This is a genomic window from Enterococcus sp. AZ091 (genome assembly GCF_051714805.1).
Classification (GTDB): Bacteria; Bacillota; Bacilli; order Lactobacillales; family Enterococcaceae; genus Enterococcus_D; species Enterococcus_D gallinarum.
Window position 1 is genome coordinate 807,442 of sequence record NZ_JBIOSO010000001.1, and the last position, 57,671, is coordinate 865,112.

The window sequence follows — 57,671 nt, forward strand, 5'->3', positions numbered from 1 at the left end:
CGGACCATCGGTGCGGTGGAAAAATTAGGTGAAGCCATGGGCATTTCGGCCCCTTATCGCATCGAGGCGTTTGACAACTCTCACATTATGGGAACCGATCCAGTTTCTGCAATGGTCGTCTTTGTGGACGGCAAGCCTTCAAAAGATGATTACCGAAAATACAAAATCAAAACCGCACAAGGCGGTGATGATTATGGTTCTATGCAGGAAGTGATCTACCGGCGCTACTCGCGAGTTTTGAAAGAGAAATTGCCATTTCCTGACTTGATCGTCATCGATGGTGGGAAAGGTCAAGTAGGCGCCGCACAAGATGTCTTGCATAACCAGTTAGGATTAGATATTCCAGTAGCTGGTCTTGTCAAAAACAATAAACATAAAACCAGTGAGTTACTGTTTGGCGATGATCTGCAGCCGATTCAGCTCGAACGAAATTCAGTCGAATTCTTTTTGCTGCAAAGAATCCAAGATGAAGTTCATCGGTTTGCCATTACTTTCCACAGACAATTGCGCAGCAAGAACAGTTTCTCTTCAAGATTGGATGAAATTCCTGGTTTAGGACCAAAACGTAAGCAACAGCTGATGAAAACCTTCAAATCGTTGAAAAACATTCAAGCAGCTTCCGTGGCAGAGATCCAGCAAGCGGGCATTCCGCAAGCCGTTGCCGAAACAATTTTAGAAAAATTATCCGATCAAAAGAAAACCACGTCCTAGAAAGACTCGGACGTGGTTTTTGCTGGAATGAATCATCGAATTGTTTGGAAAGGCCACTAAGACATAAAAGTGCTCTCAAGGGAATAGTGGAATGTTTCGTTCCCTTTCAGGCCTGTCTCTTAGATGGCTCTTTCACAAAATTCGTTACCCAGATATCTAGATATGTTTTCCTAAGCAATCAACAAGTTGACACGCAAGCCATCCAGTTCAGCTTTCTGCTCTTGTGTGATATGAGAATCTGTAATCAAATAATCGCATTCATCTGGGGCAGCAAATTGCTTGAAACTCCGCTGATTGATCTTGCTGGATTCACATAGAACAATTTTGATCCGACTAATATTGATCAAGCTTTTCTTCATTTCAGCCGTTTCATAATTAGGAGTTGAATGCCCATAATTCTTGTCAAAAGAAGTGGTGCCTAGAATCACTTTATCCACGGAAAAACCCGCTAATCCCAAAGCCACAGAACTGCCTGAAACATAGGGATAGCCATTTCGAATGGTACCGCCAATGACTTGCACTTGATAATTGGTTTTCTCACTTATCAATAAGGCAATCTCCAAATCATAGGTCAAAATCGTTAAATGCTTCAGTGGACTGTTGATCAATTTTTCTGCAAACGCGCGGCAAGATGTTCCTGTATCAATCGCCAAAATATCATTTTCTTCGATCAATCGGACCGCACGTTCAGCGATGCGGTACTTTTCATTGGTAAAGGCCCGATTTTTGGGGATCGTCTCAACACTTCGTTGAAATTCACGTTTAATCACGCCACCGTGGGTTCGAGTGACTAACCCCTCATTCTCAAGTTCTCGCAAATCATTGCGGATCGTTGAACCCGTCACATTGAAAAGTTCCGCCAGCTCAGCAACTTGCATCCGATGTTTTTCATTGACTATTTTAACGATTGATTGTTTTCTTTCCTCTGCGTACAATTGATCATCCATCTTCTATCACCTTTTTGTGTTTTGTTTCATTATAAAAGAAACTGAAAATGGAAGCAATCAAACTAAAATGATTCGTCAAAGACAATGACATTTTTCAAACCTACTGCATTGACAGCATTTTCAAGCGCCTGAGGAAACTCATTGATTGTGTAACATTTTGTAATCAATTTTTTCAACGGAATTCTGCCACTAGCAACTAGCTGTGCGGATGTTCGATAGCCTGCCAAGCTGGCACGAGTACAACCAAAAACGCGTAATTGTTTGTAATGAAGAATGTTCGTGTTCAATTTGACTTCCTCTTTCTCCTTTGGCAAGCCGCCAAAGAAGAGACAGCGACCGTTTGTCGCCATATAACTGAAACTTGCTTCTTGTGCCTGTGGTGCCGGCGCGGCAATAATACACAGGTCTACCCCTTGACCATTGGTTTCAGCAAAAACTTTTTCCTGCAATCCGTCAGAGGTCAATGGAACCAAGTCGGGAATTATTTCCTTAGCATCCGCCAAACGAGCTTCTGATAAATCATTCATCATGACTTTACTAGCCCCTCTTGCAAGTGCCAGCATCGCATGCATGATGCCAATCGGTCCCGAACCAATGATCAAAACTGTATCCCCCGGTTTGTTTCCCGCTATTTCTTGACCATTAAACACACAACTAAACGGTTCAATCAAAGCCGCTTCTTCATAAGACAATTCATCCGGTAACAACGTAATATTTCCTTGACGGACAGCTTTTTCTGGAACGACTAAGTATTCTGCAAAACCACCTGGCAGATTGATCCCAAAAGCTTGATAGGTTTCGCATAAATGAGTGTTGCCGCTGATACACTGATCACAGATTCCACAGCCCATGTTTGGCGCGATGGCTACCCGCATTCCTTCCTGATAAAAATCAACGGCAGAGCCAACTTCAGCGATACAGCCAGCGATTTCATGACCTAAAGTCAAAGGTGTTGCCTCGCTTGCGGTTGGATACCCGTTTTTATACATTCGAACATCGGTTCCGCAAATGGACGCGGCTTTCACCTTTATCAACACTTCTTTTTCAGTGATTTCCGGTTTTGTTATATCAGTTAATTGAATCTTTTCTTTGCCCAATAATTGGATTGCTTTCATTTATCTTTCCACCTCAACAATTCTATTTTCCAACAGTGACGTCAACCCCGCGTTAACTAATCGAACGGCCATCAAGCCATCATGTCCCGTGCATTGAGGCGCGGTATCTTTCAGAATGCAATCAACAAACGCTTGATCCTCTGCAATATAAGCTTCTCGAAACAAATACATCCAGCTGTGCATAGTTGGTCGAATCAGTTGCTGATTGCTGGTTGCGACGACAATATTGTGCTTCCCTTGATCCCCCACTAAAATACTCCCTTTGGTTCCCAAAATCTCAGTCCGAGCATCATACCCGTATTGAACATATTGAGCACCATCAATCAAGCCTAGTTTGCCATCTTCAAAACGCAAATTCATGGCGACTGTATCGTAATAATCTGGAAACTCATTTCTTACCTCTGGTGAGCGATAATTCCCACCACTCGCATAGATGCTGATCACCTCGCTGCCTGTCAGCCACCGTAGAGTATCAAAATCGTGACTGTTTACTTCGCCGATTGGTCCATTACTTTTATGAATATCAAACATCCACGGTTTTGGTTCACTCGGACCATGGGTCAGGGATTTCACCATAACCACATCACCAATTACGCCAGAATCGACTACTTTTTTTGCTTCCTGGAAGCTGGCGTCAAAGCGGCGCATAAACCCAACCTGCAATTTCACATGATTTTCTTCGGCTGCTTGGATCATCGCTAAACACTCTGATTCATCCATTGCTAATGGCTTTTCACAAAAAATATGTTTTTTAGCAGCAGCTGCTGCCAACGCAATTTCTTTGTGATAGACCGTCGGAGTGACGATCACCACGGCATCGATCGCAGGATTTCGCAACGCCTCATGATAGTCTTGATACAGGTAAGGACAATCCACTTCCTTTTGTGCGGTCTCCAAACTTTCCTTCGAGGGATCACACAAAGCAATCAATTCTGCATTTTTAATACGGCCAGCGAAATTTCTTCCATGAATCATGCCTGCTCTGCCTGTTCCTATTAAACAAATCCTAATTCGTTCTGTCATGTCATCCTTACTCCTTTGCTGCTTGTTTCTTTTGAGAGAATACTTTTACGGCGGTTACCAAAAAGCCGCTGATGATGGTCCCGATTGCTAATGCTAAGATATATAACAGAACATTTTCTACTGCTCCCGGAATCAGGAACACAAAGAATCCGCCATGAGGCACTGCGATGCCACATTGGAAGATCATGGACAACGCACCGGTAATCGCTGAACCAACCGTCACTGATGCCAACACCCGCAGTGGATCGGCAGCCGCGAAAGGAATCGCTCCTTCAGAGATAAAAGATAAGCCTAAGACCCAGGCGGATTTACCTGCCTCACGTTCTTCTTTACTATATAAATTTTTCCCTAAAATCGTTGATGATAGTGCCATTGCTAGTGGCGGTACCATTCCTGAAATCATGACCGCCGCCATGACTGTACTGGTTTCGCCAACTCCTAGATTGGTTAACGAAGCGACGCCGAAGAAGTAAGCGGCTTTCCCAATCGGACCTGCCAGATCGATCGCCATCATCCCGCCTAAAAGCAGACCAAGTAAAACAGAATTTATTCCTGACAAGCTATTAAGCCAGTTTGTGATTCCTTCATTTAGTGCTGTAATCGGAATACCGACAATAAATTTCATGATTAGACCAACGAATAAGATTGAGACCACTGGAAGGATCAAAACAGGTAGTAAACCAGAGAATGCAGCTGGCAGCTTCAGCACTTTTTTCAGCCAATAAACAGTGTAACCAGCTAAAAAGCCCCCCAATAGTGCGCCTAAGAATCCGGCATTCATCGATGAGGCAATCATTCCTGCAGCCATTCCGGGAACAAGACCTGGACGATCCGCAATGGAGAAGGCCACATATCCACCCAAGATTGGCCACATCAATCCCATCGCAATTCCGCCCAACTCATTGATCGCTGAAGCGAGTTCTCCTTCCGCGTTGATTCCCCCGAATGCAAAAGCTAATGCAATACAAATTCCACCAGCGACAACAAATGGAATCATATACGAGACCCCTGTCATCAAGTGACTATAGATACCGCTTTTTGCCACTTTGGCTTCCGATTTATCCTCTGTTACCGTCGAGTAAACAGGGGCATTTGCTCCGCGATCCAACAAATCATCCGGATGATCAATCGCTTCTGTAACGTCTACTTCCAACAAGCGTTTGCCATTGAAGCGCTCCTTATTGACTGAGGTGCTGGCAGCAATGATAACCATATCTGCAGCGGCGATTTCTTGCTCTGTTAAAACGTTCTCTGCCCCAATCGAACCTTGTGTTTCAACTTTGATCTCTATATTACGTTTCTTGGCCGCAATGGCTAGACTCTCTGCTGCCATATACGTGTGTGCAATTCCAGTTGAGCACGAAGTAATTCCCACAACTTTCATTTTTTTTAGCCTCCCTTATTCAAACATCTGATAAATCTCTTCGACAGTTGTGACGGTCATTAACTTTTGGCGGACATCCTCATGCATGAGCTTTCGAGACAGCTGACTAAGAATTCTCAGGTGTTCATCATTTGACGTTTCCGGTACAGCAATCAAAAATATGAGATGAACTGGTTTATTGTCCATGGAGTCGTATTCAATACCTATCTGGCTTCGACCAAACCCCAACGCAGGCTTCGTCACTGCGGCACTTTTTCCGTGGGGGATCGCTACGCCAAAACCGATCCCTGTCGTACTTTCTTCCTCTCGTTTCATGACCGCCGCTAAGTAAACGCTATCATTTTCGACCACACCTTTCGTTACAAAGGCGCTCGTAAGTTCACGAATTGCAGCATTTTTCGTGGTCGCTTGCAAATCAAAATGAATAAATTCTGGTTTCAATAGATCACGCATTTTTGTCATTTCTCTACCCCTCTCGCTGATATTCCTCGATAATTTTGATACCTGAACTAGTTCCTAAACGTTCCGCTCCTGCTTCAATCATTTTTAATGCAGTGTTCAAATCGCGAATACCTCCAGCAGCTTTCACTTTTACATCGTTGCCGACCACTTTTTTCATTAATTGAACATCTGCAATCGTTGCGCCTCCTGTACCAAATCCGGTTGACGTTTTAACAAAATCAGGTTTGACTTCCTTTGCTATCTGGCAAACCGCCATTTTTTCATCATCTGTCAAATAACAATTTTCTAAAATAACTTTGCTGATAATTCCGCCTTCACGAGATGCATTTACGATTGCTTTCATTTCTTCACGAATATATGCCAAATTGCCATCTTTCAATTGACCAATATTAATGACATAGTCGATTTCATCGGCCCCGTTTTTGATGGCGTCTTCTACTTCAAATACTTTTGTTTCAATGGTCGTTTGTCCTAATGGAAAACCGATAGCCGCTCCCACATGAACCTTACTGTTTTTCAAAAACTCCCGACAGATTGCTACTGGATAAGAATTGATTGCTACCATCTTAAAACCATAATCATCTGCTTCTTGGCAAAGTCTTTGAAACTCTTCTTTGGTAGCATCCGCTCTCAATAACGTATGATCTACCATATTGGCTAATTCTTTTAATTCAATCATTTACTTGCTCCTTTGCATTTTTATTTGCACTCTTATATTATCATTTACTTTCGTTTTGTCAATATATAAAAATAAAAACAAATGAACGACGACAGCTAACCCTTCTTCACCACCAAGTGATATTTCCCACATAAGTGCATCTTTCTCATTTTCTTGGCGCTCTTTTTGAGGAAATTTCCCTTTAAAAATGGCGATTCATCTTGTGTTAGATCCTCCTTTGAACGAGATGCGGCTGGTTATTTTTTCTTAAATCAGATCTATGGGTTGACAAACGTTCGGTACCGAACTATAATAAATCCGAAATAAAGTTAGGTACCGAACTTTATAAAAAAGAAATGAGGAATGCGTTATGAGTCACTTAACAGATCAGCTGATGAAGCAATTACGATTCATCAGTGAGGCAGGAAATGCTTTTTTAAGCCAACGGAAACAACGTCTTTCCGGTCAACAACGGGTGTTGGCGATCTTAAAGCTAGAAGATGGATTAGTGCAAAACTATTTGGCAGAAGTACTTGATTTAAGACCTAGTTCGTTAGCAGAATTATTGAAGAAGATGGAAAATTCAGGTGATATTGAAAGAAAAGAAGACGAAGCAGACAAACGGATCAAACGGATTTATTTAACTGACACCGGACGCAGCAAAGCTGAAAAGCTAAGTACCAATAAAGAAGAAGCGAGCAGTGAAATCTTTTTTGCTGGTTTAACAGAAGAAGAGCAACAAGTCTTCAGCGACTATTTGCAAAAAATCGCTGCCGGTTGGGAAGCTGATTTCCAGCAACAAGCCGAGCGCTTCGTTGACCCAATGGATCGCTTGCAAGCCATGCAACATCTCCGGGAAAGCATGATGGATCACTGGGGTGGGGATTGGCAATCCATGAGCAATGATGAACGTCGCCAAATGAAAAAAGAGATGAAAGATGCGATGCGGCAAATGCCTTTTAGAGGTCATCAAGGTATGCCTGGCTTCCCACCATTTGGTCGAGGTGGAAGAAACGATTTTCACCATCCATGGCAAGGTGATTTTTTCAATAATGATTCTTTTGATCCCCGCAAGCAAAAACCAAAAGGTTCTGACTCGGAACACCCTAACGATGAATGGAAAGATTTCTAGTAAAAAACAAGGAAATGAACTTCTAACGTTTATGAAGGTACTCGTTAGAAGAGGAGGACAACCATGCAAGAAGAAAGTCAAATTCACCAAAATCAACCAACCCCTGCAACAAGTTTTAAATTAAAAAATTTCATCCAATTAATCACGAGTGTCAATCCCAAAAAATCGCTTTTTGCATTGGGTTTGTTTCTCAGCTTGTTAACAAGTGGTGCCAGTTTGATTGTTCCGCAATTAACAAAAAAATTGGTCGATACTAGTGGCACCCCAACTTTTAGTTCCAATATGGTCATCGTTTTGATCGTCGCATTTGCATTACAACTGGGATTAGGAACGATCGGCGGCTTTCTTTTACGATACGTAGGAGAAAGTGCCGTCAAAACATTGCGAGAAAGACTTTGGACTCACCTATTGCATTTACCTGTCGGTTATTTCGATTCACACAAATCAGGAGAAAGCAGTTCGAGGCTTGTCAATGATACTTCCGTCATCAAAGATCTTGTGACCTCCCAATTTCCAAATTTTGTCACAGGTGCCATACAATTGGTCGGATCAATGGTGATCCTGTTCTGGATGGATTGGAAGATGGCAGCGCTGATGTTTAGTGCGGTTCCCCTAATCGCATTGATCATGTTGCCGATTGGAAAAATCATGTCTAAACTAGGACGGCAATTGCAAGCGGCAACCGCAAATTTCAATGCAGATGCTAGTGAAAAACTAGCCGAGATTCGGCTGATCAAAGCCAGCAACGGGGAAAAAAGCGAGCAAGAAAGCGGGCGACGCTTGATTACTAATATTTTCTCGTTAGGCGTCAAAGATGCCAAAGTGGAAGCCGTTCTACAGCCGATCATGATGACCGCGATGCTCGGACTATTTGTCGGGATCCTAGGCTACGGAGCCGTTAGAGTCCAAGCTGGCACATTAACCAGCGGTGCTTTGGTTGCCTTTTTGTTGTATCTTTTCAACATCATTGCTCCCGTCACGACTTTTGCTATGTTCTTTTCACAAGTGCAAAAAGCCATGGGGGCAACCGAGCGTATTCAAGAAATACTTGATACCCCAAGCGAATCTTTCACCGCAACAGAAACAGTCAATGTAGAAGGCCAGGTATTAAAAGCAGAACATATCACCTTCAGTTACAACGAAGAACGGACGATTCTCAAGGATGTTTCTTTTGAAGCCAAACCGAATACAGTAATCGCCTTTGCCGGTCCAAGCGGCGGCGGCAAGTCAACGATCTTCGCCTTATTGGAGCGCTTTTATCAACCAGACAGCGGCATGATCACAATTGGTGGAAAACCGATCCAGTCATTAGACCTTCAAGCTTGGCGCTCACAGATTGGTTACGTTTCACAAGATAGTGCCGTCTTTGCAGGTAGTATTCGTGACAACCTCCAATATGGACTAGAGCGCACGTTATCGGAAGATGAGCTATGGCAGGGTCTTTCCCTTGCTTACGCCGATCAATTCGTCCGAGATTTTCCAGACCAATTAGAAACAGAGATTGGTGAGCGCGGGGTAAAACTATCTGGCGGACAAAAACAACGGATTGCCATCGCTCGTGCCTTTCTACGTAATCCGAAAATATTGATGTTAGATGAAGCAACTGCCAGTCTTGATTCCCAATCGGAAGAAAAAGTCCAACGGGCCCTCGACCATTTGATGGAAGGCCGTACTACCCTCGTGATCGCCCATCGCTTATCTACTATCGTTGATGCAGATCAAATCTATTTCATCGAAAAAGGCGCCGTTACCGGAAACGGCCGACATACAGATTTGATTGCCACTCATCCATTGTATGCAGAGTACGTCAAAGAACAGATGGTCAGCTAAAAAGCTGGACCATCTGTTTTTTTGTCACCCCCCTATAGACCAATAGGATTTCCTAAAGAAAAATTTATACACCGTATATAGCAAGTAATATCTGAGCGACGATATAACAAGAGAAAGGATCAAATAATATCTATTTCGAATATTTTCTAAATAGTTCTTGTCAATCCTTAAACAGAGTAGTATGATCTATTTAGAAATATTTCTAAATTACTTTTTCTAAGGAGGCGGTGATGCCCTTTGAGTTTCGCTGAGACTTTTAAAGCTTTATCCGATCCCGTTAGACGTGAGATCCTTGTGATACTAAAAAGCGGGCGTATGTCAGCGGGAAAAATCGGCAAGCATTTTGATATGACAGGAGCTACCATCTCTTATCACTTGTCACAACTAAAAAAGGCAGGGCTTATTTTTGAAACCAGACACAAAAATTTCATTTACTACGAACTGAACGCATCAGTATTCGAAGAAGCGCTGCTTTGGCTGACACAATTTCAGAAAGGAGACATAACCTTCAATGACCATGAAAAATAAAGGATCCATCTTTTTGTCCACTGCGATCACTTTACTGCCAATCGTGCTCTATCTGCTCGTATATCATCAACTTCCTGAGCAAATGGGTATGCAGTACAACGCCGAGGGTGCGGCAAATTGGTATGCCCCTAAAGCTGTAGCTGTATTTGTCGTTCCTGCCGTACTTGCCCTTATCCACTTGTTTGCTCTAGTAAAGATGAGAACTGATCCAAATCGAAAAAATATTTCTGTCGCCATGCAGATTATTAAGGAATGGACCATACCGGCAGCCTCCATCCTTATTAGTGTGTATTCCATATTACAAAATACAGGAACACATATAGGCAACATCGTGCCGCTTGTTACAATTGGCTTCATCTTACTATTAATCGGTAACTATATTCCTAAGACCCATCAAAATTTCACCATAGGCATCCGTACGCCATGGACTTTGAAAAATGCCGATAACTGGAATAAGGTCAATCGCTTAGCCGGCTGGCTTTGGATCATCAGCGGTGTGATTCTCATTCTAAGTGCTTTTATTGTAACTAGCACCATTGAAATTCTTATGGTGGTATTGCTAATCGTTGTTCTAATGATCGTTCCCCCTATTATTTACTCTTATGTCTTACAAAAAAAGCATGGCAGTAATCTGCAAAACTAACGGGAGGCAACTGAAGGGATTAACGGAAAATAAAAACTAGACGACAAACGCGGGCGTCGCTTTCGAACGAATCAATCGGAAGCGACGCTAGATTATCTTGTTCAAAAGGTGGTGAAAAGTCAGCCACACTCAGCACTTCAAGAAATCATTTTTGTAATCAGTTTGGATGTACCTCTAAATAATCGAAAAACTAACATCTTTGCTCTCTGTAAGAGAAAACTTGTTTAAGAGTAAACTTATAGTTTCTAATGGAAGAGACAGAAAGCATATCACGTTTGATCCTCTCATTCACTTTCCACAGAAACCAAGGAACTTCATATGAAGCTCCTTGGTTTCTTTATTTGTAACACCTGGATATATTTCAGCCGTTCATCGGTAATGATACCAAAACATGACTCAATAAACTTGAAGAAATGTAAAAGGTTTGTGCTGATAAAACCTTCTTCAAGAAACCATTTGGAACAATTATGACTCTTCAACTGATTTTCCAGAAAGCTTTAGCGCTTGTTCAAAAACAAGAATTCTTTTACAAGATCCATTGGAAGTCATTTCTTGGATAATTTATTAAGGACGTACTTATCCACATCATGTGCACAATCACTGAACAAAAGCGTACTGATTTAGAACAATATCAGGTACAAGGAACTTATGACTGTTGAATTAAATGATGTGTATAAGAGCTCCCAAAGCTTGAAATGCCCCATAAGAGAGAGCAAAAAATCTAACTTTGCAGGACGCATCAAATCCTTCATTTTGGTTGGCTTTATTTGTTACGAACCTATTTTCGACCCTATTATTTGTAGTGGTTTACTTATTCATTTGTTTCATCCTACTATTTTTCCTGACTCATTTTTTTAAACTATGATATTATTTTCAATAAAAAGAGAAAGCCTTTTCTCTGATTTCTCCCTTACCCGTTGCTTTTAAGTTGACTTTTAGATTCTGTAGAAATGTCAAAAACTGCTTAGTACGAGAGGAGTCATCAGAGTCTCACTAAAGCCTTTATACCAATCAGTTACCAATGATTTAAAAGTCAACTAAGGTATACCGCTTTTTTCAAAGTTACATTCATTCGATCAAGATACTCAAGTATCGAATCATCCATTTCGTTAATGAAAAATTTTTTAAACAGAAACTGCTTCTAAAATTATCAGTTATTACTCACTCATAGAATACGTTCACGGCAACAATAGTTTCTTTCAAAAATAATTGTATCGCAGACATGATTCAGCAGAGGAGTATCGTTAACTATCTATATCATCTTTCTTTTTTTGCTAATTCATAGTCATACCATCATAAACAGATGAGATAATTAAGATATATAATAAAGTCGGCTAGGAGGATATTATGACAAAAAAAATATTAATTATTGAAGACGATCAAGAGATCAATAAATTATTCCAAGCTTTGCTTACAAAACATGGATTGATCCACCTTTCTGCTTATTCGGGATCAGAAGGAATCCTTTTACTTCAACAGCAAACCTTCGATTTAGTATTACTAGACTTGATGCTTCCCGGAATAAATGGTAAAGAGGTTTTACAGTATATACGTGACAATTTTACGCTTCCAGTTATTGTAATCTCAGCTATGAACGGGGTAGATACAAAGATCGATTTATTGCGGTCAGGAGCTGACGATTACATCACCAAGCCCTTTAACCAAGAGGAAGTCATTGCCCGGATAGATGTGCAGCTTAGAAAAGTACCTACTTCTATTAAACCTCATGAAAAAAAATGGCGTAACTTATCGCTAGATGATAATCAGCGCATTGCCAAACTAGAAACAACCACTTTAAATTTAACAAACGCAGAATTTGATATTTTATCTTTACTTATAGATAATCCATCTCGCGCTCTTTCTAAAAAAACTATCTATGAAAAAGTATGGCATGGTACATACTATGGGGATGATAATACCATCAGTGTCCATATATCGAATATTCGAAAAAAAATAAGTGTCGTCACCGAAGAAGAATATATAAAAACTGTTTGGGGAATCGGTTTTATGTTGATTTAGTCTTTATGATTTCTTTATATTTCCCTTAAAGCTTATTAATGAAAGCTGCGATAAAGTAAGAGTATCAAATGAATCAACCCTATCATCATAAACTTTAAGGAGCTGAAGAAATGAGTGAAATTATTCGAACACATGGTTTAAAGAAAGAATACAAAAATGAAATAGCAGTGAAACATTTAGACTTTGTACTTCAATCTGGAGAGATATGTGCATTTATCGGCAAAAATGGGGCAGGAAAATCTACTTTTTTCAAAATGCTTTCAGGACAAATTCAACCGACAACTGGAGAATTACAATTATTTGGCATGACTGATAAAGATTTATTAGATGCACGAAAAAAATTTGGCTTTATGATCGAGGAACCTCAGTTTTTCATGGACTTTACTGCTAAACAGAATCTGGAGTATTTTCGAATTCAACGCGGTGTCCCTAGCAAAGAAAGGATCAATGAAGTTTTAGAAATTGTCGGGTTAGCTGATCAACCTAAGAAAAAATTCAAAGAATATTCAATGGGGATGAAGCAACGACTAGGTTTAGCACTTTGTCTGCTCTCTAGTCCTGATTGTTTAGTCTTAGATGAACCAACAAATGGCTTAGATGCACAAGGAATCAATGAAATTCGGCAATTGTTGATAACATTGAATCAAGAACGGCATATCACTATTTTGATCTCAAGTCATATTCTTAGTGAGCTAAAGCTAGTAGCAACAAGATTCGTTTTTTTTAATCATGGCGAAATCGTCGAAGATCTAAATGCGGATGCTTTGCACCAAAAGAGTAAACAGCAGTTACGAATCCACTTGGACCAAGTCAGCAAGGCTGCGCAACTTCTAGAAGTAGCTTTTTCTGATATCGATTACCAAGTATTACCTGGTGATTGGTTATTCTTATATAATCACATAGAAGATAGTGCTGCTATTAATTCACTCTTGAACAATCATCAGCTAAGTATTTACGAATTTCAAATTGCAGAAGTCAGCTTGGAAAACTATTTCTTAGAATTGATTGGACAGGAGGAGTTGAAATGAATTACTTCCGCAGCGAATTCTATCGTACGATCCGTATTAAAGCCTTATATATACTATTTATCCTATTGATTATATCCTGTATTTTGATTAGTCTTAATTTTGTAAACTCAATACAAAAATATTCTAGTGCTGATTATACGATGTTCATGCTTTCTATCTTCACCTTCACTAGTTTCATATTAGCCATCCTTACAAGTAGTATTTTGAACGGAAGAAACTTGGACATTTTAAAGCAATCGATTTCTTTTGGTATCTCGAAAAAAAAAATTTATGCAACGAAATTTTTCTTTTCCCTAGGCTTTTTATTATTGACTCTCTTGCTTTTAGTAGCCACTAGTAGTCTATTTTCTTACTATTTTTTTTCAGATGATACGCCTGCTTTTGAAACAAGTTACATCAAAATTATTAATATGCTGCCATTAATAATAAGCAGCCTCGCACTAAGTCACTGGTTGAATGTCATTCGCGTCAACGGCATCATGACTGTCCTTGGCGTATTCGGTGTATATATCATGTCCAGTGATATTGTTCGACTACTTGATAATCTTTTTTTCAAAAAACAAATTTTAGCCAATTACTTTCCTGCTAATTTACTTGAAAAAGCTCTTGACTCTTCCAAGTTTGAACTACAAGTTTTCTTGATCGGTGTTTTCTTTCTACTATTATTTCTAATTCTAGGGTACCGAAGTTTCAGTAAAAAGGATGTGGCATAATGAACTATCTAAAAAGTGAACAGTTTCGATTGATTAGAAAAAAAGAATTGTATTTAACAATTAGCATAAGTCTTGGCCTTGTTATAGCAGCTATTCTAGCTCTCTACTTGTCCCTTCAAGCAGATGGTCATTTTCCCTATGGGACGAATCGTTTTTTATACTTAAATGTATTGTCTGTGTTCCCACTGATTTTGTTAATTGGTTTCTTAGTTAGCCGACAGTTATTAGGATCAGATATTAATATGGTAAAGCAAAGCGTCGCATTTGGGATTTCAAGAAACCGAATCTTTTTCACCAAACTGGTACTGACATTGACCGAGTTTTTATTGCTTTGTTCAAGTGGTATACTGATTACTCTTTTAGGTGGAGAGCTACTTTTAACTACAGATGCTATCTGGAAAACCCAGTTTCTGATTTCTGTTTTCAATCTCATTCCATTAACTATCGGGGGATTCGTTCTTGGCTTTACATTAATGTGTTTAACAGAAAATGAGGTAGTCAGTGCATTACTAACTTTACTTCTATTTAATGGTGCATTTTCAGAAGTAGTGAGTTTCTTAGAAAAAAGAATTTTCGACCACTCTATGCTAAGTTCTTTTTTACCTGGAGCTCTTATTAAACAAAATACAGAACAGTTTCTTGCAAAAAGTGCAAGCATCACTACAGAAAATTGGTTAATTGGAACTATTGTTATCTTAATCAGTCTCAGCATCGGCATCACCATCTACAACAAAAAAAATCTTTAGTCTGGGGGAGCTCATTTGCAGCTTACTATTCTTATCTTGCTTCTGATATGCCTATCACTCGCTATCATCCTTATTTTGCGGCAATGGAATTTGCGAAAAATGAATCGGCAACTACAGAAAATCATCAATCAATTTGGAACAAATGAGCAGCTAAGAAATAACCTGCCCGGTAAAGAGCTCAATTCATTTGTAGCCAATGTGAATCACTTGATTTCTTTGTTTAAGAAAGAGGAGCAACATACCATCCGCCAGAATATCGAATTTAGGCAAGAAATTACGAATGTCTCTCATGACATTCGTACACCACTTACTTCTATCAAAGGATTTTCTGAGCTTTTACTAGATCCACAACTAAGTTCATCAGAAAGAAACGAATATTTAAAAATTATACAAAAAAAGACAGATACTCTATTGAGGACTGTCAATACCTTTTATGAAATCTCACAATTGGAATCTGGAGATACAGTCTTGTGCTTCGAAACCTTTTCTTTAGGAGAATTAGTTGTAGAAACTATTCTTACTTTTCAAGCTGATTTCGAGAAAAAAGAGATTAATGTCAAAATTAAAGAAGATAATTTCGAAAAAACGATACTTGCAGATAAGAAAGCCACAGAAAGAATAATTTTGAATATTATTCAGAACGCATTACGCTATTCCCATAATTTTTTTGAGATCAGTATTCAGGAAAATGAACGTTCGTTAGTTCTGGAAGCTAAAAACGATGGACAATCTATTAGTTCCGCAGAACTCTCTAAAATTTTTGACCGTTCTTATACAATTGACCAAAGTCGTCGAGACGGACAAACAGGTCTAGGCCTCTATATAGTTAAAGCAATTGCTGAAAAGCAAGGGGGCGCTACTCAAGCAACGTTCGAAAACGGAATATTCTCCCTCGCTATTTATTTTCAGAAATCCCAATAAATGACAAGTTCTATGCATTAGACAAAAAACAGTTGGGGACACTTAGTCGTCGTGACTGTTTTTTGTAATAAACTAAGCAAAGAAATGGTGTTGCTTAAATAAAGATAGCCCCAAACAGTTTCTGTTCTTTCGAGGCTGGGACTGAAGTGTTAAACTCCGAGAATAAGGAGGAATAAAAGGAAATTGCTTTTCAAATTTTTGAGTATTACGACTTATTTCCGAAGGAGTTGCTATTGCATACAAAATACAATGAATTGCAATATCAATTCCATGACTTATGTATAGCTAAATGCGACAATATTTTACTAAAAAAGGAAATCGAAATTAAAAAGAAAATGTTTATCGGAAAAGCTTATTTCAGAATTGATCAGAAAAGAATTAGGGAACTTTTATTAGTTACTAATCGTGAGCATGAAGAAATTCTTGAGATGTTTAAAAGTGGAGACGGAGAAAAATTGCGCTTCTTTTTAGAACATACCCATTGGCGTTTAGAAAATGCACAATATGATATTTGGTAAAGAGTTATATTTATCATAAGATCAAAATAGTAACAATATAATTAAGAAACGAAATAAGAATAAGAACAATAGAAGCGGGTCTAAAAAAGACGGCTCTATAATTTATGGGACTGATGAATCAGAATTGATTCTTCAGTCCCATTTTCATTATTGACAAAGAGCCACAATAATCAGGTTTTTTCTGACTATTGTCTCACTCTCTTTTTGTTAACATCTTGTTTCATTACTTCGAAAGCCTCAAAAGCATCTATATCGGACTGGCACAACCAAAGTAAGTATTTCTTCTCCTTATAAGTCCAAGCGATCACGGAATAGAAGGACAACAAATCATTGTATGTCGCTCTCTACTCACTTGAAGTATATTTTAGCAAGTTGTGACGGAAAAAAATCTATTGACGATATTATTAGCGAGATGTCGAACATGTATCCAGATGTGGAGAGAGAGAAAATTGCAGGGGATGTCTATTCAACGCTAAGATTTTTTAAACAAGTAGAAATCATTGACCTTGGAGGCGAGAGTTTAATCATGAATAGCATATATAAAATCGGAAATGGTTATACAGTGGAAACTATCAACGAAGAAAATTATCAAGAAAAGGATCAAAAACTATTAAGTTTCTGACCCCTTTAATTATTATTCCCAAATTATAATGCTATATTATCACTAAGTTTTCTATAAATTAATTGTTAGAAAATAAAAAATCGATTATCTGATCCCAATAACTTTTTTTTCCAACTACAAATGAGACATCACCAGTTAGTCCATAGCGTATAGCTTTTTGTTTGTTGACAGGAATTTTCACTTGACCTTTAACAGCAAAAAAATTACCTGCTTCAGTAATTGAACTTGTTGTTGAGATATCTGTTACTTTTCCTTTTAAAACATACTTACTTCCATCATTACTATCTAATCTCATTGATATTGGCATACCAACTTTTATTCCGATCATTTTTTCTGAAGTGATCTGAGCATCTACTACCATCGTATTCTGATTATCATTCTGATAAATCTCCGCTACCACGCTTCCTTTAGCAATATCTTTTGTCTTCTCATACGATTCTTTTAAGTGAATAGTTCCTTGATCAGGAGCTAAGATACTTTGACTTTTTAGCTCTCTTTCAACACTTTTTAAGGCAATTGTTTTCTCCTCTTTTTCAGTCGACATTTCATTGGATTGTTCTTTTGCATCGGCTATTTTTTGCTCCCTTAATTGATTAATAGCAGCTATCTGACTATTTACTTCTGATGTAGGATTTAAAGGTACCTCAATTGCTTCTTTTTGTAATGATAATTGATCAATAATTTGATCTATTTGCATAATAGTTTGGTCTATTTCTGACAAGATATCTGATTTAATGCGGTCTTTCTCAGTTTCTTGCGCCTGATCTATTTGTTTCTTCCATGATGTGTATTTTGACATATACTCATCACTGTAACCTGAAATCATCTGTTGTTTACTCCAAGAAATCCTTATTTCCTTCATTTCATTAATTTTATTTTGTTTTTTTTGTATCTGATTATTTAGTTCATGGATATTTTTTTCCGCAATCTGACTAGTATTTTTATAATTACTTTCAAGTTGTTGGACAGTTTGTAATACTTGTTCTTTTTCATTGAGAAAAGATTCAACCTGATTCGAATATCCATAAGAATCTTCCACTGTAAATAGATTCTCTTCTTTTTCCAAACTTTTTATAAGAAGATCTTTTTTTCTATTTTTTCATCAAGTATTTTTATTTCACTATCAAGTTGATTCTTTTGTTCTACTAGGTCATCCATTTCAAACACTATCAAAGTATCGCCTTTATTTACCTTTAAATTATCTTTTAAATTATTTTCTTTAATAGATGCTTCAACCGGAATTTGAATTGGAATTATAGTTTCAGCGCTTAGCATTCCATTACCATGAACTACTTGTTCGGAAGAACCAAAAAAAAGAAATAAAAGTACTCCCAAGAAAAAAATAGACAATGGGTATAGTATCCATCGATAGTAATGAGAATACTGTTGTAAGTAGATTGTTGAAGTGTTTTTCCACTCATTATTCATATCTCCACCTCTAGTTATCTATTTCCCACAATTTTCTATACAGCCCATTTTGTTCTAATAGTTCAGCATGCGATCCTTGTTCCACCAGTTCACCTTGATCTAGCACTAACACTTTATCACTTGCCTTAGCTATAGATAAATGATGCGCAATAAAAAGTATAGTTTTATTGGATAGCTGCATTAAATTTCTCAACACGTTATACTCTGATATGGGATCTAGGCTACTGGTGGCTTCGTCCAAAATTAAGACGTCAGCATCTTTTAATAAAGCTCTTGCTATCGCCAAACGTTGTTTTTGCCCTCCTGATAAATTAGTTGCTCCTTCTTCCACTATCATATCAAAGCGTAGGTCTTGTTGATTCACAAAATCTAATATTTGTACATCTTCACAGACTTCTACTATTCTTTCAAAGGTAACTTCTTTATTAGAGCTGAACAATAAATTTTCTAGTATGGTTCCATGAAAAAAGAAAGATTCTTGCGGGACATAAGTCACATGATTTCTTAGAATCTCATGACCAATATCCAATACATTTATTTTTTTATATAATAATTCTCCATCCATTGGTGTATAGAAATTAACCATTAACTTAGCTAATGTCGACTTTCCCGATCCACTAACACCGACAATTGCTACTTTTTCTCCTGCGTTTATAACTGCTGATATATTTTTTAAAACTGGTTCTTTTAAACCGTAGGAAAATGACACATTTTTTAGAGTGATACCACTTTTGAATATTGAACTATCAATATTTTTATTGTTACTATTCTCTTGTTTTTCTGTCTTAATAGCAAATATGTCATTAATTCTGCGATTAGCAACTTGAGCAGCTTGCATTTTTGTTTGTAAGTTAATGATACTTTGTAATGGCTCAGTAAAAAATAAAAGTAAAGAATTAAAGGTAATTAATTGTCCTAAAGTTATCGATCCATTCATAACATAATACGAACCAAGCCAAAGTACGAGGATTGTACTTATTAGTTGAATTAGATGCTTAAAACTTTCCTGTAAATTATCCAAATTGGTAAATTTAAAAGATGTCTTCATCCACTTAGTAAATTGTTGATCCACTTTGTCATATACCTTTTGTTCTCCATTATATGCTTTAATTGTTTCGATACCTTTTAAACTTTCAATTATACTTGCATTGACTGTCGCGCCTGCAGACATTTCATCTTCATTCAATTGATCAAATATTTTAACAAATGATAGAATTGCTACTCCATAAAAAGGTATACTTCCTAGTGCAATAAAAAATAAACCATTATTTTGAATAAACAAAGTTATCCCAATTGTTATGACTATTCCAACATCTAAAAAGATAGATAGTGTAGCACTGGCTAAAGCATCAATTATTTTATTAGCATCAAGAAATCGAGAGATAATTTCTCCTGATTTTCTAGTGGAGAAAAAAGATAGAGGTAAATTAAGGACATGTTTAAAATAGCTTAACATGATTGAGATACTCATTCTTTGCCCTAATATAGTTAGCAAGTATCCACGAATATACTCCAAAATAACTTGGAACACATAAATAAAAATAAGCCCCAAAGAAATAATGTTAAATGTGGACGCTATATTATTTGGAATGAAGTAGTCAATTATTCCTTGAAAATAATATGAACTAAAAAGACCAAACAAAGTAATAAAGAATGAAGCTATCACAATATTAAATATTAATCCTTTTTCATTCAAAAGAATGGGTAAATAAGTACTAATACCGTTAACTTTCTCGACGGAGGGACGGTACTTTTTATTTGGAGCCATCAATAATAATGCTCCAGTCCACTGTTCCCCAAACTCTTCAACTGTTTTTTTTACCATCCCTTTATCAGGATCGGCAATGTATAATATTTCTCCTTGTACTTTATAAACGACTACATAATGAAAATACTCATTATTAATTAAAACGTGAGCAATCAAGGGCAGCACTAGTTCTTTTTCGTCCCATACTATAGAATTTGTTCTGATAGCTTGACAATCAAAGTTGAATTTTTCAATACATTTTTTCAAACCATAAACTGACGTTCCTTCGTTATCTGTCCCTGAGAATGTTCTTAATACATCTGTAGGCACTTCTGTTTTATAATAGTTTAAAACCATGGAAATGCAAGCCACTCCACAATCTTTTTCATCTTGTTGTTTTATTAATTTAAATTTCACGTTCCTCTTCCTAACATTTTGACTATATCAACTTAGAGTATTTAAGAATTACATAGTACAAACAATAAATATTGATGCCTTTATTTCTCTTTTAAGTACTTATTATAAAAATCAATTTCTGGTTGAATCAAATTATGTTTTCCTACTTTAACGTTTACATCCTTTAGTAGTTCCATAGCATAGTCATAATATTCTGCTTTAGTAAGTATTTTTATCATTACGTCTGGCAATAGCTCTAATGCATTGTATGCAAGCCATTCTTCTTTGCCACTCCTAACATCCTTCAGTTTATCTGTTTCGTCTCTAAAATCTTCAATCATATATAAGAGATCTTTTTCTATGATGTTAAGCCTATTTACGTATTTTAAATAGATAAAGTCAGGATTTTCGGGATACATAGTGATAGCTTTATCAGCTAATTCAGTAGCTTCATTTAATTGGTACTCACTCATCAAATATTTAATGTAACTTATTAATAAGCGCTCATTAAAGGCCGATTCTATTTTTCGATTTAAAATCTCATGTGCATAGTACTCTAATTTTTGAGCGTACCAATTTTTTTCCTCTTTGATTACACGATCAAAAGGCAACAAAGCATACCATTGCATATTGTTTTCCTCAATCAGAATATTCTTCCTAAGAAGATTATAATAACGTTTTTCCTTATCGAATTTCACTAACTCGTCAGGAAGTGTTCCGTGATTTATGACAGTTATAGTTGTTGGGATATAAGTTATGTCCTTCTTGGAACGTAATTCTTCGTGGACAAATCCAAAAAAACTAGCAGTGTCACTTTTTTTGTACAATCTTGTGGGCCAGTTAACTTCATTATCTTCATTAAAGACTTGTCTAAACCTTATGGCTATATCATCTGTTTTTATAAGAGTAGACAATACCGCCAATTCAAAAACTAAAAATTCAGGAGACTTTATACTGGAAGCTAAGAGTTCTTCATCAGAATCAATAATGAATAACCATCCTTCTGGCGTATTTTCGTCTACATAATTTCTCATATAAGCATAATTTTCCTCCCATGCTACTTCATTTAAAATTACAGAATCATAATTAGCATTACGAACAGTATCAATCGTCTTATCAGTCGAACCTGTATCAAAAACATAAACTTCATCGCAAAAATCGATGATACTTTCAATTGCCTTATTAATCCTAGTCTCTTGATTTTTAACTAGAATGGCACCGTTAATTTTAATATTCGTAGTCTCTTTTAGAATCTTATTTTGAACTTGCGGGTTCAAAAGTTCTGATTTTATTTTTTTACGGTCGATTCCTATTTCTGATAACTTGATATTATCAAGTAAGCACTCTATATTCTCATTGCTAAACATATCTATTTTTTCCATCTTTTTCCTCCAATAGAATTTTAAAAATTAAAAAAGACTATATCAGATGATATAGTCATATTCTTTATGGATCTTTTAGTATCCCATATTGCGGGTAACATCATTAAATGCGCCGCCAATAGCATCTACAAGTTTTACCCATCCAGGAATTTTTCTTTTAGCTCCACCTGTAGTACTCATTAAGTCTTTCTTGTCCATTAATTGAAATATTTCTTCCATTTTTTTCATATCTTTCATAAAAAATCCCTCCGATATTATAAATATTAATTGAAACCCTATATTCTATTTACTTAAAAATAGTATGCGCTTTCAAAACCAACTAGAATCAACAGCACCTTGTAAAGTAAGTGGTCCATTTTTTGTTTCTAAGTTAAAATCTTTCGAACCTAATCCTGTAATTTCTTTAAACTTCTCTTCAAATACTGCAGGATCTTTGTAAGGGTCATCATTATTTTTCAATGTCAAAATATAATGTTTATCTTTCGGATTACTCCAGATTCCTAAACTGTTTAAAGAAGACAAATCCAAGCTTGAAATATCAGAAGATAAAACTATTTTATACTGTCGTCTATACAAAACATCATTCAACTTCATCAAATCCCCCCTCTTACTAATCATTTTTTAAATATAAACAAAGTATAAATTTCTAATTATCTTTTTATATTTTCTTAAATGCTCGTAAAGCCTTATTCTATGTGCTTTCGAGTATTTTTACTGTAGGAAGATACTTCACGTTTCTTTGCATATTTCCTCATGTCTTAGCTGTCAGAAGTGGTAAATAAGTAGTAAATTCATTTGTACTACTAAGCAACAAGACGCTCCTGTTGCTTCTCTTTATTCAAGCGTTTCATTTCTGCCATTGCAGAATCGAATGTTGCATGTGCGTAATAGTTCAGCGTCATGGCTATATTAGCATGTCCCATAATGTACTGTAATGCCTTTGGATTCATTCCTGCATTTGCATAGTTGGTACAGAATGTATGTCGCAAACTATGTGGAGTGATGTGTGGCAATTTATCCTCGTTATACTTATTGTATTTCTTAACAAGACCTTTCATCATGCCGTTGTAATCACTTGCCACTTTTGGATAGTTCTTTCTATTAAGAAAGAGGAAATCACTATATCCATCAATCTCAACACGCTTATCATTCTTTCGATTCGCTAACACTCGCTTAAATGCTTGATAGGCTTCTTCAACCATAGGAACTTGACGTTCGCCACTTTTGGTCTTTGGTGTTTCAATGTAGTACCCAATTTCAGTATCTCTCAATAGCTGATGGTCTATATTGACAAGACGATTCTCAAAATCTAAATCTGGAAGTGTCAAACCACCAAACTCTGAAATACGAAGACCTGTTTTTAAGAGTATCAGAATTTCATCATAATTTTTGCTGTAGGTTTTATCAGCTTTTGCAAAGGCTAACAGTTTTTCTTCCTGTTCTTCTGTTAGTACGGTCTTAGGGACAGTATCATCATCAAGAACTGCTTTCAGTTGAAAGTCAAATGGATTCTTCCGAACACAATCATCTTGTATAGCAATATAGAATGAAGCCTTTAAAGAACGTTTGTAGTTATTGATGGTTTGATAAGCATAACCATTTTCACTCATTCTAATAGCCCATTCTTTAGCGTCTGATGGCTTAATACTGTCAATACTTCTTACACCTAACTTGTCTTTCTTCAAAATATCCATAAGATATTTGCGTCCAGTTTCAGTGTTTTTTCTAACCTTTGGTCTTTGAGCGTTCTGTTTTGCGTAAAGCTGGCAGAGTGTCATTTTCTTTCCTACAACATCAATACCATCATGAATGTCTTTCTGTAACTCTGCGATTTTCTCTCTAAGTGAGATACAATCACGCTTTCCTGCTGGTACTCGGTCTGTAGCCACAAGTTTCCACGAGTAAACAAATTGCGGTTCTCCAAATGAATCTATATATTTGTATAAGTATCTTCCGTCTTTTCGTTGGCTCTCTCCAGTCTTTAAGATTCGACCTTTATTGTCACGTCTTTTTTCTGACATGGCATTTGCTCCTTTCCTTTATGGAAAGAGCCTTGATACGACTTAATACTATTTTATCATATACAAGACCCTTTGGCGACGCTAGATTGCGTCCAATGTATCTATAATTTTTTCAAATTGTTTTCGTTTAATCTGAATACGATTGCCATTCATAATCAGCCAATTTGCATTTTTATTTTCCTCTGCCAAGCGTCGTAGCTTGTTTTCGCCAATACGAAAATATTTTGACGCTTCTTCAATGGTTAGGGTATAACGTTCCCAAATAGGAATGTCAGTCTGCTTCATAAAATCCTCCTTTCCAAATCACTTATTTGGATTTCATAAAAGTTGTTTTACCAGCAATCGAACAGCTTTAGCAAAGCTCACGGGAGTTCCACCCCTGCATGGTTCTCATGTAGCCATACTCATTGCCTGCGACGGTTTTATCACGCTCGGACTATTGACTGTATGGGAGTATCATTATCACGATAAGAATGTCGTTGCAGGCAATCCTGCTAAAGATTGCTTCTCGGATCACTAACATGAATCGCTCGCTATCTTTATAAGATAGGTCATGGCGGTTAGTTCCGTTGGCTCTTTTCTTATCGAAACGTATTCGATTACTTTTATTCAGTTTTCAAAGAACAATGGCTCGTTAGCCTATCAAAACACATTGAAAGCTCAATATGCTTTGGTGGAATAACAAACCTCCCTGTTCGGGAAGCGTGGAATGGTTTAGCACGCTTCCACGAAAGGAGAGAGGATATTACTTAATTTCAAATGACAAAATCTTTGTAATCAGTCTGGTTTCCATTCTTCCACGTAAGACTTCATCAACGACCATACTTTGATTGCCATATTCATCTTTCATAAGTCGTAGGGAACGCTTCGTTATGTACCCTCTGTAATGATGTAGAATCTGGTTAATCGCTTCGGTATCGCCATCTGTTGCCTTTACAATGAGAGGAAAGGGAATCATAGGATATTGTGTTTTCATTCTTCAAATTCCTCCATAAACTTTTTAATTAAGGCTAGTCCACTGGTTCTATGCCGATAGACAGTAGAACGGTTCAATTTCAACAGGTCTGCAATTTCTGAATCGCTCATGTCCATAAAGTAAAACAGCAGTAGAATTTCACGTTTCTTGTCTGGCAACTCACGTAATGCTTCACTCAACAAATCATTTTCAACGCCTACTGATAACCCATTGAGTGTAAAAATCTGAAAGTCAGTTGAATAGTTATCTGTTGTCGCAAACTGGCTAACAAGATAATCGCCAACATCCGAAAAGGACACCTCACGCTTTGCAATCCTTGAAAGATAAAGCATATAATTCTTTCGCTCGTCTTCCATAGCACGTTTACAGATATAGTCAAACTGATTTTCTATTGTGGTCTGAAAAGAAGATGGTTTCATGTTTCTCACCCCCTTTCTGTCTAGGAAAGGAAGTGAGCCTTGCTCGTTTATCTCCTTTCACTCTTAGTCCCAATGTGAAAGGGGGATTTGTTGCATTACTGATAAATAAACTTTGTAAAAAAGTTCTGAATAGCCAAAAAAGCATATAAACAGATTTATTTCTCTGTTTACATGCTTCTGTTATTCTATCTATATGATTTATAAAACCACATTGGTGGACGTACTTATCTATTGCAGATAGACGACTTTTTTTGACAAGAACCCAATGTAAGGAAATTTATTGTATATGATGTACTTCATGGCGACGTTGACCTCCAACAAACCGCCATTTGGAAGTAATATACAATATTTTAACAGCGTAAATAGCACTACCATATAACGGTTTTTTTTATTGGCGTTTAGTAGTGCTTTTTATTAAATATAAACCTATAAACCATATAACACGTTTTTCTATACCTGTTTTTAATTCAGTAGGAACAATAAAATGTATAGAGGTGGTCTACTATGCGTAAAAAAGAAGATAAATATGATTTTAGAGCCTTTGGTTTAGCCATTAAAGAAGCTCGATTGAAACGAGGTTTAACTCGTGAACAAGTGGGAGCATTGATTGAAATTGACCCACGGTACTTAACTAATATTGAAAATAAAGGGCAACACCCCAGCATACAAGTTCTTTATGACCTTGTATCGTTACTTCATGTTTCCGTTGATGAATTTTTCTTACCTGCTAATAACTTGGTAAAAAGCACCCGACGATTACAGATAGAGAAATACATGGATAGCTTTACAGACAAAGAACTATCCTTAATGGAATCTTTAGCCAGCGGTATCAACGAAGCAAGAAACATCGAAGACTAATTAAAAGAATCCATACATAACGGAAAGAGCCGATAAAATGAGATTGTATTAATCTCATTTTATCGGCTCTGCGTCTTTGCGTCTGGCTCTGTAATCACAGTTACTTTGAACTGCTTTATTTCAATTAAATTTTCTTGTCTGCATTTCGGACAATAGAGGGGGAATTTTTTTAATTCAGTATCTTCCCTTATCTTTAATCGTGTTTTATTTCCACATACAGGACACAATATCCACTTGTAGTTTATAATAACTATCTCCTCCTTTACACTTTAATTCAAATCTTTATTAAAAAATATTTCATCTTATTTAACAAGAAACCATATTTATATAACAACATAAAATACACTAAGTTATTTTATTGAACATATATCGTACTTTATCTATCCGACTATTTGGACGACGGGGCTGGCAAACAGGTTCACCGGTAGTAACATGGTACCCTTTTAACTCTGTTAAACAAACACTACGTCCATTTGTAAAGAAAGTTAAATCACTACGATATTCTTGAATACACCGAGCAGGGATTTCTCCACTAAGAATGACCTCATTATTTTTCAATTGAGTGTCTACGATGTTCGCACAATATTTAGGAGCATCGTTGTATGCTCGTGAAAGATATTCCTGTGGCGCATAAATTTTAAAACTAAGATATGGCTCTAACAATTCTGTTCCAGCTTTTTTTAAGACTTGTTCCAATACAATAGGAGCAAGCATCCGAAAATCTGCTGGGGTACTAACAGGGCTATAGTATAAGCCATACTTAAAACAGATTTTACAGTCCGTCACATTCCAACCATACAATCCTTGTTCACAACCATAGCGTATCCCTTCCATAACTGCATTTTGAAATGATTGATTTAAGTATCCAAGAGAAACCGAGCTCTCATACTGCATTCCACTTCCCAACGGAAGCGGTGATACAGATAAACCAATGGAAGCCCAGAAAGGATTTGGCGGCACTTCGATGTGAATGGTATATTCTGCATTTTTTAACGGTCTCTCCATATAAATGACTGTAGGCTCTTTTAGTTCTATCTCCACATGATACTTTTCTTGCAACAGTGCACTAATCACTTCCATTTGTACTTTCCCTAAGAAAGAAAGTATAATTTCATGTGTCGTAGAATCCACGTAATATCGTAGAAGCGGATCACTATCTGAGATTTCCAAAAGGGCATCAAGCAACATTTCTCTCTGTTCAGGTTTACTCGGTTCAACAGTTGTTTGTAGTAGAGGGTGCGGATTTTCAATCTTTTTTCTCTGTGGCAATAGTTTTGTATCTCCAAGAACACTATTTAACTTCAAAAACTCATTTTGCAAAATAACAATTTCTCCAGAATAAGCTCTATCAATCTTACATAATTCACCATTTATTGAAGTATACATTTCTGTAACTTTTATTTTTTCTTTTTCTGATACTCTAACCGAATCTCGTAAATGTAGTACTCCACTATAAAGGCGTATATATGCAAGACGTTGTCTTTTTTTTGTATATTCAATTTTGAAAACATTTCCGCAAAGTTCAGACGGACCTCGATGTGTTGATGAATAAAATTTATTAGTAATAACTTCTATAAGGTTATCAATCCCTATATTACTTTTTGCACTTCCATGATAAAGAGGGAACAGAGAACAATTCTGAAATCTTATGCTTTCCTCTTGTTCGAGTTCCAATGCTTCTAATGATTTACCGGACATATATTTCTCTAAAAGGTCATCGTTTCCCTCTATTACCGTATCCCATTGTTCAGATTCGGTAAAGTTCGTCACACACACATTAGGATACAGTTCTACCTTCTGTTTGATTACAATTTCGGCAGAAAGTTTCTCTTTAATATCCTGATAAACCGTTGATAAATCAATTCCATTTTGGTCAATCTTATTGATAAAAAAGATTGTGGGAATCCCCATTTTCCTAAGTGCATGAAATAATATACGAGTTTGTGCTTGTACGCCATCTTTTGCAGAAATCAGTAGAATTGCCCCATCTAAAACTGATAATGAACGATATACTTCTGCTAAGAAATCCATATGTCCTGGCGTGTCTATGATGTTCACCTTCGTATTTTCCCACTGAAAAGAGGTTATTCCTGTCTGAATTGTAATTCCTCTCTGACGTTCTAAAAGCGTATTATCCGTCCTCGTTGTACCTTTGTCCACGCTTCCTAATTCTGTAATCGCTCCACTGTTATATAATAAGCTTTCTGTTAAGGTAGTTTTTCCTGCATCAACATGAGCTAAAACTCCAATATTAATAATTTTCATGTGATTTTCCTCCATTCAAAAGCCCAAAAGGGCATAAAAATCCCAGTGATAAATACTCTTATCACTGGGATTTTTATGCATAACCATAGGCATACAAAGCATACAGATATTCTCCGGATACTTTAGAATCACATGATAAAGGTATTCTTAAACTGGGTACAAAAAACTAAGCCCTCCTAAAAAAGGACATCCAATTATTTGTTCCCGCTATCAAATTGACAGTTTATTTAAGAATACCTTGCCGCATATTTATTAACTCCTTTTAAATAGATACTTAAATAATAGCACGTAAGAGCATATTTGTAAAGGAATCTCCAATTTTTTATCAAAGAGAGTACGTGATTACAAAATAGCTGTAATAATGTACCAATATTTGTTATTCTATAATCTTCCAATTACTCCCGTTCTTTTCAAGTACCAAATCAAATTGAGATACCTGCGTTGCTTTGGTCTGCTGGTCGATATACTCCACTGTCAGCGATACCGTGACTTGATTATCCTTACGATTGTGAATAGGATTTACCAGTTCTTGAAAGATGTACTCTTTTCCGATTGGTTTTAATATCCCGTCATTCACATAGTAGGAAAGTTCACTGGCTGTCGCTGTAGGATAGAGCTTGAAGAACGTCGTTAAAAACTCATTGATTTCATTGGTTGTAATGGAATCAACCGTCCCCTCACTTTCAATGGCTTTTGGTTTATAACTTGATTTCTTAGGTATGTTGGTAATGGTCGGATTCTTAACCAGTACCATATTTCCAGAACCATCTACATAGACACTCACTATATAAGCAGAGTGGACGGTCTTTGTATTTTCTCCCTCTGTAATGAGCTGGTCTACACTGTAGGTTACATTAAACTCATTGTCGCCAGTTGGCTCTACCGTCCATATCTGAAATCCTCTTACAGAAGACGATACAGGAATATCTTTGCGTACTGTATCAACATTGAGAGCTTGAAGTTCATCTGTCAGATAGCCTTTTAGACTTTCCATTCGATTATCAATGGACTTATCGGATTGCTCCCATGAATAGTAGACTTTCGCAAAGTTCTCTACAAAATTTTCTACATGATGAGTATCAACGTATTCCTTTTCTATGATAGTTGTTTCGTGAATAGTATGAGTATCTATAGCTGTAAAGTGCTTGAATATCGCAAAGCTGAAACTAAGCCCTAAAAGTACCCACAAGGCAATCACAACCTTTTTATGAGGATTGACCTTATAGACACGAGGTTTCTTTTCCTTTGGTATCTGTTTTTCTTTATTCTGATTTTTTCTAAATTTCATCATTAAATCTTCCTTTCTCATTGTTTGATTCGTCCTGCTCCCACTAAATGCTGTTGCCAGTAGGGGCTTGTTAAGTCGGCATAACCGATTGGGTCGCCTGCATGAAACATACGGTTATTGCCAAGGTATATCCCAACATGAGTAATATAAGAGCCAGCGTTATAGGTAGAATGAAAGAAAACCAAATCGCCAGCTTGTGCTTCCGATAGTGGGATATGCTGGGTCACATCATATTGCTGTTGTGCGGTTCGTGGTAAGTTAATTCCAGCTTTTCCATACGTCCATTGTGTCAGTCCGCTACAATCAAAAGAAGTAGTCGGGGAAGCTCCACCGTAAACGTATCGCCAGCCCTCATATTTCAGTGCTTCGTCCATGATGGCTTGTACCGTATCATCATCAAACTCTGTTGTGACAAGATACTGCGTTACCAGTTGCACATAAAACATATTGCCATAGTTGTATCGCCAGCCCCCATTGATAGGTATGGCTATGGGATTGGGGTAAGACACTTTTTCGCCACCTGAATACTCTTTTGAGAAACTTTGAGCCAGTTCAAAGGTATATTTATTTCCACGATTAGCCACATACCCTAAGAAACCACCACCATAATTGTAGGACTGGATAACCGATTCTAAATCTACACTGAGCCTTTCGCTACTGGCTAATAATTCACTGAAATACTTCACACCTTGCTTAATGGATTCTTCTGTACTCAATGAATTAGGTGGAAGACCGAGGGATTCCGAGGACTGCATAACATCTTCCGCAGTACCGCCCGATTCCACCTGTATAATCGCAAGAAGTATGTTGACATATTCTTCAACGCCATATTCTTTGGCATATTTTTCTACCATAGGCTTATGAGCCAGCACTTCTGCGGAAACATTCACACCTCCATAATGAATATTGGAAATTCCGCTGTCCTGTTCATCTGAAAATAAAATGGCAACAAACAGAAGCAGTGAGAAGACCATCAAGAATAATCCAGAACCACCAATCACTAAAGTTTTCAACTTCATGGTTTCTTACCGACTTTCTTAATGGTGGCGGTTTTGATTGGTGGTCTACTTCTTGTATTTTGTAGTGGTACTCTTTGAACAGTAGACGGACGTTCTTTTGTGATTGGACGTTGTGAAGTTCTATCTGCTGTAGTGGTTGAAGTTGCTGGCTTTTGAACGGTTTTTTCTTGAACGGTATTGCCTTGGCGTTCCACTTTTGGACTTGAAAAATCGGACTTAACTGCTGGACGCTCTTGTTTGGCTTGTTGAGATTCCTTATATGAAGTCTGAATATTAGACTGTTTTGAGGTCTGTTCATCATGATATTGTTCTTGTCTTGTAGTCGGTCTTTCATGAACAGAAGAAGCAGGCTGTTTTTTCTGTTTGACCTGTTCCATTTCAGAGCGACGCTTCGCAATGGTTTTTCGCCTTTGTTCCTGCTGTTCCTTGCGTCCACTGGCTCTGTCCGCTTTGGTTTGAGAAATACTACTGGTTAAATCACGGACATTCTCTTTTACTTTGGATTTTCCTTGATATACTGCATATCTTGCATTGGTCGGCAAATCTTTAACCTGTTCTTTCAAACCACTAGCAGTGTCTACCATTCTGTCTTTGGTATCAGCTACTGTACCGATGGTTTGACCGATACGTTTTCCAAGTGTTGATTTTTCCTTTCCGTCTGGTCGGGAGTGATCTGCTTGTGTCCTTGCAGAACTCCCCGAACCCGACTGTCCTTTTTTACCTGTAACAATGGCAGACCCAGCCCCTAGAGTAGTCATGGAACGTCCAAGTTTCCGCTGTAGACGGTGCATGTGAGCGTGCATAAGCATACGAGGTTTTCTCATCACACGACTTCCCACACTTTGAGAATCGTTACTCTGTAGAGAAAACATACTCATTAAATCGCCCAGCTTGAAGTAGATTCCTGCAAAGGTCACAATCTGTAGAAAAGCAATCAAAAAGAACGGATAACCAGCCGATAAGGTATAGAGCATGGTTGAAATACTAAATGCTGTCGTAATAATCAATGTGATTCCAGCTCGTGTCAAAATGGTATTAAAGAGCTTTGTTATGGCTCGTTTTGACATACCATCAAATGATGGAATCATGCTTAAAATAAAGCTCACAGGCAGAAACATAGCATAGATGATAAAAAGTACCTGCGAGAAAATCATGATTCCTGTTAATAGGAATACAAATATGGAAATCCCAATATTGAAGACAAATAGGAAGAAGACTGTACCTAAACGGTTAATGGTCTTTGTAATGGTTAGATTGGTATTGCTTCTGTCTTCAATTTCTTCCGCAACAATTTTTTCTCTGTCTTCGCCATTGTTGGAATCTGGGCTGGTGGAGAGCAGGCTTTCCACACGGTCAATACCGATACTTTCAATGTCTGAACTGTTGTATTGAAGCAGTAGCCACGGTTGCTGAACCTGTATGGAAAACAGGCTATCTCTGATTAAGTCCACGCTGTCCTTGCCTTGACTATCGGAATGGGGCATGACAATCTTCGTGCCAAGTGATAAACTGGCATTACTGATGTCTGATGAAAAGTCATTGATTTTTTTAATGTAGTCGGGAGCGTAGGCAATAAAGGAAGCCGATAGGATAAACACCAGCACAAAATTCATAATGGCATGAATTGCCTTTGTGGTTTCTCTCTTTATCAGTCCCGTATAGGCAACATAAACCCCAAGAACCAAAATCAAGAGTAAGAGGAATCCAACATAGAAACCCTCTGTTGAAAATCCGTTTGCACTCACACCAGCTAAGGTCTGCATATTCTTACCAATGGAATCTGCTGTAGCGGAAATGAAGTCTAAGGAATAGGCTTCCTGTACTAAGTAACCTGTCGCATTGGAAACATACAAACTGATTGTCCAAATAAAATTGGTAATGGCATATAGTCCATACATGACCTGTTTTCCAATCCCGTCCGACCAGTTCCACGGAAGCCAGCCCCAGCTATTATCCACATAAAAATCCAGTTGATAGTTTTCAAGTGGGTATCGGCTGTATTCATTTGCCACATTGACCGTATCATCTACCAAGCCCGCAGCTTGAACCACCGTTCCCAGCATGGCTAAAAGAAAAATGGCAATCACAAGTGTGAAAGCCACTGTCATTGCCACTTTACCTAGACGTTTCAGCGTCCAGTTTGATTTTATTCTGTTTACTATTGATGGTTTCACATTTACACCTCTTTTCGCACAGGTGGTCTGGTATCAAAGGCATGGAGCAGTTCTTCAAATACAGGGTGGAACTGTATCACACCGACACGACCATATAAATCACTGATAAGGCATTGCCCGTTTTCCAAATCACGCAATCGCTTCTGATTGTTTTCGTCCTCTGGGTCTACACCAAAAAAGGCTAAGGTCTTTTTAATCTCGTTAAGGTCAGTGGAACGAAATGCAAATTTTAAGCCGAGGTTATTTTTCAGTTTTTCATCTAAGAGGTCGTCTGTATTTTGGGTCACGAAATATACCCCAGCGTTCATAGCACGACCAGCCCGAACCAGCTTCATAGATAGTGTTTTTCCTTGTGCTACCTGTAAAAAGCTCCATGCTTCGTCTAAATCTACAATCTTGAAAATGCTTCGGTCTGTATGGATAAAGTCTAAAGCAAAGGTACTAATGACAATCAGCATAGCAACGGATAAAAGCTCCATAGTGGTATATTCCTCAAAGGAAGTTTCCTTGTCGGGAAGTACCAAGTCCGCAACCTGTATAATGTTCAGTTGTTTTTCTAAGCTGATAGACTGCTCCACATAACCATTACTGAATAATAAATGTGCAAAGTCATAGTCTGTAAAACTTTCGATATGGTCGGCTATACTGGTACTTAGTGGCGTATTCTCAACCCGTAATTCCTCAATCACTTTCATCAACCCTCGTACTTCACTATTGGTTACTGCACGAATGGCTTTTCTAAGGATTGGGAAGCGTTCCCCATCACGAGAGGAAATCCCCGTAAGGAATGTCAGAATATCAATAGCCAGTGATTCAGAATCTTTGGGATTTTTCATAATCACATAAGGGTCAAGTAAGCCTTTGTTTTTCTCATCAGAAGTCAGAGTGACGATATTGATTTCATGGGAAATCTCTGGCAAGGTTTCTTTCCATCTGCCACGTTCTGCTTTTGGGTCTACAATCACTGCTTGTGCCCCATAAAGCACCGCATAATAGACGATAAGGTTATTCGCAAAGGATTTACCACCACCCAGCGAACCAACAAAAGCCGACGCTAACGCATTGGTTACTGAACCCTTAACCCCTTGACTGGCAAGAGCAGGTTTCAGATAGACATTGCGTCCAGTATCTAAGCTGTAGCCAACATAAATCCCCTCATTTTCCCCCAGCATTTGAGTAGCACCAAAACCTAAACCAGCGAGGAAATCAGAGGTCACGTATTGAATATAATCATTCATATAACGCTTGCTGGCAGGTAAAAATTCTTCATGTAAGCCGAGCATATCCCCAAATGGTCGTACCAGTTTTACGCTTAAATCGTCATAAAAATCTTTCACTTCATTACAACGACGTTTGAGTTCGTCAAGATCATTTGCTGATACCCTTACCACATAAGACAGCTTGTACATAGATTCCTTGCTTTGGTCTAAATTGGTTTCCAGCTCATTCACACTTTCCAGAGCTTCCGCCACATTGGAGCTGGTTTCATTATCACTTTGCCAAGCGTGGTTATCCAAGTCTTTCAGTTCTTTCTTTTTATTGCGGACAGTAGATAGGGCTTTACGATTCGCTACAATTTCCACATTCATTGACGTATCAATCGGGAATGTAAATTGCTGTTGCTGGTAGTAGAAGATTTCAGAGGACGGGAAGTCCAGTTCTCCGACAATGCTGTTAATGGTAAAGTAAGCTACATAGACGGTTTCATCTTCCTGCTGGATTTTCAAATATCGCTGTTTTTCTTCCACCAAACAGCGAGTAGGCTTAATCAAGTCATAGTATTTAATCAGCGTTTCATTATCCAGCTTTTTCTTTGATAGATGGTACTCATACTCTTCATAGGCAGTGCCTGTCTGTCCGTAAAGGTGTTCAATCAGATAGCCGAAGTCGTCCTTATCTAACCTGCGGATTTTGAAACGACGAGAGATTTTATTTTCTAAGAGCTTTTCCATCTTCTGAAAACGCAGGATTTCATCATTACTCATACTAACAAAATCGCCCATCAGCTTATGGTTCACATCATAGACAAAATCAGACAAAGCATTTTTTGCTTCAACGGTAAGACTTTTCATAGAAAACTCCTGATCGTTGAGAAGCAACTTAAAGCCGATAAAGAAACGGTAGTTCACTTGATTTTCGCCAATCATGGATATTAAAGCGTCTGTCTGTTGGTCGATTTTGTCATAGGCAACCGCTTTGAGCTTGCCAGTGACTTCATTTTTGGAACGCTCTTGTGCAGAACGTATGCTGGATTCTGTACTGATTTGTAAAGCATGAATTTTGCCATCACGATTTTGTGCGATAAGCTGTCTGAAAGAATCATGCACTTGTATTTTCTGTTCTGGACTTAGAAATGAGTAATTGTAAGGAACAAGCTCATAGTAAGCATAACATTCCCCGTCTTTATTCCAGACGAGATTGTTTTCAATGTATTTAATTGGATATGCCATAAAATTCACTCCTAACTGCTGTAATGGCTTCTTGTGGCTGGTTTCTGCCAAGCGTTACTTTTTTTCCTGCATAGGTCAGCTTTGGTCGCAGTGCATAAGCAATGACAGACTTCAAAAATCCATAAGGCTTTTTACCATCAAAAGTTTTTGTAGACATAAACCATGTGAAAGCCACAGGAATCCCAAAGTATTTGAGAAATGCTCCCTCTATCATGGAAAGAGGGGGCAAGTTGCCAAGTATCATCACTGCAAAGAGTGACACGACAAACCATGTCATTTGCGTAAAGGTTATGGGAAACGGAAGTCTAAAATCATTGATAGAATACAGTACCTTTTCCACAGACCAGATACTGGTATAGCTTCGTATTTTCTTCATGTAATCAATCCTTTCATAAAAAATAGGGGTAGCTGATTGAGCCACCCCGTAAAATAGAAAATCTGCCAGTAGTAATGTACCGACAGATTTAATAGACGATTTCAAAAATCCCATGATTGGTTGAGATAAACGTTCCTGAAAGGTCTAAATCCCGACCATAGGCTTGATAATCAATATAGTTTTGAAGACTAGCTGGTACTTCGCCTAAAGCACCCGTTTCTTCAATGTAGTAGCGTGCCACGTCATACATATCATCACAATCGGAATGAATGATAATATCCTCTTGATGTTCGCTTAGTTCTTCAATGCTTGAAAAATGAGTGAGCAGAGCAGATAGCTCCGATTGTAATTCTTCGGGTAATTCCGATACCATTTCCCATAGTCGATTGAGTTCGCCAATGGAAGTGTATTCGTCAACCGTAAAGGGTAACTCGTAGTCATGAATGGCGTATTCCTCATATTCATCATTCAAGCCGATTTTCTCTTTGACTTCCTCAAAGTCAATGGGAAAGGTAAACCACGCACCGACCAATTCGCCCTCATTGTATTTGCCTAAATTCGCAATATAGACTTGCATATCGTCCATATATTCACGTCCTTTCTTTGTAGAGATTCAAAAATCCCTACCGCACTTCGTTTGGTGTACCATTCCTTTGCGGAACATAAGAAAACCACTTATATTCCACAAAAGAACGGTTTTATTTAAGCACCAATAATGCGATTGAATAGCTCTAGTAAAATGTCTTTTACTCCAGCAGCGTTGAAGACTAAGCCAACCGCAATAATCGCAATAATTAAAAAGCCAATCAGTTTGCTAAACTCACGCTTGAAGCCAAGATACAAGCCAATCACAACGATTGCTAAAAGCACCAGTGATTGAGCGTTTGATAGAAACCAGTTATAAAGGTTTTGTCCAAAATTCATAAAAATGTTCTCCTCTCTATATTCAATGAATTTGTATTTGAGTTATTTTTTTGTTGTTATCACGTCCTGTTCTTTTACTGACTGTTGCTTCAAAATCTGCTTGTGTCGGTCTGTCAGTTTCGCATGGTCGAGAATGTCTTTTACAACCTGCGTCTGGTTGATTTCATCAAGTTTAATCGCAACCTTTAAGGTCGGGGCAACTTGATGAGATAGCCAGTTCAGCGTCCTTTGGAAGGAGTAAGGCTCTGGTTTTGTGGTTAGTTTTAATCGTTCACGATTGTTCCCAATAAACCAAGCCCATTCTTCATTCAGTTTCCAATCAGAACGAGGTTTGGAATCGTCTTTATCTACAAAACGGATATACCGATTGATAATTTTAAAGGCGGTATGCTCTGGATTGTCATAGACGAGTAAATCACGGACTGCATAATAGGCACGCTCATTTTTCAATCGAATCTCAAAACGGTTTTTTACTTCTGCGTCTTCAATGGGAATATCATTTTTCTTGTACTGCTCGTAGTCCTTTTCATAGATACAGAAATAAACTTCACTTTGTAATGAACCGATATAGAGGGTGTTTCCCATACATTCCTTTTCCTCTTTGCGTACCAGTTCGCCACTGCGATAGCTTTTAAAACTGCGGAAGACGGAGATACATTCTTCCTGTTGGCACTTTTCAGTGAGTACAGGGATATTCAAAATCCCTGTCTTATCGTTAATGGCAAGGTCAAGGCGTTTCATCACACCGCCAGCCACCAAAACGTCCATAAAGAACTCATACCAGCTTCTTTGTTGTGCCAGAAGATAGCTTTCAAATTGTCTGCACCCACGACCTTTCAATTCCACCAGAACTCCTTTGTCCAGTTCATGGGAGCAAAGGACGAATATGTCGCCTAAAGCATAATGCTCTGAATAAGAATAGAAACCATAGTCCTCATGAAGAAAATAGGACAGTTTCAGTTGTAAGATGTTTTCGACCACCTGCTGTACGTCTGTTGTCGGAAAGCGAATCCTTACATAATCAAACAGCATTTCAAGGGGAGCGTCGGGATTGAAGCGTTCCAGAGCTTCCCAAAGGGACTGCTGTAAATCCTCTGATGGCTTGACTTTTCCTGTTTCAATATCGCTTAGATACTGCCTTGTAATACCAGTCGCAACAGCTAAACGGTTTTGAGATAGTCCATAAGCCAAGCGTTTTTCTTTTAAATGCTGTAACCAAGTTTGTTCATTCAGTAAAAATCCCTCCAATCAAAAAGGCGTATGTCAACTTTTAAAGCCCATTTGACATACGCTGAAATTTTGTAAATCCCTTGTAACCAAAGGATTTTCTAATGTTTTTTTGACTGTTTCCTGTCGATTTGTACCCCCCTGTTAGATACGGGGGGTTAAGTGCTGGCGTGGCTATTGCCACACCAGCCAGCAAGATCAGTCCACACCTGCGACTTCCGCTTCGCACGTCGCCTGCGTGGACTGTCTGCTGTTGGATAACTTTTTAATTTCCTCCAAGAAATCATATCCTTTTGGTACAAGGGGAGTATAAAACTCTGATATGACACTTGTTCCTACATCAACATAGCCACGACCTTTGATTCGCTTTAAGAAGAAATCCTTTTGTACGTCACTGCCAAACATCATGCCATAGCCCATTTCAGACATACGACCTAAAGCCACTCTGAAATTAAACTGATCACGGATTCCGTCGCCTAAATATTTTGCGTCTGGACGTTGACAAGCCAGTATTAGAAAGAAGCCAGCTTGACGACCTAACATGACAATCTGTTTCAGCTTATTCATAACTGCGGTGTTTTCTTTTGTTCCCAGCATTTCCATGAAAGCGACGTATTCATCAAAGATTAAGAAGTGTGCCGGGAGACCTAAGTAAGCATAATTTTTGCCAGTCTTATAGTTCTTCATCTGCTTCATTTCCTCACTACGTTTCATCATTTCTTCATAGAATGTTTCAATGCAAGAAAGCAAGTCTTCTTTTCTATAGTAGACATTTGCCATCACAGAACCTAAGTCCGCAAGGTCAGCATTTTTCGGGTCAAGAATATACAGTTTTGAATCTGTATGAAGCAAGGCTTCAATCAGTGTCAGTATAAAGTAAGTTTTACCGCCACCTGTACCACCAGCAATCAACATATGAGGGAGCTTATCATATTCCCACCATACGTTTTTCATTAAGCGAAGTTTACCATCTTTAGCTTCTACTTCATCAATAGAAATACGACTGGCTATGGTGTCATAGAGCAAAGTATATTCCACATAGGAATCCTTTAACTCTTTATCCGTCAGCTCACAGTACAAGCCACTCTCTAATTTCTTTTCCAAGTGTAAGAGTTGGTCTTGATATTTTCCCAGCGTGATTTCCACCCGTATCTGTATCAAGCCATTTTTAAGTCGATAATACATTTTAGGGAAGTAGGTTATCTTTTCCTTTGTACGACCAGCACTATCTTTAAAGAAACCCTCTGTTTTGACCTGTTCAGATTCATACCACTTGTTTTCAAGTATCATCTTTGCCAGTTTTTGACGGTGGTAAAGTTGTTTAACCGTATCATAGCGAACCCGTTTGAATACAAACGCTACCAGCAAGCAGATAAGAATTGCGACACTGAAACTGATAATTAAATAGGGAATGTCAATCTTATCTGCTTGTGATAGGTTAAAATCCTGCCAGTTGATCTGCTGGATTGTCTTCACATGAAACAGTCCGACAACCAGCAGGAAAACAGGCAGGAGTGACGCTATCGTAAAATGAAAGACTAAATCTTTACCAGATGGGCGAATCCTTTTACCACGCTGTTTCATGCGAAAAAGTCTCCTTTCTACCTAGCGACTATTTGTCTTGTGTCGGTTCTTTCTTTGCTTGTGGTTGAGCTTTGAATGAACTAGAATCCTTTGTCAGCACAATATCGTCTGCCTTGATATACCAGTCAACATCTGCTCCTTGATAGGTGGCAGTAGCAACGGTGTCCGCAATGGGATTGATAAGTTCCACCCGTGCGTTATAATCAAACTCTTTCAAAGGCACGCTGGCAGGAATACTTACTTGAATCATGCGTCCTTGTCCTTTGGATTTTAAGTCATAGGTACGTTCCTTGATTTCATCTGAAACCGACCCGTCTTCATTTTGGATTCTCACTTCACGACGTAGAGCAGAGAATTTCAATTCTCCAAAAGTCGTGTCTTTATCTAATACAATGCCATTTGCTAATCTCATCATTTTTCCTCTCTTTCTTTATTCTTTTATCATGTCGTCAGCATGTAAAAGGTAATTTGTAAAACCACGAGTGCCGATTTTGTAGCCCTCTGCGGTAATACGTGGATTGACTAACTTCACACGTTCCTCAAAGCCGAAATGTTTTTCGCCAGCTTCAGCAGGAAGCACCACCACAATATCATCTGCTCTTTGAACATCAGAATAGAGATTATAGCTTCTTGATAAGACAGTTAGCCGTCCGTTGATTCTTCGCTGAACGACTTTATCCTCGCCAGCAAATTCTAAATTGCCGAATGTTTTTTCCATGTTGGGAATCACAAATTTAAGTTCCATATTTTTACCTATCCTTTCTTTTTTATTGGCTGAATGAATGTTTGATGGTCTTAAAGAGTGGGGAACGACCTTTTGATTCTTGATTTTTTGTTTTCATAAGTTCACTTCCTTTCAAAATCGGGTAAAAAAATAGACACCTCATTTTTTGAAGTGTCTACCTATTAAATATTCAAATTTTATTGGAAGTATCTTTATATCTTCACTTTTCAAGGATAAATCGTCGTATCAAAGCTCATTCATAAGTAGTAAATTAGTAGTAAATTGAGTGGTTTTGACCTTGATAAAGTGTGATAAGTCCAGTTTTTATGCGGATAACTAGATTTTTATGCTATTTTTAAATATAAAAATATAGTGAAACAATTTTTATTAAATTTATTTTACACCAACGTTCAAACAAAATCCAGTAAAAAATTAATAAATTATTTTTTTTGATTCGAACGCGTCATCCTACTTTAATTATATGCCTTAATAAATAGACCCACCACTCGAATTCAGTTTATTGTCATATTAGCAGTTTTAAAATTATGTTAAAAAACTTGTCATGAAAATGATCGGAGAAATTCCCTTCATATCATCTTTTACTGCATTCTATTTCATCGACCGTAATTTTTATGTAAAAATACAGAAATGTTCTATCAAACTTGACTCTTTAAAAGCAGAACGTGCGGTATTCTATTCTCCATCGTATGATATTCTCTTTAATTATGTATTAGGTAGAGAATTATATTTATAGAAAAAAGGATCAAAAACTTTTAAGTTTCTGACCCCTGCCATCAAAACATCCGAGTACCTCACAAAGTTGGGTTTTATGAGCAATGATTCGTTTGCGAACGTATGGACACAAAGAGAAAATAATACCCTTCAATTATGACTAAAAAAAGCCAGAATCTTTAACAACCAAAGTTTTCTTAGCAATTTTTGAAATCAGATGGATTTTGATTGGACACATAGTTGAACAAACCTAGCGTTGTTATGGAAAATAAATCACATATTTTTAAATTCTAGAGGAGCAGGCCTCATGGATCATTAATTGATTAAACTCCATAGCCCAGTTTCGAATTCGGTCGCCTGACCACTTCGAGTGTAATTCTTTCGTGCGTAAAAAAAGTAGTATTAAGAATGCATTGCCGGAAGTGCAACTCGTCTCTTGGCTGTCTTTTTTAATCCTGTCTCATAGGAATCTGCCCAAAGTTTCCCTAATTAGACTAGCGAACAAACCATTTAGAAACTATCACTGTTATCTGTTAAATCATTTTTTTGCAAACAGTGAATCATGTCTAACACTAACCAGATTTAACAACTGGTTGTCCTAAAGGATCTCGAAAGATTCTCAAAGGAAACATTTTGTCTGGTGATCTATAATCATGTCCGGATACAGATTGCCAGCAAGCAGAAACTGACAATATCTCTTCTCCTGTATTAATTAAACGATGAGCTGTATTTCCAGGAATATAATGAACAGAACCAGGCGTTACTTTTTCCATACGAGTTATTTCATTTTCTACGAGCATTAATATTCCTCGTCCTTGCAAGCCGAAATAGTATTCGCCGGTATCTCTTGTTGCGTGGAAATGTCCTTTTGTCAGAAAGTATTCTGTCCCAATTACTCCTGGATTTAAATGTGTGATTCCAAAATAGAGTCCACCTGGTGTTCCTTCTGCCAACCCATTGTCTTGGTATTCCACCCGATAGATGACTGTTTCTGGATCTAATGCTTGATAAGCAGTTGCATCAAAAAAGTAGTTAGCTAAATCTTTTGCTTTCGTTTCCTTTTCTTGAAGACCGTAGCCTTCTAATTTAATCCGGCTACTATCATATCTGACAGAACTCTTTTCTATCATTACGAGCTCCTTTCTACCGCTGATTATGGTACAAAATCTAGCCATTCTTCTTTCCATAAATCTGGTCGAACAACAAAATCAAATTTTGTATTTTCTTGTTCATATTGTTGATAAATAGGAACGTTTTCTTCAATTGCAAATTCTGAATACTGACGTGCGTTTTTTTCTATTAATTGCTTAGTCTGATAGCTTGTGTTCGGTATCCAAATCAACTTACCTTGAACTGTGAATTTTGGATAGAAAGCTAATCCATTGTGAGCTCTAATCGCTTCATACTCAAAACCATAATCCCTCACGCACCATGCACCAAACACTAAACGTTCGGTTCTTGATGCATTGATTGTACAATGTGCCCAACCTGGTGGAACGATGACAACTTCTCCAGCTTTTGCTTGAACCGCATAGCAACGCCCAGGATCTTTGGAGCCATTCTCCTGCATATAAATGATTGCTTCGCCAGACCAGATTTCATAAACCTCGGGTGTCGACATTTGACAAGTTTTTGAAGAAGCATGGATGTGTCCTTGACTTTTAATTGGTTCGTCACCGATTGAACCAGCCGCATAAGCAACTATTCCAAAAAGCAACTCACGCTTTACTAAATCAGCTTGATCTTTTACTAACCCGACATCCATCGCAATGGAGTAGACAATATCTGGCCCTTTGGAATCATGATTCGCCATGCTGTGAAGAATATCCTTCAAATAACGTTGTTCGGCACGGGATGGACCAAAAGTACCTGCAGGATACAAAAATTCATTGCTATTTTCATCAAAAGTTATCCCTAGCCCAGTTTCAATCATACTCTGCCTCCTTAAACTAAGAAAAGTTGCGAACAAAAGCTTGGATCACTGCAACCTCTTTTTCTTGGTTACCTTGATTTACCAATTTATATTCTTTGACTGCCTCAGGAACAATAAAAGTCTCACCATAATGGACTTCAAACGGGTCAAAACTGTTGTCTAAACTCTCTACTGTTATGGTTTCACCCTCCACCAAATTCAGCATGTTGACGCTTTGATGTACTTTAACCGTTACCTCTTTTTTAAACCAGTGACGATGTGTCTCAATAAATTCGAGCTCATGTAATCCTGTTTTCTCAACACGACTTTCATTATCTTCATGAAGTGTTTCAAAAGGGTTGATCAAATTTTCTTGAACCCATTTAGTATCATAAGCCGTATTTACATTTTCTTCGCCATGGTTTAAATGAACTGGTCTTGGTAGTCCATCTAGCCCTAATCGTTCCCAATCCCATAATTTAAAAGTAAAAATATAAGGAGTTTGACTGATTTCTAACACGACGGTTTCTGGACCACCACAGTGAATCGTGCCTGCAGGAATCGAGTAGTGATCATGTTTATTTACTGGAAAACAATTGATAAATTTCTCATCTGGAAAACGATAATCTCCTTTTTCCGCTTTACGCAACTCCTTGAATAATTCTGCTTTTTCTGTTCCTTCTTTCACACCTAGATAGATCGTTGATTTTTCAGACGCTTGCAAAATGTAGTAACTCTCATTTTGTGTATAGAACATGCCAAATTTGTCTTGGATGTAATCCACTCTCGGATGAACTTGCAGGCTTAAATTCCCACCTCCGACAGTATCTAGATAATCAAAACGAATAGGAAACTCATTGCCAAAGCGTGCTTGAACTTTCTTTCCTAGTAAAGGAATTGGACGCTGATGCACGACATTAATCGCTGGAATTTCTATTGCTACTCCTGAAAAATCCAGACACAAACTATTTTCTTCGGGTACACCATCAAAAGCCCAACCATAGTTTTCCATTTCGGGATTCAAATTAAACTCTTTCTTCATCCATTGCCCTCCCCAGACGCTAGCATCAAAATAAGGGACCAGCCGAAAGGGTTGTTTGACGATTTGATCTAGTGCATTTCGGTAACTTACCCCATCGACCATTTTTGCTTGACATGATACATTTGTATCCAACAAATAATCGAGACGGTCAGTCACTTTCTGTTTAAGACGATCAGCGACACGCCATTCAAAGAAAAATCCTCGCTTCACTTTTTTTAAATTATCTTCGGATTCATTCGCTGCCTTCCAATTTGGCATACCAGCACGATACCGTTTTTGAATCTCCCATCTTGTTAGATCGGCATAACACAAAATGTCAGGATTGGGTAATAATATCGTAGCTCCCGTTCCATAGACAACGATATTGCGGCTCTCTTCAGCTATTTCTTTCTTGATTTGCCGTATCTCATAGTTAGGAAAAAATTCATCCAAAGTTGCATGAGACATAAGTCCAAAAACACGATCATCGGTTAAATTCGCAGCAATTTTATTTGTTATTGTTTCTGCATCATAAGCATAATCATCTGCTTTTATTAGTCTTACACCTTTTAACTTGCTTAATAGCAGTTCTTCAATTTCATGTAAATTTACTCCTGGATAACACTCCAAAGCAAGGGTTCTTTTCCCATTGACAAATTGCTGACTTATCTCGTCAGCAATTTGAGTATAATTCTTCCATGTTCGTGAATCATGTTTCACCTTAATTTTTGGTCGTAAATTATATACCATTTTTACCCCTCTTTATAATCATAATGATATGACATTAGAATTTCTCATCGTCTCTTTCGGGAGAGAAATCCATCCGATCAATACTTTGCTTCCCAGCTTTTATTCCATCTGTAAGTAATTGTTGAAATTCTTTTCCTTCTCGTGTCAATATCATTTCTAGTAACATCGCTAGATTCATACCCGACAGTATTTCAACTTCAAGACCGCTTTGTAAAAAAACATCTGCTGCGTTAGCACCTGGAGACCCTGATGGAATATCACAAACAATTATCATTTTTTTTACTTTCTTAGGCAAATTCTCCGCCAATTTTTCCAATTCAGTTCGATAGGAAGCAACTCCATCTTCTTCCAAACCTAAAGAAAAGAGATAATTCTGTTCGCCTGCGACAAATTCTACAGCATCTTTCATGCCGTCAGCCAATTTTGAATGGCTAACCAATAAAACTCCAATCATATCCATTTCCCCTCATTCATTGCATTTAGACAATCATTTGAATTAAATAAGCGATGCCCACTCCGCCAAACGCTGTCACAAAGTAAATACCTATTAATTTCAATGCAGAAATGCCTTTCTTAGCCATTAAATACCATGAAATCAGAACTAACAACAATGGTAATAAATTCGGAAAAATCCCGTCTAAAATTTGTTGAATATCAATTTTAGCGCTACTGAAATTTAACACAATCGGCAGGTTAAGATTGACGTAACTCGCAGCAACTCCCCCGATTACAATCATCCCCAAAACAGAGAAGGCTTGCGTAATTTGCTGTGCTTTTTCCCCAACAAAGGTGTCGACTGACTCCGCTCCAAGTTCATAACCTTTGAAGAATAAGAATCGAGTTCCCAGCATAATGATCGTGTTATAAGAGACAATGTAGAAAAGCGGACCTAAAATACTTCCATTTTCTGATAATCCCATCCCGATCGAAAGTAATATTGGAATTAACATACCAGGTATCATGGAATCCCCAATCCCTGCTAAAGGTCCCATCAGCCCTACCTTCAACCCATTTACAAATTCATCATCTATCTCTTCTTGTCCTAAAGCCCGCTGTTCTTCTAAACCAATAACCACTCCATTAATCAATGAACCAATTTGAGGCTCTGTATTATAAAAAACTGAATGCCTTTTTAGCATGGCTTTTTGTGCTTCCAAGTCATCTTTATAAAGACGTTTTGCGATTGGTTCCATCGATAATGCAAATCCGAATGCTTCCAAAAACTCAAAACTAGTCGCTACTAGGTTATACATCATCCAACGAATGTAGGATTTATTCAGCGACTTTTTGTCAAGAAGTTGATATGATCTTTTCCGTTCCATTAAAATTCCTCCTCATCCTCGAAGTCATGGTAAGTTCCATCCTCTGCCGCCACTCTTGCAGCAGGCTTAGATTTTGCTTGAAAATAAATATAGGCAACGACACCTGCTACTATAGCCAGAGCAATCATGTTTAATTTCAAAAATATGACACAGATAAACCCAAAAAGAAAGAATATCAGCATAATGTCCTCTTTGACAACCGCTGTCAAAAGCATCACAATCCCAATAGCTGGTAGAGCCCCTCCCAAGATTCCCATCACATCAATCAAGTATTGTGGCATGCTTGCTAACAATTCTTTGGCAAAACTTGATCCAAAATAGATCACTAAAAAGGACGGGATAAAGCGTAAAGCAAAACTCAATAATTGTGGACCAACAATTGAATTGAAATGGAAGCCTTTTTCGTCACCTTCTTCAATCGCATGTTGCGCCCGATGGTTCCAAAAAGAATTAGCCACTTGAAAAAAGTTGAATACAATCGTACCAATAACGCCGATCGTTGTGGCTAAAGTTACTGCCACTTCCGTGGAAGAATTCGATAGAATGGCTAAAGCAATTGCCGGGTAGGCCACAAAATTCAAGTCAGCCGGCATCTGTCCACCTGGAGTAACCATAGCGATATAAACGGCTTGGATAGCTACCCCAATAATGATGCCTTGAGTGACATCGCCTAAAATAAGTCCGATCAAAAATCCTGATACTAGTGGACGACTGATCGTGTACCATCCACCTGTCAATCCCATTAGCCAAGGAGTACCTAGAGCTCCTAGGTAGCAAAGTAGTGAGATCAATACAGCTTGAAGAAAAAGCATAATAAGTTCCTCCATTCTTTAATTTTTTATATCTTTCCAAGTAAAACCTTTTGAATCCGGTACCAATTTAAACTGAATGTCCATTCCCAGTGAATCCAATCGCTCGAAGGCTGCTCGTTCATTTTCAGTAATTGCAACATTGGGACCAATTTTTTCTGCACCTTCTCGAGCGCTCATCGGACCAACATTTAAAATCGGGTAGCATGAAATAAAATCGGCTCCAGCTTCATACAAACGTACAAGCGTCTCAGGTGACTTTGCTATTAGAAAATAGTTTTTCTTACTACCTACGATTTCTTCCCACTTCAAAGCTGTACGATCCACCGTCATAACGAAACCTTTCAATGGCTTCGGTACCGCTCCTTTAAGTACCTTTGATAAAGTTGGATTGTTCGCGGAAGGATCGTCTACTGCCACTACACCGTCACAGGCTCTTTCACTCATCCAGCGTGTCACGACTTGTCCATGAATAATTCGATCATCTATTCGTATAAAAGAAATTGCCATTTTTAACACTCCTATCCTCTATGTCTTTTTGTTATATCAATATTACAAATGTATTATATGATATTTCTATTAAAAAGACAACGGTTTCTTTTTTAATTTCGAAAAATATTTTAGTATGTTATCTACTTATCAAAACTCTAGCCTATGCGGTTGTTTTCTGGAGACAAATGTACATTTATCGAGAGTTTCATATATCTTCTTTAAATATGAAAATGTCTAGGTGAAAAGTTCCATTGACTACCTAAAAAAAGCCGTTTCTTTATTGCATCAGGATAATAATTTTTATAGACTGTTAGCTTAAAAGGGTTCATAAAAAGCACGTTTCCTTTATAAGGAAGCGTGCTTTTAACTCAATCTCCTGACTTTTAATACCAAAGAATAAGTTTATCTTCTATTCATTAGTTGCACACCATTTCTATCTTATATCATTGACCTTTATTGATGAACGATGGCTATTATATCTTATCGATAGATTGTCTATTTATTAGTTTTTTTGGTAAAACATGGTGTGGTCTTTACTGAAGATCAAAATTCAACATAGTATCGATATTGACTCCCAATATAATAGCAATCACTGATTTCTTTGTATTGTCCATCAGCTCGAGAAACCATCCGTACCCTTTTTAAAATTGCTGTATTTTCTGGAACCTCTAGAATGGCTTGAATTTCTGGTGTTGCATTTAGTGCTTCGACATACTCCTTACTTTCATTCATAACAATACCGAAGGATCTTAAATAATCATACAATGAACCGTAATAATCTTTACTATCTAATGAAAATTTTTCGGTGTAAGGAATATGAGTTACAAAGTATGCAAAGGCTTTTCCACCGTCGAGACCGCGAGTTCTTCTCAACTGAAGAACTTTAGACTTCTTTTCAACTCCTAGCTGCTGAGAAAGTTTTTCTGAAGCCTCAATTAGATTAACCTCTGCATGTAGAGTTCGAACTTTTTTCCCTAGCTCTTCCATTTCTCGCGTGAAGCTACGAACCATTGTATAATGATCTTTTTCAACAGAATGATCCGTAGCCAAAACAAACGTGCCTTTCGCACGTTCACGGTATAAACGTCCTTCGCGAACGAGTTCATCAATTGCCTTTCTGATGGTGATGCGACTAACTTCATATATTTTGCATAAATCTAATTCTGGTGGGATTTTCTCACCCTCACCCCATTCACCAGAGACAATTTTAAATCTTAAATCATCGGCTATTTGGCTATATAAAGGACTTGCACCTTTTTCTTTAGTTAATTTATCGTTCAAAATCTCACCTCATAAAAGTTTTATTGTTATAACAATAATATATTTTGACAAAAATATCAACCTTTGCAAAACATTGTGTTGAAAAATATTGATACTACAAGTTTAATAATGTAAAGAATATGAAACTACTAGACTGTAGATAAACATATTGTTAAATGAGGTTCTTTTTCTATGTAATAATTTGTACACAATTGATAAATTAGCCTATTTTTTTTTTAAAGAATCAATTCTTTCTTATTTTGATTCTTTTTACTTTCGATTTTTCCTTATTCTGAAAGCGTGCTATCACTGAATCCGATTATTGCTTCAACTTCTTTATATGATTTATCGGGATTAATTAATTCATAAACATGCCACTTTATTGGCGTACTGGTTGCTCTCGGGCAGCCTTCCTTGTAATCTTGTAATTCCGATTATTCTTTCTTTTAAAGGCTACAAGCGTATTTACATCGAGCTTAAATAATCGAAAAAAGTATTTCTTTTCTCTATAAGTTTCTTCATTGGAATCATCTTACAACCCTAAAGGCAGTTGTTCAAAAGCATTTAGTACCATTTTATTGCCTTAATGTTATAATTTATTTGCGAAATACGATAATCGGTACAAGTTACAACAAAAAGGGCCGACCTACCGCGAATAGGTCGGCCCTTATTTTGTGCTGGAAGCAACGGCTAGCGACTGTCCTAGAAGCAGCTTACTTTTGATGATTGTTTTCCTAGAAATAAGTTCTAGTACCAGTCCTATAAAGATTGACGCCATAATCAATGCAATAATTTGGTCAATCAAGAAAAAACACCCCTGAACTCATCCATCCCATAGTAAAGACTGCAACGTGCTCCTCGTTTATGGATAGCTTTTCCTCATAATCATTTACTTTACTACTGTTTCAGAATATCTTTAACCAGTTACTAGTTTACTTCTCTTTATTAGTGAAGTGGACTTGTTCTGCATATTCTTAGTAAAATGCTTTCCGATCCTTCACTTTATTCCCTGTCTTTCTTAGGAACGTATCCAAGCCTCTCTCCTCTATATCATTCATCCCTTTTGCTGATTCTGAACAGCTGTCTCTTTCAGTTGGCGGTTCTCTGCGGCTAAACGCTCCTGTTCACTACGGGCTTTTGCTAGTTCTGCCTGATAGATAATGATCTCTTCTTGGTGGGCTTTCCGAGCGGCACTTACGCTAGCTTCCAACTCATCCACTTTTGATTCTAGTTCGAGATTGAGCTTTTCATACTTTTCATATAAGATCTTGGCATTTTCTATATTGGTCTGCTCTAAGTTTGCTTTGCTCGACACCCGAGTAGCAAAGTAGGTTAGAACACCGGTAATCAAGGAAGGTAAAACGACTGCGGCAACTGTTGTATCCATAGATAACCCCTCTCTCATTCTCTTTTTGATACAAAATGTATCAACTAATTGAAGTATATTCGATACGATTCATATCGTCAACTAAAAAGATACATTGCATATCTTTATTCAATCAAATTAGATACACTTCGTATCTAATTGTGGTATACTGATCGAAAAAGGGGGGATCACCATGCTTGGTGAACGATTAAAAGCACTGCGGCTAGGAATGAATCAAACGCAGCAACAGATTGCTGACCATCTAGGAATCACCCGGGCCGCCTATTCGCATTTTGAAAACGATCGAAACGAGCCTGATGGTGAAACGATCGTGAAATTAGCTGAATTATTCCATGTCTCCACAGACTATTTGTTAGGACGACATGCCATAGGCAACTTCACCCAACCTTCAAAGCGGGTGCAAACAGTAGCTGCCCATATTGATGAAAATGTAACAGATGAACAAATGGAAGACATTCTGAATTATATCGACTTTATAAAACAGCGGCATGCCCAAAAGGACTGATGTATATGGATAAAGTTGAAGAACTAATGGCTGCATACCCAGATCTGCATTTTATTTTTGATAAAAATATGCCAGAAGGTCAACAAGGCTTATATATCGATGATCATATTTATCTGAATCCAAAACAATCGAAAGCAGACTTGTTAGGGACCCTGGGTGAAGAAATCGGACACTATTTAACAAGTGCAGGAGACATCACTGCACAAGATACCAATGAAAAGCGTAAACAGGAACGTAAGGCACGTGACATTGGTGCAGCGATCGTTGTCACACCTTACGATATCATCGCCTGCTTTGAAGAGGGCTGCAAAACGCTACTAGAATGCGCCTCTTTTTTAGGGGTAACGACGCGAACGCTCAAAGATGCGGTCTGTTACTATGCCCGACGCTTTGACGGCATCAAGACAGACAATCAGTATACGTTGTTGTTTCACTTAGATGGAACTATTGAGGTCATCAAAACCTTTTAGTTACTAGCTGTGAGCGTTGGGCTATATTTGGATCAGTGAAGACACTTCTTGATACGATTCTACAGCTTTACTATTTCTTAAATAACAAAAAACGGCACTGTGCCGTCACGTTCATAAACAGAGCGCTCATTAAAAGCTTTACGGTACATTCGCCACTCATCAGTGGTGCGCGGATGTACCGTTGATTTCTGTTTATTTCGATTGATGCACAAGGCCGTTTTCTATTCTTGGGTCATATCTACAACTTTCAGCAGTCGATTTGGCAAATAATTCTCAGAAGTCTGGTGGATCAATCTGCCGGATTCAAAACGATACAAATTATAGCCATACCGTTCTTCGAAGCGCACGATGCCTTGACCTTCATCTTCTCCCACAAAAGACATACTGGCGACAGTATAGTAAGGAATCCCTTGGATCTCACCGGTAAAGGAATGATGTGTGTGACCATTGAGGATACAGCGAATGTTATAGGAGGACAGCAAGTCCAGCAAACGATCCGTACCGGGCCACACCGGTGTCGTACTTTGATGTGCCAGTAAATGATGATGGGTCACTAAGACGATCGGCAGATTTTTTAATTCCGCTAACGTCTGTTGCAGCCAGTGGAATTGTTGTTCATCGACAACGCCATCAGAAGCTCCATAGCGGGAATTATCAAAGGCAACAATCGCCATATCTGAATAACATTTTACTTGATTATATGGCGACTCGGAGGCCGCTGTACCGCACCAGCCTATGTGAAAATTGCTTTTGATGTCATGATTGCCTAAAGTAACGATCATTTCGACATCGCCTAGCAGCCTACGCAGTTGTTCTTTCAAGTAACGATAGTCTTCCACGTCTCCATCCTCCGTCAAATCCCCACTGATAACGACGAGGTCAATCGTTGCTCGTTGCTGGGCATGGCGAAGACATTCTGTTAATGGAATCAATGGATTCTGCATGGCCGCCAACATGCCTTGATAGCCCTCTTGGCAGTCTGGGTATTGTCTGCGAAAATGTATATCTGATATATGCAATAAATTCATCTTTTATCTCAATTTCTTTCTTATGATTCCTGTTATTTGGTCTAAAGCAAAGACGGTGATCACTACACCGATCAAAATAATACTAACTTTACTCCACGTACGTGTTTGGATCGCAAAAATCAATGGTGCACCGATTCCGCCTGCACCAACTAAGCCTAGTGTTGCCGCACTACGCACAGCGATCTCAAAATGATTCAACGCAAAGGAACTATAGATCGGCATCAAATAAGGGACACGTACAAAAAACATTGTTTGCCAGAAATTTGCACCCACCGCCTGCATCTCTTCGGTCAGCCGTTCATCCATCGCTTCCATCTCTTCCGTAAACAACTTGCCTAGCATTCCGATTTGATGGACACCGATTGCCATCACACCGGCAAAAGGTCCTGGACCAACGACTTTAACAAAAATGATCGCATAGACCAGTTCTGGAAACGCCCGCAAGACGTTGCAAATAAATTTACCGATTTTAGCGACCCAAGGAGTTGCTGACCAGAGATTGGCCGCACTCAACAATGTGATGGGAATGGCTAAAACCGTGGCGATCATGGTTCCCAAGCAAGCGATGCCGATCGTTAATAACAGCAGACTAAATAAATCTTCCCCGCTGCCGTCATAGAAAAATGACCAGTCTGGCTGACTCAGTCCTTTCAACACATCTCTGCCCATTGCCAGTGAAAAAGTGCTTAATCCCGAATAGTCTAAGTCCATTGCAGACAACAGGAACAGGACTACGAATAGTCCCCATAGGAGCCACGTTTTTTTACTCACTTCACGAATCATCATAGAAAGGACCTCCTTACTCGTTCACTTAATTGGTCAACGATGGCCACAGTGACTAAAATCGTCAAAATAATGATGGAAACTCGTTCATATTTCAGCAATGCCAAAGACGAATTCAAAATGACGCCGATCCCCCCAGCCCCTACATAACCTAGGACTGTCGAAGCACGAACATTGACCTCAAATGCATAAAAGGTATAGCTGGCAAACTGACTGATGACTTGAGGAGCTACTGACCAGACTGCAATCTGCAATTTGCTGGCCCCGACCGCCGCCGCAGCTTCGATCGGACCAAAATCGATTGTTTCAATTGCTTGGAACATCAACTGAGAGACCATCCCAAATGTAAAGACAGCAATCGTCAGGACCCCTGTTGCTTCTCCAATCCCAAAGATAGCAACAAACAATGCTGCCAATAATAAGTTAGGAATCGTCCGAATCAAGCCCAATAAAAAGCGAAAGATCGTCGAAAGCCAGCGATTTTCAGTAATGACTGTCGTAGCCAAGAAACTGACCGGGATCGCTAGACAGACACCGATGACCGTTCCAACTAAAGACATTTCCAATGTTTTAAGCATGGGCGAGACTAATTTCGGTAAATAGCTAAAATCCGGATGCAAGAAACGCGCAAAGAATGCTGTTACTTGGCTGGAATTTGACCAGACTTGCGCAAAGTCAGCCCCTGTGATCCATGCACTGCTTTGAAAGCAAAGAATTAAGAAGAGCAAGATCAGCAGGTTCTTGTACCACTTAAAGTGAACGGTCTCTTTCAATTTCATGGGTTTCTCCTGCCTTTTCTTCAAAAATCGCCTTGCCATAAATCTGTTCCAGCCGTTCATCTGTCAATGCTTCCGGCACACCATCAAAAACAACCGCTCCCGCTTTCAAAGCAATGACTCGTGTGGAGTAAGACCGTGCTAGCGGGACGGAGTGAAGGTTGACAATCACTGTTTTTTTCATTTCTTGATTGATTTTTTTCAAATCCTGCATGACTTTCTCTGTCGTGATCGGGTCCAGTGAAGCCACGGGCTCATCTGCCAGAATGATCGGTGCTTGTTGCACAAGCGCTCTTGCTATTGAAACCCTTTGCTGCTGACCGCCACTCAACTGATCGCTGCGGGTCTGCAGCTTATCCAACAGACCAACCGTGGCTAGTGCTTCTTTTGTTCGTTGATAGTCTTCTTTTGTAAATAATCCTAAAATACTTTTCCAAGTTGAATAATACCCTAAACGTCCAGATAAGACGTTCTTTTGAACGGTACTGCGTTTGACTAAATTGAAACTTTGAGAGATCAATCCGATTTGACGACGGATCAATCGTAATTCTTTCTTGCTTGCCTTAGTGATCGAGGTCTCATTAATGCGGATATCCCCTTCAGTGATCGGCACTAAACGATTGATCGAGCGCAATAAGGTGCTTTTCCCTGCCCCACTCAGACCGATGATTGAGACAAATTCTCCCTCTTCGATCGTCAAATTAATGTTTTGTAGTCCTTTGACCCCGTTTGGGTATACTTTGGACACATTTTCGAAAATTATCATACTTCTTCCCCATCTTTATAAGCATTGTGACACGGATCATACCAAAAGAATGAGAGACGAAGGAATACTTTGGTGGGATCGCTCTCGTTTTCACTATATCAGCCGCTCTCGCAAAAAGATCTGCACCCTTCGTCCAATCATTTTTCTGTTATTCCTTGTCGCAGCCCATTGTTTTACTCGGCTGCTTTTTCGGTATATTCACGGATCGTATCATAAGCAGAAGCAGCTGCTTCTTCATATCCTTGATGTCCCCACAATGACATCGCTTCTGCGCCTTCTTCGTCATCTTTCATGTTCAAGAAAACATCTTTGATTTCTTTTTTCAAGGCATCGTCCATTTTTGGTTGGACCGCAATAGCATCGTTAGGAATATCCCCTTCGGTCAGATAAAGTACTTTGAGATCTTTAAACAAATCATTGTCTGCAAAGCTAGAAGCAAAGACATTTCGCGCACCTTCGAAAACAAACGCAGCATCCATTTGACCATTCAAGACTGCTGTGATCTCACTTGGAATATCATTGACTGTTGTCAAAGTCGCTTCGGTGGTAGGATCTACTCCGGCATCTTTCATTTCAGCAACTGGATAGATGTATCCACTAGCTGAGTTAGGACTTAAAGTAGCGATCTTCTTGCCTTTCAAATCAGTCAATTCATTCAATCCGCTGTCTGCACGAACTAAGATCTCCCCTTTGAAAGTGTTTGTCAATTGACCTTCTAACGGCAACCCCGTTTCTTGATCATAATCCCCTAATTGCGAAGTCAAAATGGCTTCAGCAGCGTCCATATCTTTTGCTTGGACATAGGCAGCTGGCGGCATGATCCCGATATCTACTTGACCAGAAGCCATTGCTTCAACGATCGTTGAGTAATCCGTAGCCAAGGTCACATCCACCTGACGATCTAGCTTCTTTGATAAATATTCAGCGAAAGGTTTTGCTTTTGCTTCCATCGTCCCATCGTTGTTGGTCGGTACGAACTGCACCACTAATTTTTCTTTTGCTGCATCCTCTTGTTTTGAATTGCCACTGGCACAGCCAGTTAAAGCAACAGCCAACATAACTCCCATGATCCCTTTAGCAACCTGTTTGAAACGCATTTTTATTCCTCCTGTGAATGTTTTCTACTACGTGTAAATCATACCAAATAACTTCAGATTAAGAAGTGACACATGTCCTATTTTACCTTATTTTTACATACATTTTACATATAATATTAATTATCGTTCGTGTTGAGGCGTTGTTGATTCTACGCTATAATAAAGAAAAACCTCCAAGGAGTGGTCCTTCTCCATGAAAAAGATCCATGATGCGCAACAGTTGTCTGCTTATATCGACACCTTTTCTTTGCAAAATTATTTAGATGCGTCGTTATCTGACATGGCGGTATTACACTCTTTCGACAAAGATGAGCACTTGATCCAGACAGGGACCGTATCCGATTATCTCTACTTCCTTGTGGAAGGAACCGTGATGGTCTACTCGTACCCTTCTGATACCCAAAATATCTTTATCGATTATGCCAAACCCGCCACTCTTTTAGGCGAAGCGTCCTCTTTATGGGAATTATTGCCAAAAAGCAGTGTAAAGGCCGTGACACCTTGTATCTGCGTGTGCATTTCTTTGAATCGCTATCGTTCTGTTTTACAACAGGATGTTCGGTTTTTGCAGAACATTTGCCAACTCCTCAGCTCACGGCTCAATTCAGGGATCAACTTAGCCAATTCCCTCACTGAGCCAGTAGAAACTCGTTTAGCAAAATTCATTTTGCTTCATGAAGAAAAAGGGGTGTTTACGCATCAGTTGACGACTTGTGCTGCTGTCTTGAATGTTAGCTATCGTCATCTCTTACGAACGATCACAAATTTCCGTGAGAACCGCATTTTAGAAAAGCAAAAAAGCAAGTATGTGATCCGTGACCGCTCTGCTTTAGAAGTTCTTGCTGAAAATCTCAGTCATTCCTGAAGATTCTAAGGATCTACGTATGGAGAACCTTCTGTGTGGAACCGCAATTGCCAAAGTCTATTTCTTTAAGTTGTGATTCAATGTCTTCTTTCTAACTACAGATACTGACCTAAGCTATCTCCTCTAAAGTTGCCTTGACAGATAGCATGTTAGTCATTTCAATAAAACAGCCCTTCAGAAAACCATCATTCTGAAGGGCTGTTTTATTGAATGCCTTGCTTTAACCATTTGACTTTAAATGCAAAATCCGTCAACAGTTCATTGCTTGTCCATTGATTGGCGTAAGCATCTGTTAAGCTGTCAATGACCAGTTTCATCGAGAAATAGAGAAAACTATCGGCCTCTTTTTGACTTTCGATCCGAAATTTATTTGCTGTTAATACTTTTTTCCAAGCTGCCGCGCCATGAGGATCCTCACTGCGATATGAAAACAAATAACTATTCTGGATCAATAGCTGCAATTCTTTGTATTCCTCACTATCTTTGCCATATTCTAACGCTTCAACTAAAAAAAGCTCCAATCCTTTGAAAAAATCCTGCTGATGTTTCCCAATTTTTCTTAGGATACGGCCATGAACTTTGTTTGCTGAGTCATGGATCAAGTAATCATAAGCATCATTCAAATCTTCAAAATACTTATAAAAAATTCCCCGAGACATCTGCAGTGCTTCAACGATCTCACTGACTTTCACCTGGCTAATCGGTTTGTCAGAAAAAATCTTCAGCAAAACGTTTCGCACAACTATTTTTTTCTCAGGAGGAAGATTATTAAAAGTCGCCTTAGGCATAAGCCGCAGTCCTTTCTTTGAATTCGTTGCTTTATTATAGCATAGATGGCCGAAATTAATTCGGTGACAAAATGTCACCGTTAAGGTATAATGGATTTCGAAAGGGGAAATCATTATGTATTTAGCTTGGAAAGAAATCCGCTATGCCAAATTACGGTATAGCTTGATCATTGGCATCATGGTATTAGTTGCCTATGTCGTATTTATGCTTTCTGGATTGGCCAATGGTCTGTCAGATGGTCACAAGAAAGCAGTCGCCGACTGGGGCGCTCAGACGATCGTACTATCCGAAGATAGTAATAAGGTCGCTAGTGCTTCCATTCTGACTCGCGGGGATTTATCCCGCGTGGAAGCAAAAGAAAAAGCCGCAGTTGGTCTGGCTTCTTCTGCAATCTCCCATAAAGGAAAAACCGAAAAGACCAATATCTCCGTCTTTGGTGCTGAGGCCGATCAATTCGTTGTCCCAAAAGTGATCGACGGCCGAAACTATCGCTCTACAAATGAAGTGATCGTTTCAGAAAACCTTCTGCCAGAGGGGTTTGCCTTAGGGGATCACATTCAATTAGGCGGCGATGATCAAGTCTTTACGATCGTGGGCGTCACGAAAGCAACGACTTACAGCGTGGTCCCTGTGCTTTATCTCAACCTAG

At 38.4% G+C, this 57,671-nt stretch carries 62 protein-coding genes and 3 pseudogenes (2 of these 65 only partly in view); 17 read left to right on the plus strand and 48 right to left on the minus strand.

From position 1 onward, the window contains the following. Positions 1 to 711, plus strand: the final stretch of a protein-coding gene (gene uvrC / locus IGJ28_RS04175; protein WP_003127892.1) for an excinuclease ABC subunit UvrC. It extends 1,080 nt beyond the left edge of the window; only the last 711 of its 1,791 coding nucleotides appear in the window; its start codon lies beyond the left edge, outside the window; it ends in the stop codon at positions 709 to 711. A 170-nt stretch (positions 712 to 881) separates the two neighbouring features. Here uvrC and IGJ28_RS04180 read toward each other — a convergent pair whose 3' ends face one another. The 6 genes from IGJ28_RS04180 to deoC all read right to left on the minus strand — a co-directional run bounded on the left by IGJ28_RS04180 (position 882) and on the right by deoC (position 6,321). Then, positions 882 to 1,658, minus strand: a complete 777-nt coding sequence (locus tag IGJ28_RS04180; RefSeq protein WP_103300452.1) for a DeoR/GlpR family DNA-binding transcription regulator — start codon at positions 1,656 to 1,658, stop codon at positions 882 to 884. Positions 1,659 to 1,720: 62 nt separating this feature from the next. Further along, on the minus strand, positions 1,721 to 2,773 hold the full coding sequence (locus tag IGJ28_RS04185; RefSeq protein ID WP_081131088.1) for an alcohol dehydrogenase catalytic domain-containing protein: 1,053 nt from the start codon (positions 2,771 to 2,773) through the stop codon (positions 1,721 to 1,723). Continuing rightward, on the minus strand, positions 2,774 to 3,796 hold the full coding sequence (locus IGJ28_RS04190) for a Gfo/Idh/MocA family oxidoreductase (protein ID WP_438845205.1): 1,023 nt from the start codon (positions 3,794 to 3,796) through the stop codon (positions 2,774 to 2,776). A gap of 7 nt (positions 3,797 to 3,803) precedes the next feature. Then, positions 3,804 to 5,180, minus strand: coding sequence for a PTS fructose transporter subunit IIC (locus IGJ28_RS04195; RefSeq protein WP_176333255.1), 1,377 nt, complete (start codon positions 5,178 to 5,180; stop codon positions 3,804 to 3,806). A 15-nt stretch (positions 5,181 to 5,195) separates the two neighbouring features. Next, complete coding sequence (locus tag IGJ28_RS04200) at positions 5,196 to 5,642, minus strand: PTS sugar transporter subunit IIA (RefSeq protein WP_438845206.1); 447 nt, start codon at positions 5,640 to 5,642, stop codon at positions 5,196 to 5,198. Positions 5,643 to 5,646: 4 nt separating this feature from the next. After that, positions 5,647 to 6,321 (minus strand): deoxyribose-phosphate aldolase, encoded by a 675-nt coding sequence (deoC, locus tag IGJ28_RS04205; RefSeq protein WP_103300455.1) that lies wholly within the window; start codon positions 6,319 to 6,321, stop codon positions 5,647 to 5,649. A 349-nt stretch (positions 6,322 to 6,670) separates the two neighbouring features. Here deoC and IGJ28_RS04210 point away from each other — a divergent pair, with 349 nt between their 5' ends. The 11 genes from IGJ28_RS04210 (at position 6,671) to IGJ28_RS04260 (ending at position 17,000) form a co-directional block, all read left to right on the plus strand. Continuing rightward, on the plus strand, positions 6,671 to 7,432 hold the full coding sequence (locus tag IGJ28_RS04210) for a MarR family winged helix-turn-helix transcriptional regulator (RefSeq protein WP_081131093.1): 762 nt from the start codon (positions 6,671 to 6,673) through the stop codon (positions 7,430 to 7,432). Positions 7,433 to 7,495: 63 nt separating this feature from the next. Beyond that, the gene (locus IGJ28_RS04215; RefSeq protein WP_113849064.1) at positions 7,496 to 9,262 is read left to right on the plus strand and encodes an ABC transporter ATP-binding protein; all 1,767 of its coding nucleotides are present in this window, start codon (positions 7,496 to 7,498) and stop codon (positions 9,260 to 9,262) included. A 237-nt stretch (positions 9,263 to 9,499) separates the two neighbouring features. Beyond that, positions 9,500 to 9,790 (plus strand): autorepressor SdpR family transcription factor, encoded by a 291-nt coding sequence (locus IGJ28_RS04220; protein ID WP_438845207.1) that lies wholly within the window; start codon positions 9,500 to 9,502, stop codon positions 9,788 to 9,790. Further along, a complete protein-coding gene (locus IGJ28_RS04225; protein WP_113849063.1) occupies positions 9,774 to 10,433 on the plus strand; it encodes an SdpI family protein in 660 nt (219 codons plus the stop codon). The genes IGJ28_RS04220 and IGJ28_RS04225 overlap by 17 nt, the downstream gene beginning before the upstream one ends. Positions 10,434 to 11,780: 1,347 nt before the next feature. Continuing rightward, on the plus strand, positions 11,781 to 12,452 hold the full coding sequence (locus tag IGJ28_RS04230) for a response regulator transcription factor (protein ID WP_113849062.1): 672 nt from the start codon (positions 11,781 to 11,783) through the stop codon (positions 12,450 to 12,452). A gap of 110 nt (positions 12,453 to 12,562) precedes the next feature. Beyond that, positions 12,563 to 13,480, plus strand: a complete 918-nt coding sequence (locus tag IGJ28_RS04235; RefSeq protein WP_438845208.1) for an ABC transporter ATP-binding protein — start codon at positions 12,563 to 12,565, stop codon at positions 13,478 to 13,480. Further along, positions 13,477 to 14,193, plus strand: coding sequence for a hypothetical protein (locus IGJ28_RS04240; RefSeq protein ID WP_103300462.1), 717 nt, complete (start codon positions 13,477 to 13,479; stop codon positions 14,191 to 14,193). Before IGJ28_RS04235 ends, IGJ28_RS04240 begins: the two co-directional genes overlap by 4 nt. After that, positions 14,193 to 14,939 carry a hypothetical protein gene (locus tag IGJ28_RS04245; protein WP_138371333.1) on the plus strand — a complete coding sequence of 249 codons (747 nt, stop codon included), beginning with the start codon at positions 14,193 to 14,195 and terminating at the stop codon, positions 14,937 to 14,939. The genes IGJ28_RS04240 and IGJ28_RS04245 overlap by 1 nt, the downstream gene beginning before the upstream one ends. Before the next feature lie 99 nt (positions 14,940 to 15,038). Beyond that, a complete protein-coding gene (locus tag IGJ28_RS04250; protein ID WP_113849059.1) occupies positions 15,039 to 15,860 on the plus strand; it encodes a sensor histidine kinase in 822 nt (273 codons plus the stop codon). Positions 15,861 to 16,093: 233 nt separating this feature from the next. After that, positions 16,094 to 16,378: an FCD domain-containing protein gene (locus tag IGJ28_RS04255; RefSeq protein ID WP_113849058.1), complete on the plus strand. Its 285-nt coding sequence runs from the start codon at positions 16,094 to 16,096 to the stop codon at positions 16,376 to 16,378. A gap of 352 nt (positions 16,379 to 16,730) precedes the next feature. Beyond that, positions 16,731 to 17,000: a PqqD family peptide modification chaperone gene (locus IGJ28_RS04260; protein WP_162787457.1), complete on the plus strand. Its 270-nt coding sequence runs from the start codon at positions 16,731 to 16,733 to the stop codon at positions 16,998 to 17,000. A gap of 58 nt (positions 17,001 to 17,058) precedes the next feature. Here IGJ28_RS04260 and IGJ28_RS04265 read toward each other — a convergent pair whose 3' ends face one another. The 10 genes from IGJ28_RS04265 to IGJ28_RS04310 all read right to left on the minus strand — a co-directional run bounded on the left by IGJ28_RS04265 (position 17,059) and on the right by IGJ28_RS04310 (position 25,369). Then, the gene (locus IGJ28_RS04265; protein WP_438845209.1) at positions 17,059 to 18,066 is read right to left on the minus strand and encodes an HlyD family efflux transporter periplasmic adaptor subunit; all 1,008 of its coding nucleotides are present in this window, start codon (positions 18,064 to 18,066) and stop codon (positions 17,059 to 17,061) included. Positions 18,067 to 18,071: 5 nt separating this feature from the next. After that, a complete protein-coding gene (locus tag IGJ28_RS04270; protein WP_438845210.1) occupies positions 18,072 to 18,428 on the minus strand; it encodes a hypothetical protein in 357 nt (118 codons plus the stop codon). 10 nt (positions 18,429 to 18,438) lie between these two features. After that, positions 18,439 to 20,592: a peptide cleavage/export ABC transporter gene (locus tag IGJ28_RS04275; protein ID WP_081131102.1), complete on the minus strand. Its 2,154-nt coding sequence runs from the start codon at positions 20,590 to 20,592 to the stop codon at positions 18,439 to 18,441. An 80-nt stretch (positions 20,593 to 20,672) separates the two neighbouring features. Further along, positions 20,673 to 21,953 carry a glycosyltransferase family 2 protein gene (locus IGJ28_RS04280; protein ID WP_176333258.1) on the minus strand — a complete coding sequence of 427 codons (1,281 nt, stop codon included), beginning with the start codon at positions 21,951 to 21,953 and terminating at the stop codon, positions 20,673 to 20,675. A 75-nt stretch (positions 21,954 to 22,028) separates the two neighbouring features. Beyond that, positions 22,029 to 22,190 carry a hypothetical protein gene (locus IGJ28_RS04285; RefSeq protein WP_167757146.1) on the minus strand — a complete coding sequence of 54 codons (162 nt, stop codon included), beginning with the start codon at positions 22,188 to 22,190 and terminating at the stop codon, positions 22,029 to 22,031. 72 nt (positions 22,191 to 22,262) lie between these two features. Further along, positions 22,263 to 22,547 carry a hypothetical protein gene (locus IGJ28_RS04290; RefSeq protein WP_081131104.1) on the minus strand — a complete coding sequence of 95 codons (285 nt, stop codon included), beginning with the start codon at positions 22,545 to 22,547 and terminating at the stop codon, positions 22,263 to 22,265. A 209-nt stretch (positions 22,548 to 22,756) separates the two neighbouring features. Next, the gene (locus tag IGJ28_RS04295) at positions 22,757 to 23,974 is read right to left on the minus strand and encodes a tyrosine-type recombinase/integrase (RefSeq protein WP_001291561.1); all 1,218 of its coding nucleotides are present in this window, start codon (positions 23,972 to 23,974) and stop codon (positions 22,757 to 22,759) included. Positions 23,975 to 24,055: 81 nt separating this feature from the next. Next, positions 24,056 to 24,259 carry an excisionase gene (locus IGJ28_RS04300; protein ID WP_000814511.1) on the minus strand — a complete coding sequence of 68 codons (204 nt, stop codon included), beginning with the start codon at positions 24,257 to 24,259 and terminating at the stop codon, positions 24,056 to 24,058. Between the two features lie 460 nt (positions 24,260 to 24,719). Continuing rightward, positions 24,720 to 24,950 (minus strand): helix-turn-helix domain-containing protein, encoded by a 231-nt coding sequence (locus tag IGJ28_RS04305; RefSeq protein ID WP_000857133.1) that lies wholly within the window; start codon positions 24,948 to 24,950, stop codon positions 24,720 to 24,722. Beyond that, complete coding sequence (locus tag IGJ28_RS04310; RefSeq protein WP_000804885.1) at positions 24,947 to 25,369, minus strand: sigma-70 family RNA polymerase sigma factor; 423 nt, start codon at positions 25,367 to 25,369, stop codon at positions 24,947 to 24,949. The genes IGJ28_RS04305 and IGJ28_RS04310 overlap by 4 nt, the downstream gene beginning before the upstream one ends. 504 nt (positions 25,370 to 25,873) lie before the next feature. Between IGJ28_RS04310 and IGJ28_RS04315 the strand changes: the two genes are divergently transcribed. Next, a complete protein-coding gene (locus IGJ28_RS04315) occupies positions 25,874 to 26,227 on the plus strand; it encodes a helix-turn-helix transcriptional regulator (protein ID WP_001227347.1) in 354 nt (117 codons plus the stop codon). 59 nt (positions 26,228 to 26,286) lie between these two features. Here the strand turns inward: IGJ28_RS04315 and IGJ28_RS04320 are convergent, their stop codons facing one another. From IGJ28_RS04320 to IGJ28_RS04445, 26 genes and pseudogenes are all read right to left on the minus strand, one after another. Further along, on the minus strand, positions 26,287 to 26,472 hold the full coding sequence (locus IGJ28_RS04320) for a cysteine-rich KTR domain-containing protein (RefSeq protein WP_011058338.1): 186 nt from the start codon (positions 26,470 to 26,472) through the stop codon (positions 26,287 to 26,289). Positions 26,473 to 26,572: 100 nt separating this feature from the next. Continuing rightward, a complete protein-coding gene (gene tet(M), locus IGJ28_RS04325) occupies positions 26,573 to 28,492 on the minus strand; it encodes a tetracycline resistance ribosomal protection protein Tet(M) (RefSeq protein ID WP_000691749.1) in 1,920 nt (639 codons plus the stop codon). A gap of 15 nt (positions 28,493 to 28,507) precedes the next feature. Continuing rightward, positions 28,508 to 28,555, minus strand: a pseudogene (locus IGJ28_RS04330) (hypothetical protein); the annotation flags it as partial. A 313-nt stretch (positions 28,556 to 28,868) separates the two neighbouring features. Further along, positions 28,869 to 29,801, minus strand: coding sequence for a conjugal transfer protein (locus IGJ28_RS04335; protein WP_001224318.1), 933 nt, complete (start codon positions 29,799 to 29,801; stop codon positions 28,869 to 28,871). Then, a complete protein-coding gene (locus tag IGJ28_RS04340) occupies positions 29,798 to 30,799 on the minus strand; it encodes a bifunctional lytic transglycosylase/C40 family peptidase (protein ID WP_000769868.1) in 1,002 nt (333 codons plus the stop codon). The genes IGJ28_RS04335 and IGJ28_RS04340 overlap by 4 nt, the downstream gene beginning before the upstream one ends. Further along, entirely contained in the window at positions 30,796 to 32,973 is a 2,178-nt protein-coding gene (locus tag IGJ28_RS04345; RefSeq protein ID WP_000804748.1) for a CD3337/EF1877 family mobilome membrane protein, read from the minus strand. The genes IGJ28_RS04340 and IGJ28_RS04345 overlap by 4 nt, the downstream gene beginning before the upstream one ends. Before the next feature lie 2 nt (positions 32,974 to 32,975). Continuing rightward, positions 32,976 to 35,423 carry an ATP-binding protein gene (locus IGJ28_RS04350; RefSeq protein ID WP_000331160.1) on the minus strand — a complete coding sequence of 816 codons (2,448 nt, stop codon included), beginning with the start codon at positions 35,421 to 35,423 and terminating at the stop codon, positions 32,976 to 32,978. Next, the gene (locus IGJ28_RS04355; RefSeq protein ID WP_000723888.1) at positions 35,407 to 35,799 is read right to left on the minus strand and encodes a conjugal transfer protein; all 393 of its coding nucleotides are present in this window, start codon (positions 35,797 to 35,799) and stop codon (positions 35,407 to 35,409) included. Before IGJ28_RS04355 ends, IGJ28_RS04350 begins: the two co-directional genes overlap by 17 nt. Before the next feature lie 88 nt (positions 35,800 to 35,887). After that, positions 35,888 to 36,385, minus strand: coding sequence for an antirestriction protein ArdA (locus IGJ28_RS04360; protein ID WP_000342539.1), 498 nt, complete (start codon positions 36,383 to 36,385; stop codon positions 35,888 to 35,890). A 116-nt stretch (positions 36,386 to 36,501) separates the two neighbouring features. Then, positions 36,502 to 36,723, minus strand: coding sequence for a hypothetical protein (locus IGJ28_RS04365; RefSeq protein ID WP_001009056.1), 222 nt, complete (start codon positions 36,721 to 36,723; stop codon positions 36,502 to 36,504). A 42-nt stretch (positions 36,724 to 36,765) separates the two neighbouring features. Further along, positions 36,766 to 37,971, minus strand: coding sequence for a MobT family relaxase (gene mobT / locus IGJ28_RS04370; protein WP_000398284.1), 1,206 nt, complete (start codon positions 37,969 to 37,971; stop codon positions 36,766 to 36,768). Positions 37,972 to 38,148: 177 nt separating this feature from the next. Then, on the minus strand, positions 38,149 to 39,534 hold the full coding sequence (locus IGJ28_RS04375) for an FtsK/SpoIIIE domain-containing protein (RefSeq protein ID WP_000813488.1): 1,386 nt from the start codon (positions 39,532 to 39,534) through the stop codon (positions 38,149 to 38,151). A 28-nt stretch (positions 39,535 to 39,562) separates the two neighbouring features. Then, positions 39,563 to 39,949 (minus strand): YdcP family protein, encoded by a 387-nt coding sequence (locus tag IGJ28_RS04380; protein WP_000985015.1) that lies wholly within the window; start codon positions 39,947 to 39,949, stop codon positions 39,563 to 39,565. Between the two features lie 15 nt (positions 39,950 to 39,964). Then, positions 39,965 to 40,279, minus strand: a complete 315-nt coding sequence (locus IGJ28_RS04385) for a YdcP family protein (RefSeq protein ID WP_000420682.1) — start codon at positions 40,277 to 40,279, stop codon at positions 39,965 to 39,967. Between the two features lie 994 nt (positions 40,280 to 41,273). Continuing rightward, a pseudogene (locus tag IGJ28_RS04390) lies at positions 41,274 to 41,405 on the minus strand (IS256 family transposase); the annotation flags it as partial. A gap of 157 nt (positions 41,406 to 41,562) precedes the next feature. Next, positions 41,563 to 42,120 (minus strand): glucose-6-phosphate isomerase family protein, encoded by a 558-nt coding sequence (locus IGJ28_RS04395; protein ID WP_113849057.1) that lies wholly within the window; start codon positions 42,118 to 42,120, stop codon positions 41,563 to 41,565. A 23-nt stretch (positions 42,121 to 42,143) separates the two neighbouring features. Next, positions 42,144 to 42,923 carry a glucose-6-phosphate isomerase family protein gene (locus IGJ28_RS04400; protein WP_113849056.1) on the minus strand — a complete coding sequence of 260 codons (780 nt, stop codon included), beginning with the start codon at positions 42,921 to 42,923 and terminating at the stop codon, positions 42,144 to 42,146. A gap of 16 nt (positions 42,924 to 42,939) precedes the next feature. Further along, positions 42,940 to 44,673, minus strand: a complete 1,734-nt coding sequence (locus IGJ28_RS04405) for a class I mannose-6-phosphate isomerase (protein WP_103300470.1) — start codon at positions 44,671 to 44,673, stop codon at positions 42,940 to 42,942. A gap of 34 nt (positions 44,674 to 44,707) precedes the next feature. After that, a complete protein-coding gene (locus tag IGJ28_RS04410; RefSeq protein ID WP_081131108.1) occupies positions 44,708 to 45,127 on the minus strand; it encodes a PTS sugar transporter subunit IIA in 420 nt (139 codons plus the stop codon). A gap of 25 nt (positions 45,128 to 45,152) precedes the next feature. Beyond that, positions 45,153 to 45,995, minus strand: a complete 843-nt coding sequence (locus IGJ28_RS04415) for a PTS system mannose/fructose/sorbose family transporter subunit IID (RefSeq protein WP_081131109.1) — start codon at positions 45,993 to 45,995, stop codon at positions 45,153 to 45,155. Next, positions 45,995 to 46,807, minus strand: coding sequence for a PTS mannose/fructose/sorbose/N-acetylgalactosamine transporter subunit IIC (locus IGJ28_RS04420; protein WP_081131110.1), 813 nt, complete (start codon positions 46,805 to 46,807; stop codon positions 45,995 to 45,997). Before IGJ28_RS04420 ends, IGJ28_RS04415 begins: the two co-directional genes overlap by 1 nt. Before the next feature lie 18 nt (positions 46,808 to 46,825). Next, positions 46,826 to 47,314 carry a PTS system mannose/fructose/N-acetylgalactosamine-transporter subunit IIB gene (locus IGJ28_RS04425; protein ID WP_113849054.1) on the minus strand — a complete coding sequence of 163 codons (489 nt, stop codon included), beginning with the start codon at positions 47,312 to 47,314 and terminating at the stop codon, positions 46,826 to 46,828. Positions 47,315 to 47,839: 525 nt separating this feature from the next. After that, positions 47,840 to 48,577 carry a GntR family transcriptional regulator gene (locus IGJ28_RS04430; RefSeq protein WP_081131112.1) on the minus strand — a complete coding sequence of 246 codons (738 nt, stop codon included), beginning with the start codon at positions 48,575 to 48,577 and terminating at the stop codon, positions 47,840 to 47,842. A 266-nt stretch (positions 48,578 to 48,843) separates the two neighbouring features. Further along, positions 48,844 to 48,978 (minus strand): annotated as a pseudogene (locus IGJ28_RS04435) (recombinase family protein); the annotation flags it as partial. Positions 48,979 to 49,223: 245 nt separating this feature from the next. Further along, complete coding sequence (locus IGJ28_RS04440) at positions 49,224 to 49,361, minus strand: hypothetical protein (protein ID WP_438845211.1); 138 nt, start codon at positions 49,359 to 49,361, stop codon at positions 49,224 to 49,226. Positions 49,362 to 49,610: 249 nt separating this feature from the next. Beyond that, entirely contained in the window at positions 49,611 to 49,943 is a 333-nt protein-coding gene (locus IGJ28_RS04445; protein WP_113849053.1) for a hypothetical protein, read from the minus strand. Between the two features lie 172 nt (positions 49,944 to 50,115). Between IGJ28_RS04445 and IGJ28_RS04450 the strand changes: the two genes are divergently transcribed. After that, positions 50,116 to 50,448 (plus strand): helix-turn-helix domain-containing protein, encoded by a 333-nt coding sequence (locus tag IGJ28_RS04450; protein WP_081131114.1) that lies wholly within the window; start codon positions 50,116 to 50,118, stop codon positions 50,446 to 50,448. A gap of 5 nt (positions 50,449 to 50,453) precedes the next feature. Beyond that, on the plus strand, positions 50,454 to 50,918 hold the full coding sequence (locus IGJ28_RS04455) for an ImmA/IrrE family metallo-endopeptidase (RefSeq protein WP_081131115.1): 465 nt from the start codon (positions 50,454 to 50,456) through the stop codon (positions 50,916 to 50,918). A gap of 221 nt (positions 50,919 to 51,139) precedes the next feature. Here IGJ28_RS04455 and IGJ28_RS04460 read toward each other — a convergent pair whose 3' ends face one another. The 5 genes from IGJ28_RS04460 to IGJ28_RS04480 form a co-directional block, all read right to left on the minus strand. Further along, positions 51,140 to 51,946, minus strand: a complete 807-nt coding sequence (locus IGJ28_RS04460) for a metallophosphoesterase family protein (RefSeq protein ID WP_081131116.1) — start codon at positions 51,944 to 51,946, stop codon at positions 51,140 to 51,142. A gap of 3 nt (positions 51,947 to 51,949) precedes the next feature. Continuing rightward, positions 51,950 to 52,732, minus strand: a complete 783-nt coding sequence (gene phnE / locus IGJ28_RS04465) for a phosphonate ABC transporter, permease protein PhnE (protein ID WP_003129305.1) — start codon at positions 52,730 to 52,732, stop codon at positions 51,950 to 51,952. Beyond that, positions 52,729 to 53,508, minus strand: a complete 780-nt coding sequence (gene phnE, locus IGJ28_RS04470) for a phosphonate ABC transporter, permease protein PhnE (protein ID WP_113849052.1) — start codon at positions 53,506 to 53,508, stop codon at positions 52,729 to 52,731. The genes phnE (IGJ28_RS04465) and phnE (IGJ28_RS04470) overlap by 4 nt, the downstream gene beginning before the upstream one ends. Continuing rightward, positions 53,480 to 54,271, minus strand: a complete 792-nt coding sequence (gene phnC / locus IGJ28_RS04475; protein WP_113849051.1) for a phosphonate ABC transporter ATP-binding protein — start codon at positions 54,269 to 54,271, stop codon at positions 53,480 to 53,482. Before phnC ends, phnE (IGJ28_RS04470) begins: the two co-directional genes overlap by 29 nt. Positions 54,272 to 54,444: 173 nt before the next feature. After that, positions 54,445 to 55,368 (minus strand): phosphate/phosphite/phosphonate ABC transporter substrate-binding protein, encoded by a 924-nt coding sequence (locus IGJ28_RS04480; RefSeq protein WP_438845212.1) that lies wholly within the window; start codon positions 55,366 to 55,368, stop codon positions 54,445 to 54,447. Between the two features lie 193 nt (positions 55,369 to 55,561). Here IGJ28_RS04480 and IGJ28_RS04485 point away from each other — a divergent pair, with 193 nt between their 5' ends. Next, positions 55,562 to 56,233 carry a cyclic nucleotide-binding domain-containing protein gene (locus tag IGJ28_RS04485; protein ID WP_438845213.1) on the plus strand — a complete coding sequence of 224 codons (672 nt, stop codon included), beginning with the start codon at positions 55,562 to 55,564 and terminating at the stop codon, positions 56,231 to 56,233. 203 nt (positions 56,234 to 56,436) lie between these two features. Here IGJ28_RS04485 and IGJ28_RS04490 read toward each other — a convergent pair whose 3' ends face one another. Continuing rightward, positions 56,437 to 57,021 (minus strand): TetR/AcrR family transcriptional regulator, encoded by a 585-nt coding sequence (locus IGJ28_RS04490; RefSeq protein WP_005469905.1) that lies wholly within the window; start codon positions 57,019 to 57,021, stop codon positions 56,437 to 56,439. A gap of 115 nt (positions 57,022 to 57,136) precedes the next feature. Between IGJ28_RS04490 and IGJ28_RS04495 the strand changes: the two genes are divergently transcribed. Next, positions 57,137 to 57,671: the 5' portion of an ABC transporter permease gene (locus IGJ28_RS04495; protein WP_003129298.1), read on the plus strand. Its footprint extends 557 nt past the window's final position; 535 of the gene's 1,092 nt are visible here — the first part of the coding sequence; the start codon lies at positions 57,137 to 57,139; its stop codon lies beyond the right edge, outside the window.

Bases quoted from the DNA above. Each gene is read 5' to 3' on its own strand.
- IGJ28_RS04180 (WP_103300452.1), bottom strand. From the start codon at position 1,658: ATGGATGATCAATTGTACGCAGAGGAAAGAAAACAATCAATCGTTAAA.
- IGJ28_RS04185 (WP_081131088.1), bottom strand. From the start codon at position 2,773: ATGAAAGCAATCCAATTATTGGGCAAAGAAAAGATTCAATTAACTGAT.
- IGJ28_RS04190 (WP_438845205.1), bottom strand. From the start codon at position 3,796: ATGACAGAACGAATTAGGATTTGTTTAATAGGAACAGGCAGAGCAGGC.
- IGJ28_RS04195 (WP_176333255.1), bottom strand. From the start codon at position 5,180: ATGAAAGTTGTGGGAATTACTTCGTGCTCAACTGGAATTGCACACACG.
- IGJ28_RS04200 (WP_438845206.1), bottom strand. From the start codon at position 5,642: ATGACAAAAATGCGTGATCTATTGAAACCAGAATTTATTCATTTTGAT.
- deoC (WP_103300455.1), bottom strand. From the start codon at position 6,321: ATGATTGAATTAAAAGAATTAGCCAATATGGTAGATCATACGTTATTG.
- IGJ28_RS04210 (WP_081131093.1), top strand. From the start codon at position 6,671: ATGAGTCACTTAACAGATCAGCTGATGAAGCAATTACGATTCATCAGT.
- IGJ28_RS04215 (WP_113849064.1), top strand. From the start codon at position 7,496: ATGCAAGAAGAAAGTCAAATTCACCAAAATCAACCAACCCCTGCAACA.
- IGJ28_RS04225 (WP_113849063.1), top strand. From the start codon at position 9,774: ATGACCATGAAAAATAAAGGATCCATCTTTTTGTCCACTGCGATCACT.
- IGJ28_RS04230 (WP_113849062.1), top strand. From the start codon at position 11,781: ATGACAAAAAAAATATTAATTATTGAAGACGATCAAGAGATCAATAAA.
- IGJ28_RS04235 (WP_438845208.1), top strand. From the start codon at position 12,563: ATGAGTGAAATTATTCGAACACATGGTTTAAAGAAAGAATACAAAAAT.
- IGJ28_RS04240 (WP_103300462.1), top strand. From the start codon at position 13,477: ATGAATTACTTCCGCAGCGAATTCTATCGTACGATCCGTATTAAAGCC.
- IGJ28_RS04245 (WP_138371333.1), top strand. From the start codon at position 14,193: ATGAACTATCTAAAAAGTGAACAGTTTCGATTGATTAGAAAAAAAGAA.
- IGJ28_RS04250 (WP_113849059.1), top strand. From the start codon at position 15,039: ATGAATCGGCAACTACAGAAAATCATCAATCAATTTGGAACAAATGAG.
- IGJ28_RS04270 (WP_438845210.1), bottom strand. From the start codon at position 18,428: ATGAATAATGAGTGGAAAAACACTTCAACAATCTACTTACAACAGTAT.
- IGJ28_RS04280 (WP_176333258.1), bottom strand. From the start codon at position 21,953: ATGGAAAAAATAGATATGTTTAGCAATGAGAATATAGAGTGCTTACTT.
- IGJ28_RS04285 (WP_167757146.1), bottom strand. From the start codon at position 22,190: ATGAAAGATATGAAAAAAATGGAAGAAATATTTCAATTAATGGACAAG.
- IGJ28_RS04290 (WP_081131104.1), bottom strand. From the start codon at position 22,547: ATGAAGTTGAATGATGTTTTGTATAGACGACAGTATAAAATAGTTTTA.
- IGJ28_RS04295 (WP_001291561.1), bottom strand. From the start codon at position 23,974: ATGTCAGAAAAAAGACGTGACAATAAAGGTCGAATCTTAAAGACTGGA.
- IGJ28_RS04300 (WP_000814511.1), bottom strand. From the start codon at position 24,259: ATGAAGCAGACTGACATTCCTATTTGGGAACGTTATACCCTAACCATT.
- IGJ28_RS04305 (WP_000857133.1), bottom strand. From the start codon at position 24,950: ATGAAAACACAATATCCTATGATTCCCTTTCCTCTCATTGTAAAGGCA.
- IGJ28_RS04310 (WP_000804885.1), bottom strand. From the start codon at position 25,369: ATGAAACCATCTTCTTTTCAGACCACAATAGAAAATCAGTTTGACTAT.
- IGJ28_RS04315 (WP_001227347.1), top strand. From the start codon at position 25,874: ATGCGTAAAAAAGAAGATAAATATGATTTTAGAGCCTTTGGTTTAGCC.
- IGJ28_RS04335 (WP_001224318.1), bottom strand. From the start codon at position 29,801: ATGAGAAAGGAAGATTTAATGATGAAATTTAGAAAAAATCAGAATAAA.
- IGJ28_RS04340 (WP_000769868.1), bottom strand. From the start codon at position 30,799: ATGAAGTTGAAAACTTTAGTGATTGGTGGTTCTGGATTATTCTTGATG.
- IGJ28_RS04350 (WP_000331160.1), bottom strand. From the start codon at position 35,423: ATGGCATATCCAATTAAATACATTGAAAACAATCTCGTCTGGAATAAA.
- IGJ28_RS04355 (WP_000723888.1), bottom strand. From the start codon at position 35,799: ATGAAGAAAATACGAAGCTATACCAGTATCTGGTCTGTGGAAAAGGTA.
- IGJ28_RS04360 (WP_000342539.1), bottom strand. From the start codon at position 36,385: ATGGACGATATGCAAGTCTATATTGCGAATTTAGGCAAATACAATGAG.
- IGJ28_RS04365 (WP_001009056.1), bottom strand. From the start codon at position 36,723: ATGAATTTTGGACAAAACCTTTATAACTGGTTTCTATCAAACGCTCAA.
- IGJ28_RS04375 (WP_000813488.1), bottom strand. From the start codon at position 39,534: ATGAAACAGCGTGGTAAAAGGATTCGCCCATCTGGTAAAGATTTAGTC.
- IGJ28_RS04380 (WP_000985015.1), bottom strand. From the start codon at position 39,949: ATGATGAGATTAGCAAATGGCATTGTATTAGATAAAGACACGACTTTT.
- IGJ28_RS04385 (WP_000420682.1), bottom strand. From the start codon at position 40,279: ATGGAACTTAAATTTGTGATTCCCAACATGGAAAAAACATTCGGCAAT.
- IGJ28_RS04395 (WP_113849057.1), bottom strand. From the start codon at position 42,120: ATGATAGAAAAGAGTTCTGTCAGATATGATAGTAGCCGGATTAAATTA.
- IGJ28_RS04400 (WP_113849056.1), bottom strand. From the start codon at position 42,923: ATGATTGAAACTGGGCTAGGGATAACTTTTGATGAAAATAGCAATGAA.
- IGJ28_RS04405 (WP_103300470.1), bottom strand. From the start codon at position 44,673: ATGGTATATAATTTACGACCAAAAATTAAGGTGAAACATGATTCACGA.
- IGJ28_RS04410 (WP_081131108.1), bottom strand. From the start codon at position 45,127: ATGATTGGAGTTTTATTGGTTAGCCATTCAAAATTGGCTGACGGCATG.
- IGJ28_RS04415 (WP_081131109.1), bottom strand. From the start codon at position 45,995: ATGGAACGGAAAAGATCATATCAACTTCTTGACAAAAAGTCGCTGAAT.
- IGJ28_RS04420 (WP_081131110.1), bottom strand. From the start codon at position 46,807: ATGCTTTTTCTTCAAGCTGTATTGATCTCACTACTTTGCTACCTAGGA.
- IGJ28_RS04425 (WP_113849054.1), bottom strand. From the start codon at position 47,314: ATGGCAATTTCTTTTATACGAATAGATGATCGAATTATTCATGGACAA.
- IGJ28_RS04445 (WP_113849053.1), bottom strand. From the start codon at position 49,943: ATGGATACAACAGTTGCCGCAGTCGTTTTACCTTCCTTGATTACCGGT.
- IGJ28_RS04450 (WP_081131114.1), top strand. From the start codon at position 50,116: ATGCTTGGTGAACGATTAAAAGCACTGCGGCTAGGAATGAATCAAACG.
- IGJ28_RS04455 (WP_081131115.1), top strand. From the start codon at position 50,454: ATGGATAAAGTTGAAGAACTAATGGCTGCATACCCAGATCTGCATTTT.
- IGJ28_RS04460 (WP_081131116.1), bottom strand. From the start codon at position 51,946: ATGAATTTATTGCATATATCAGATATACATTTTCGCAGACAATACCCA.
- phnE (WP_003129305.1), bottom strand. From the start codon at position 52,732: ATGATGATTCGTGAAGTGAGTAAAAAAACGTGGCTCCTATGGGGACTA.
- phnE (WP_113849052.1), bottom strand. From the start codon at position 53,508: ATGAAATTGAAAGAGACCGTTCACTTTAAGTGGTACAAGAACCTGCTG.
- phnC (WP_113849051.1), bottom strand. From the start codon at position 54,271: ATGATAATTTTCGAAAATGTGTCCAAAGTATACCCAAACGGGGTCAAA.
- IGJ28_RS04480 (WP_438845212.1), bottom strand. From the start codon at position 55,368: ATGCGTTTCAAACAGGTTGCTAAAGGGATCATGGGAGTTATGTTGGCT.
- IGJ28_RS04485 (WP_438845213.1), top strand. From the start codon at position 55,562: ATGAAAAAGATCCATGATGCGCAACAGTTGTCTGCTTATATCGACACC.
- IGJ28_RS04490 (WP_005469905.1), bottom strand. From the start codon at position 57,021: ATGCCTAAGGCGACTTTTAATAATCTTCCTCCTGAGAAAAAAATAGTT.